Below are 56,607 nucleotides of genomic sequence, written 5' to 3' on the forward strand. Positions count from 1 at the left end.
TCGGTTGCGCGCTTGATCGTGGCGCGCGCATAGCCCTCGTTGAACACCTCATTAAACGACCGCCCCATGGCCACTTCACTGCGCCGCCCGGGGCGGGCGTTGTGATGCGCCAGTTCGTCCTCAAGAACGAGGCGAAACTCGTCGAGCGGGATGGCGCGGGTGCCGTAGTCCTCTGGTTTTGCGTCTGGCTTGTTGCCGGTATAGGCCCCGTCAAAGGCGGGGTGTTTGGCCACCCGGTCGCACAGATCGCGAAAGGCGCGCTCGATAGGTTTGGATTGCCCCGAATAGGGCGTGGCCCAGTGGACATGTACGCCCAAGAGCGGCAGCAGCCCGGGAATATCCTCGTCCGTGACCTTGAACCGAAACCGGGTTGGCGTGCCGCCTGTCATCGCCTTGGCGGCAAATTCCCGGCCATTGTCGATCAGAACCGATTGCGGGATGCCATAGGTCCGGATCAGGTCACCGGTCACAAGCTGCACGGTGTGGCTGTTGGCCGTGTCCGACAGGCGCCATGCCAAAAGCTTGCCGGAATAGACGTCCGACCAGACCATCATTTGCGGACGCACGGGCGTGTCGATACCGGGCCAGCGCACGAACACGTCGAACTTGTGATAATCGCCCTGGACGCATTCGAGTGGGACCATGAAGGCCTTACTGCGGACCTGCGCGGGATAGAGGCGGCGGAGAGCCTGCTCGCCCTTGCGCAGGTAGGTTTCAGTCGGGGCCGAGACGTTGGCCTTGATCCAGCGTCGCACCTGATGAAGGGGCGGCACGGTGCTGTTGCGCCGCTCGGAGGTCCAGACGCGCACGGCGCGGTCATAGCAACTGGTGAGGGACGGTTGCGACAGTCGCAGCCAATCGCTGCGCACCAGTGCCAGAAAGGCCGGGTCGATATCGCCCCGCTGGGCGGGGGCACGCCGCACCGCGCGCCCGTCGATCAAGTAGGCCAGCCGGTCGGCGGGCGCCACGCCCTCGACCTGCCCGAGGTAATTCCAGAGGGATTTCTCGGACCGTCCTAACTTGCGTGCCACCTCGCGCACAGCGGCTGAGCGTGTCAGCCCGGCTCCTTCCAACAACTCGACCTCGCCAATGGCCTCCAGCCGCGCCTCTGCCTCAGTGCGGGCCTTGTCGCCCGCCACTGCAAAGCGCTCCCAAGCCTCATCCTTGCCGGGCCGAGCCGCAGGGGCGTTGACCAAATCCGCGCTCAAATGCATGCGGGCGCGGATGGGCAAGAGGCTCCAGTGATATTCAAGGCCGCCGCCGGCCCCTTTGCGCCGCCGCACCTTGCCCGCGTACCGTGCCCAGCCTTCCTTTTGTGCCAACTGGTTGATCTTGCGCTTGGTGCCGGGCAGGTCGGGCAATCCGGCCTCCGCCAGATCGGCGGCACTCCACCATTCCTGCGAAGGGGCCGGGCCAGTCATTCCGCATCCCCTTGGTCAAGCGCGCCAAGGAGCGCCGCAACCTCTGCGCCGCGCTCTTCGAGGAATGCCCGGCGCTCACGCTTGCCCGCGCGGTCCCATGCGTCCAAGAGGCGCGACAGTTTCTGGTCTCTATCGCTGATCGGGGCAGGGGCATCGCCGCGCGCGGCGCGATAGGCTTTGCGTGCGGCCTTGGCGCTCTTTGCAGAGCCTGCGGCCAGAGCCTCAACCACGTCGTAGCGCTCGACCGTCTCCTCGATCTTGCCGATCTCGATCAGATCGGCAAGCGCGATAGGCTTGGGAGCGCCGCGCAGCAATTGGTAATCCCGCGCGGTCAGCTTCGAGCCAGCAGCCATTATCCTGTAAACTTGGCGCTCAGTGACGCCGCGTTTCTCGGCGATGCTCTGTGCAAGTGAACTAAAGTTCAGTTGGAACCAACGCGCGGCCGCCCCGCCGATCCCCTGTTTCAATTCTGGATGCAGTTTCTGGACTGCCTCACGCCGTCGGGCGAGGAAATAGGCTTCGTCGAGCGTGCTCATATCGGCCCCGGCAAGGTTGCCGTCGATCTCGAACATCGCCGCCTCGGCATCCGAACAGCGCACCACGTCGCATGGGATTGTCTCGGCTCCCAATTCACGCATCGCCGTCAGCCGGTGTGCGCCGTCGAGCACGTAATCGCCGTCTTTCTTGCGGCGCACCGTGATCCGGCCCACGAACCCATTCTCGCGGATCGCCTCGACCAAAGTGGCCACGCCACTCGGTGAAACTTCGCGGAGGCGGTCTTCGATCCGAACTGTATTCACCGGTAATTCGATGATCGTACTGAGGCGTTCAATCATGTTGAGGCCTCACGCGCCAAAACTTGCGAGGACAAGAAGCAGGACGAACATCGCCAAAGCCCCCAACACATCGCCTATGACAGAAAAGACGCCCCGGCCGGAGCAAGCAGACTGGGCACAGCCGGGGCGCAAGGACCGCGCAGCGCACAGGCCAGCACGCGCGCGGAGACGAAACTCATGGGCAAAGCGGCGGATCATCGAGCACGCTCCCGAACGAATGCTCCCTTGCGGATCGACAGATGATGGTCCTCGGCCAAGCGGCTCAGGCGCATCAGCGGCAGCGCGCAACACGGCTCGTCGATATCGCGCACCAATTGCAGGGCCAACGCAACGCGTTGTGCCTGCGGGATGGCCGCGATCTCAGCCTGCAACTGGCCCGCATTGGGGATCAGACCGGAAAGCCGCATCACATTAAATCCTGCGTTGAAGGGGGTGTTTCAGGGACGGCACCTTGGCGCAGCACTGCGACGGACAGGCCTGTCGCGACCACGGCCCAGAAGATCAGGGCGAACAGGAAGGCTATTGCAAAGCCGCTTCCGTGAGGCAGGGAGCGCTCGGGCTCGGGGCGCGGGCTCATGCGGCGTCCTCCTGTTTGGCGGATGGGCGGGGGATGTCTCGGGGCCATTCGAGGTCCCGGTCCCAATTCTCATCGAACCAGGCGAGCAAGCGCTCGGCGGTCGCAGTGCGGCAGTCAAATCCGCGTTCAATCATTCTCTTGAAGAAGTCGCCTTTACCAAGCGCGCGCATGGAGATTGCGTAATGCGTGACCCCGCGATGCGCCGCGAGCGTGGTTGCGAGGATTATGAGTGTGTTTCGCTGGTTCATGAGGCGACTATAGCCCCTTTGGTCTCGAATATACAAGCCCATTTGGTCTTTCTATTGCGAGATTAGCCCCTTTGGTCTAACTTGACCGGATGGATCCGATTCTAATGACCATAGACAAGGCCCTGAAAGATAAGGGTTTGAGTGACGCAGCCGCGTCACAATTAGCCGTTGGACATACGGCCTTAATCAAGAAGATGCGGATGCCTGCGAAAGGCGAGAAGCGGTACAACGTTGTGGCGCTTCAGAAGCTGGCCGAAGTGCTTGAATTAGAATTCTATTTCGGACCGCCGCGTGAGACTGGTACGGTCTATACAACCCAACTCGGCCACGATGATTTCGACGTGATCCTACGCCTGGATGCCCGCCTTGCTGCCGGGGCAGGGGTGGAGAATGGCGAGGTCTCCTATGAGGGCGCACTTGCTTTCTGCCGCAAGTGGTTGAACGAACATAATATTTCGCCGTCCCAAGCCTGTCTGATGCGCGTCTCTGGCGACAGCATGTGCCCAATGCTTCGTGACGACGATGTGGTCATGATTGACCAACGCAAAACCACGATCCGTAATCGCCACGTCTATGCGTTGGTCGACATCGACGGTTCATCGCGGGTAAAGCGCGTGGAGCTGGTTGATAATGAGATGATCATTCTCAGCTCTGACAACCCTGATTACCCCACCGAAATGCGCCGAGGTCCAGATATGAACCGCATCCGCATTCTTGGCGAGATCGTGTGGTCATCGCATGCGTGGTAATACCCGTATAGTGTTTCACGAATTGCCGTTATTCATCTAAAAGATGAAATCTGAAGGAACTTTCATGAAAAATCTTATTCTGGGGTAACCTCGCCGTTTTCAACGGGGTGCATCGGTAGAATTCACGCGGCCATTTTCAGTTTCATGGTTGGTATTATGCCGCCAATGGCCATGTTGGGGCGAGCGTTGTTGTAAGTCCAGGGCCATTGCGTGGCTTGATCCTGCGCCTCCTCGATGTTTTCGATGATGTATTATTGATCCCGCCATTCGCGCCTGACGGTGCGGTTATAGCGCTCGACGTAAGCGTTTTGCTGGAAGCGATCCGAGAATTAGATGTCATACAGGTTTCGACCGTTCAATTTTATGCAGTAAGCCTTCGTGTCTGGTTGATTATGTTTGGATGCAACACCGATGCTGTAGTCAAGTGCATACCTTCGCGGTTGAGTGTAGTACACATGCACAGGTTCCTTACCGGCGTTCTCAGCAGACAACGCGAATAAGCACATCGCCAATGAATGTGTCTTGGGACCGAACGGTGCCAATGCGCATGTGCGTTCTCCATAATTGGTTGCTCGACACAAAGCTTCAAATGCATCAGGTAGATCGAATGTGTGAACCTGCCATCTATCTTCCACCTTAAGGCTGCGGTTCTTGACTTCACTCTCCAGCTTTCTCAGAAAATCCCAGTTTCGAAAGTAATTTGGCGGGCCCGGGGGAAAAGGAAACAGGTATCGGATTTTCTCAATTTCTGCCTCAAACAGGTCCTTTAAACCCAAGGGGGCAAATCCAACGCTGACGATCAGATCCTCATAGCTGGAAAGGTTGCGAGGTCGATCAAACGTTGGAAGTGGCCCCAGTGGTAAGGGATCAGAAGACAACTGACTTCCATACCTCTCTGCAACCGAGTAGCAAACAACCAAGGTTTCCACACGTTGATCGTTCAACAAAAACCGCAAGATCGGAAAGAACCAACGTTTTGGCATGGATGAAATATCCAGTACAACCCTATTTGAGGCGCTTTCGATAAACGATGTGGATACTTCTTCAATTGAATCAATATCTTGAAGTAGATCAGCTTCAACAATTTCTTCCGGGCGCAAACCTGCGTTTGATAAGCGTTTTTCAATCTCCTGAAAGCGAGCTTCGAATGCCGCTGCTGGGGACATATGTGGATCGTAAATTTTTATGAAAGTTTGCTGGACGATTTCCGGAGCTAGTTGAGACAATGCGGTTGTGCATCTGTCTTCCGTACCCAAAGTCCCCAAAAAACTCCAGTTTCCGCCAGGAAGTTTTCCCATCAACCACTGCAACTGGCCCCACGGGCGAAAAATATCAGCCATCTTGCTTGTTCATCAAATCCAATAGTGGGAGTTCTGTATTTTTTTCGCGCCGACGTCTTGGCACGGCTGGCTGCAGGCGCTCAAGTATTCCAGCGTCAGCTAACCAATCGCGAAGTGTTTCCGCCTTAATGTACTGGGGTTCCTTAGTATGCTGATAAGGAATCCGGAAAATCGGGCAGTATAGCGAGTTTAGATAAAATTTGTATCTTCGTTTTCTGTCTTTATTGCGTGTCGCATGCTCAGCCATTGTGAGATTGCCGTAGTCGACGGCTTCAATGAGAAACTGCATAATGTCAGCATTTTGGTTCAGGTCCTCAATGCTTAGTGAAATTCCATTCTGGCCCGGATTGCTCATTTTATCGTCACCATGAAGAGCGGTGGCGAATTTCTCTCCCAGAAGCTGTATGAGCTTGTAGCGATCATCACTGCGCCCATAGTCCGAAGGTATTCGATCTAGCCACGTACGGGCTGTTTGAAATACACTTACGGTCTGAACGACGTGAGAAATTGGAAGTTCAGGGCTTTTTCCACGATTTGAAGACGCTTGTGTGGCGTAGTCCCAAATGTACTGACATAGGCTGAGGAATACCAAGATATTGCCACCGCTTATTGCCAATATGTCGCCTTCACCCGAGTAAATGGCACGTTGCTTTCGTTTGCCAGCAATTTTTAGCAGCGCGAGTTCAACTCGCTCTTTACGCCAGTACTGCCTATTCTGATCTTCCCAAGGCGTCGCAAGGTTACCGTCAGGAATTCCCTTCTGCCTGAACCAAACCTCACCCAATTTGGCAGAAAGTGGATCGGTTTCCGCGATTGCTTCGAGATGAGAGCCAACGGCTTCCGGCCAATCAGCGTCGATCTTGAGGGCTAAGGATGGGTTTCTTCCAGCCAATAGCTTAGCCTCCTCGCGGGGCTTTAGAGAGTGGCCTAGAGCATCAGAAATTCGCTTTGCGTTTGATCTTGGACTCCCAGGCGTTGCAAGAAACTTCAGGCGCCGGAGAAAGACGTCGTTTGCAAAATTTGGATATATGCTAGTTCCACCGAATTCTTGTGCTCTTAGTTTTGCATCAAGCTCAACGAGCTTATAGTCACGGTCCTGCTCCAAATGCCCTTTGGAGCCGAACACGTTGAGATGATTGCGCCAAGCATAACCACGTGTGCCAATTCTATATGACACCGTTGAGTCTCGACCAATGCACTTATTCACTACACTCCTGTAGTCCGCACCATCGCCTTGATCATTGATTGTGGCTAGCTCTTCGTACTGGTCGACAAGAATAAAAAATTCTGTCTCTGGAGAGACGATCTTAGTATCACGAAGAGCCCGAATAACCGCTTTTGCAGGTTCACCTACGGAGGTCTTAGTGCTGGAGATTTCCGGGTCCAGTTCTCTGTCATTGTAATTTAGAAAACGGCGGTACGCTGTTTCTCTAGCCCACATTCTGCTTTGCAAGCCATCAAACGATTCGACACCGTCGAGATAGCCTTCCCAAACTGGGGCCATTTTCACAAGGTCAACCAATGCTTGGGTTTTTTTATCCGAAAGATCAATGGATAGGTCGTTAGAAACTTGCCGGTGTTCTCCGAGAAGGCGCACCGACCTAATGATGTCACTGCAAACCAGATAGTTGAAAAAATCTCCAAACAGAACCTCTTTTTCACTACTTCCCGGGGCAATCCTTCTGTTGCCAAACACGTTGCATCGCGACGTGTTTACGTTGATACCGGCGCCAATAAAGTTTGCGTTCTCTTTAGGTATCGGGAACGGTTCGTTTGAATCCGCGTAAGCTATTCGAACTGCTGGATCGAGCAGCTTGTAAAGCATGCTTTTCCCGCTTCCCTGAACCCCTGTTAAAACAACATGTCCAGACTGGAAGACTGGACTAGCATGCTCTACTAGTTTGTGGCTGAAGATCTCAACAAACTCAGACGGATCGACCTTCTCACCTGCGTACAAATGATGAAATGGATTGCTTGCCATAATCAGCTCCGACGAATTCGCGAGAAGAGGGGATTCCAAGTGTCTGTTTGGCTATGAACCAATGGCAAGGTGTTATCCGGACAATTTGAATATAGAGCGACGAGTGCTCCCGTGCCACCGTAGCCATATGGCGCACCCTGCCATACGCCCAGTCGACCTTGGACACGTTGAATCACGTCGCGTATTTCAGAGAATGCGTTGGGTTCATTTTGCTGAGGATTCTCCTGAATGAAAAGCTCATGTCTAAGAGATAGAGTGGCAGAAAAAGTCACATTGTTGAGCTGCTGAGCCAGTCGTTCACCCGTCGCTACGCCTTCGGGGCAGCAAATCAGTGGTATAACCAAGATTTCGACATTTGGCAGCGTTTGCGAGGCCCACCGTACCGTGCTACTCATTTGGGAACCGGTCCCGACGAAGTCTTCGAGCAGCACAAGCCTTTCAATACTCTCTTGGACCACATAGTTTCGCACGCGGGCGGCATCTCCAAATTGTTCTAGTGACCGCCAATCGGGGCGATGACTGTGTCCGTGCAGGCCATTAACCTTCAGGAAGCCATTGATCCTAAGGCTATCGGTAATCGGGCAAAACCAGGTTTGTCGCACTGCTTGGTCGATAGTTTGCTTGAGCTTGGGGTCGGTAATATCCAAGTTGAGTGTATCTACCAACCAACGGGTAGTTTGGTCACTGAAAGCTGATCGAGACAGTGCGTCAGATTGCTTCTTTCCGACAAAAAACATGTGACCGAGCAGCTTGAACATTCGCATGCGAGCGTCTTCATCGTCTACGTTTGAAAGCCATTTGGCTAAGCAATCATCGAAGGACTCGTACTTGTTGGGTTCATACTCGTCAAAAAGTTCTTTCTGTAACCAAATTAGATGATCGCGCAAAAAAATTAGATCATCGCTGTCGTCAGACATCAGCCAAGGCTCAACAATTCGATGCAGTATACTCATATTCAAGCCTTCAGTATCGCTTCGCGAATAAAATCTGCCAATTTTGCTGCCATTGGTGGTGGTACGGCATTCCCAATTTGAACGAACTGGTCTTTTCGATTGCCGCAGAAGCTGAAAGAATCAGGGAAGCCTTGTATTCTAGCCGCTTCCCGTTGGGTCATACCTCTATCCTCGTCGGGATGGACAAAAAGGTCTACGCGTCCAAATCTCGTATCTACTGTTGGGGAAAGCTCGTTCCAGCTCAACCGACGGTATCTTCCGTTGTAAGTTTGCGCCAGTTCGTATTTGCCATCTATTTTTCGAAGATAGCGAGCCTTAACCAAAGTCTCAGCAGTAACCCCGGTTGACGCATCCAAATACGTGTCCAGCCTTTCCAAACTAACCGGATCACCGTCTCCAAATGATCGGATGCGTTCGCGCCTCCGCAAACGAGCTACGGCGTAGAGTACTTCTTTTTCTTGCTGTGAGACCTGTCCGAATACTTCCGGAATCTCCCAGGTTGGAACTGCTCTTTCACTGAGTCTGACATTGCTGAGTTTTTGACCTTGCTTGAGATGTGCCGCAATCTTTGAATCCCTACTGCCCAGCTCGGGCCACACAATGTCTTTCTTGTTCTCGTCCGGCAATTTCCTCAATGCATCTCTTAAAGTGATCGGCCCAGAGGATGGGATGAAAACGTTGATGCAATCGCTCCCCTTCCAACACAAAAGAAAAAGACGTTTTCGGCGCTGTGCCATGCTGGATTTTTCGCCCTCAATTAAGATACGTCGGACATTGTACCCAGCGCTACGCAATCTGCCTTCCAGAGATTCCCAGAGGTGGCGGTGAGATCCTGATAGGGCTGCTGGGACATTTTCCACCACAACAACCTTCGATTGATTCTTCAGCGCAACATCTGCAACCCTCATCAGCAGGTCATTCCTAGGATCGTCAACTTTGCGCTTTCCAGCGGTTGAGAACCCTTGGCATGGAGCGCCGGCTAGAAGGATTTCGCATCCTTCGTGCACTGGAACGATCGTCGATAAGTCCGCTTTGACCGCTACATCAGATAAATTATGGCGATATGTTGCCAAAGCCATCTCATCAATATCGATAGCCCGTTCGGAAAAAATTCCTTCTTGAAGGAAACCCAAATCCAGGCCGCCACAACCCGAAAAAATACTCAACGAACGCCAACCTGATTTCCTAGGGCTCGCTGTCGTCCTTCCAGCATAATTGGGAGGCCTGTCTCCGATGACCGTAATACTTGGGGGTTTTTTGTGGGCGCGTTGCTGAGCAATGTGACCTTTGCAGGAGCTGTCTTCTGCACACTCCCGGACTTTTTGCACTTCACTGCTGTTTGCTACTCGGTGCAACGTTTTGATTCTTTCCGATTTTTCCGATCACTTTAGCCCAGGGCTTTCAATGTGAAAACATGCTAGATTCGCCCGCATCTGTAACCAACGAGCAATCGGGGAGATTGGTGCTCCACGGTCAGCGGTTCCATCACGGATTTCGACAGCACGACTGGGGATAAAGGCAGCTAGTTTCTCAGTTGGCCGTCTGCGTCGTTGGCGCGCAGTGATTACGGAATCGCAGTTGAGGGCGGCTTCCCGCTCGCGAGGCCCATCTGTTAGCTAAAGCGACGAGTGACTAGAGTCCGCGCGACCTGCATGTGCGGGCCCGTCTGGCTAGTCTGCATGGAGCAGACTAAGGACCATCGCGGCGGCTGAGCAAATCGCATTGACGACGCGAGAACAACAGTAGGTGGTCAGCGATTGCTGCGTTCTGGGTAGACTAGGCGGCAAACGGGCGCATTGTTTCACCGGCGGTAAAGAAACTTCACTTAACATATGACCCCTTATGAGACACATGGCCCGACAGCCCGACAGCCCCAACGGCGGATGTGCGGGCGAAGATGGCTTTCGCTGCGTCCGCGTCAAGGTCTGCTTTAGCCATGTAAGGCTCCACTGACGCCACGCAAATCCGTCCGAACGAGCATCACCATGGATAAAAGACCGAGGAGTGCAAATGGGAGACAGGCAGCAAATATCCATTCGGCTGTTTTCGCCGCCTGTGCCGCCGTATCCATCGTTGCGAAACCAGCCGCATTCGCGACAATCCCAATGTAGGCAGCACCCAGGGCATAGCCGAGGCGCTGAATGGTAGGGATCGCCCCGGAGATCCGCTGTACTTCTTCCGGATCAGCAAGGGCGGTGGTTCGTCTGAGGATGAATGTCCACGCCATCCCGAATCCCCCGCCTTCCAGCGCTGAGAACACGGAGATGAGCCAGACCGGCCCGTTAGGAACGGCGTAGAGAAACCCGACGATGCTCGCGGCCACGAGCGCCATCCCGATTGCGATCATCAGACGGTCCAGCCTTTCAGGCGATCCACTGAAGAGCACCGCCGTCACAGTCCACCCAATCGAGGAACACGCGACAATGTAACCTGCGGTCAAAGCTGATGCATTGTGAATTACGACGACAAGAAGAGGGCCAAAGGCGGTGATGGCAATCGTGGCAAGCGAGAGCGACAGGATCATCAGCAGGGCCGATCCGGTCGGCTTCGTTAAGTCAAACGGTCGTAAGGGAAGGAGACGGTCGTCCTGAGCGCGATGGTCCAGCCGAAGGAACAAGATCAGGCAGGCGCCCCCGGAAAGAACGCATAGGGTGGTCTGCATCGGTTCGATCTCCACACCCCCATAGGAGACCAGAAGCACAGCCAGACAGAGCAATGCCAGACGCCTCCATGGGAAGACAGTTCTGACACTGGCATCGGATGGAGCGTGATCCGGGCGCAGCGCAATCCAGAGGGCGAGGGCGATGGCCTGCCCGCCGAAAAATGCAAAGCCCCACCGCCAGGTTGCAAACTCTACAAAAAATCCGCCGATCAGCGGCCCGAGGAACGCCGATACGCCCCAAAAAGTCGAGACAGCGGCCATAGCCCGCGCGGTGTAGCGTCGGGGAAAGATGACTCCTACCGCCACAAAACCCATCGCTACCAGACCGCCGCCACCCAAGCCCTGAAAGACCCTGCCGGCCAGAAGGAGGGGCATGGAAGGTGCAACCACACTCAGAAAGCACCCGAAGCCGAAGACAAGCGCCGCTAGGCACATGGGCGTGCGAAGCCCGTAGCGTATCGTCAGAAGGGCGCTTGCCGCTCCGGCAACGACAGATGCAATTTCGTAAAGCGAGACCGACCAGCCGACCAGCCCGGCCCCGCCGATCTCAGCCACAACGGAAGGCAGCATCGTTGCCACGATCAGCGAATCCGCCGCGTGCAGCCAGACAGACAGGCAAACCAGGGCCAGAGCCGGAGTGTAGGCGCTGCTCAAAAACTCACGCCATGAGACGAATGCGTCTTCCTTGAAAGTCGGGTTTTGTTTCGTATCAGCCATCTTGATCTCCTTGACAGCCGTATGTCTGGAACCTCAACAATGGTTTAGGTCAAGGAGTTTCTCATGGCGGAAAGCTATTTATCTGTTGGTCAGGTCGCGAAACGAAGCGGCTTGCCGATATCGACGCTGCATTTCTACGAGCGTCAGGGGCTGATAGCCTCTACACGGAACAGCGCAAATCATCGTGTCTATCGCCGTGAGGTCCTACGACGGGTAACGGTGATCAAGGTCGCTCAAAGTGCCGGAGTGCCACTTTCCGAAATCGCGGAAGCCCTCTCAAGCCTGCCCACATACTCTGTTCCGGACACGAAAGACTGGGCGCGGATCTCTGAAGTGTGGCACGACGATCTTACACGTCGGATCGAAGCGTTGACGGCCCTTCGCGACAAGATGGCGATGTGCATCGGCTGTGGTTGTCTGAGCGTGAATCGTTGCCCGTTGGTCAACGAAGACGACCATCTGGCAAAAGAAGGACCAGGAGCGCGATTGCTCTGAGGTTCGCAGATCGGTTGTTCTCTGCATTGATGCATGCTCCGTAGGCACGGGCTCGATCTAGTCATTCGAAGGCTGGTCAGACACGTTTTGCACCAGCAGCGACAGCTGTGGTTCGATCTCAACAAGGGTCCCACTTCTTTTTTGACACCATTCCGCCTGCAACTGCCAAGCCTTTGATTTCAAAGGCAGCAGCCGGGATCTGGGAAGGTAAAGCACAACTGGGCGGTTCGGGTCCCGGTTCCGGATGCGGAAAAGGCCTTTAAATGGCTTGTTTAACGCCCATCCAAGAGACGCTTAAACCGTGTTTTAATGGGGTTTGGTACGGTTCGCCACTTCTGCGCCCATGCTCCGCTCAGTGCGCTCGATTTCGCCCTGTTGGCGCTGTTTTGCCGATTTACTGCAAACTTTGTACTCGCGCGTCCCGGTGGTCCGTTTGGCACTCGAAATCCCTTATTTCACTGGGTTATCCGCCTCCTTCCGGCCTCGTCCTAAGTCATCCGGCATCACTGTAAACTAAGGTGTAACCCTACATGTAGCGTGACAACTTAGTTTGCAGTAAATTACACTCTAGTTTACAGCAACGGGATTTTGAAAGAGGCGTGTCAGGTCGGTCTAAACTGACCGTTTCATTGCATCGCTGATCCAGATCGCATGAGTATGAAAAGTTGCCGTCTGTATCTAACAAGGAGAACGGCTGAATCGAGCCTATCTGAGGGATGCTGTATCTAACTTCGACGACGGCTACGCACATAAAGCGGGCTTTGCGAAGTTTCGGTCGTTTCTCGAAAGCGGCCTTTCCTGTGGCGCGCGGCAAATGCCAAGTGTCTACCAAACCGACGGCGCGCCAGTTGAGCATAAGCTACGAGATCATTAATGCGATTCTTCATTGGCCCAAACTTCGCTTCCGAGATGATCAAGCGCCCAGTCGTGACCTTCAACATGGTCGAGCAGATACAAGATGTCCTTGGCAAATTGGATGAATTCTTCAACTTTGTCAGCGTCAACTGAGTTCTTCGTGCCGTGCGTCACTTGGTTTCGCTGTGTAACCCATTTTTGGAGAAAGTTCTTGGCATGCTTCTTCAATGGAAAGTGACCCGATGACAGGCCCTTTGCCTTAATAGTGCTTGGTAAGATCTCCTGAATTATCTTGAGCAGCGGAGGTGAAGGCATTTCGTCTATCAAACCTGAAGCATCTGGAATCATGCGCTTAAGTTGCTCTTTGATACCTGTCTCCAAGGCTGCAAAAGCGACTAACAGGGCGCTCCTCGGAGTCCTACCAACCAATTCGGCTGCCTCTCGCATCAAATCATGTGAGATGGGCTCATGAGCGCGATCATTCACAATCACCGCCATTTTGACGCGCGCAGCTACAGAAGCTTCGATTGGACGAGGTTGCCGGATTTTCATCTGTATTTCGAAAGGAAAAGGGCTCCATTCTTCACCGTCCATCGACCAGAAAGCGCCTACGAATGAGAACGGCCGGTGGCCTCCGGCTGTGTTTTGGACCCACCTCAGCTGCTTGACGAAATCAGACAACTGGCCGGATATCTCATCGTAAATCTCTCTGAACCAAGGCTTTGCCCCCTTTGGGTAGAGATAAAACTCTAATCCCTGCCCCGGCTTAATGTTGCCTTGCAAATCCACAATCGTTTCTTCGGGCCCACGCATGTAGGGCAAGCCTTCTTGGATGGGGTCATCAAGCAAGAGCTGGTTCTCTCTAAGAGCTAGCAGTGTGTCCTTTGCGCGCTGAGGGGGTTTAACATTGCGTACGATGTCACAGCAAAGTCCACGCACCGGTTGCCCTTGATGCTCAACTTCACGCATCCAAAGAATAAATTCTGCGCCATCTACACCGTCAAAGTGAGCGGGAAGATCGGTTGCGCAACTAACATGCATGTCTCGCAGTAAATAGGTAAGTTTGATCTTCATATCAGTTCCCATGCATTAAATTCTCCATGAATAGTGAACGATCATCTTCTCAGACGGAAGCGGCGCTTCATGAAAGTCAGCTTTCACAGTTTCGAGTAAAGGCTCCGGGCTGAAACCTATCATTAACGGAGGGAACGTGAGGGCAGTTTTGTTAGGCTAGTTTCAACGCCCCTTTAACACCCCCCTAAACACCCCCCTCACTCCACATACCGAAACCCCTGCACAGCGCGGAAATGCCCGCCGTAGCCGGTCCCGGCGGGCTTGAGGCCCTTGCGCGCCCGTGCGGCGGCGAGGGTCTTCATGCTGCGCTCCTTCGATTCGGCGTAGAGGATGGCCGAGACCTGCGCCCAGAGGGGATCGCGGCGCAGGGCGGCGGCGAGGCCGGGATGCGAGGTGTGAAAGAGCATCGGCATGGGCCTCTCGTAGCGGTTAACGCCGCGCCGCCAGAGGGCGCAGACCTCGTTGAGAAAGCGCAGGCCGAGCCCCGCGCCCTGCCACTCGGGCATGACGACGAGGCGACAGGCGCGCCCCTCGACCAGCCCCGGTCGGGTCGAGACGGCGAGATGCGCCACGGGCGCGCCGTCGACGAAGCCCACGTAGTAATTGGCCGCGATCATGCGGGGCAGTTTCAGGTAGTGATGCGGCTCAAAGGCGGGCCAGAAGGAGCCGTCCGTCTGGTGAATGTCCATGGCAATACGCGGTGTCCGTCGAAGACGCCTCCAGCGAAACTCGGCCCGGCGGGTGTCGATCACCCAATCGGGCTGCAACCAGGACACCACGTCCTCGTGACAGGTTATCCGCCTCCTTCCGGCTTCGTCCTAAGTCATCCGGCATCACTGTAAACTAAGGTGTAACCCTACAAGCAGGGCTCCGGGGCGATCTTCTGGTGTTCGTGGGGAAGGGTTCAGAGCAACAGGACCTGCGTGCCAACCGACACCTTGGCGAACAGCTCTTCGATATGTTGATTATAAAGACCGATGCAGCCTGAGGAGGATTGGCGCCCGATCTTGCGGGTGTCGTGGGTGCCGTGCACGAGATAGGCGGGCCAGCTAAGATAGAGCGCATGGGTGCCGAGCGGATTGCCGGGGCCAGGTGGCATGTAGGCAGGCAGTGAGGGATCACGCTCGCGCATGGATTGGGTCGGGGTCCAGTCAGGGCCGACGCGTTTACGCACCACCTCTGTATAGCCGCGCCGTGTCAGTTCCTCGGTCAGCGGTACGGACGAGGGGTATAACGCGTAGGTCTCACCATCGGGTCCCCAGTAGTGCAACGCGCGGCTGTCGATATCGGCCAGCATTGCACCCTTGCCCAAACTGTCGAAGTGGTCGCGCCAGTCGCGGGTGACAAAGGCCGAGGCATTGCGGCGGTTGGTCGCCTCGGTCAGGGTCTCTGCGTGCAGAAGGCTGGGCGTGGCCAAGGCGGCGATACCGGTGGCGATGGCGTGGCGACGGGTCAGAAGGCCGGGTTTCACGGGATTTCATCCTCTCTACAGTGACTGCTGCGACCTATTTAGGCAAACGGGGCGGTAAAGCGAAGGGATGCGTGAGCAAAAATCGAGGAAACCTCACGTGATTGTCATCCCGAACAGGGGACAGTGCATCTTGGCAGGGCAACTCGCCTCAGGATTGCTCGGTGTGTGGATCTGTGCTCTGCTGAAGCGATAAGCCAGTTGATTTCAGCAACCACATTTCAAAGGGGGCAATGCCATGCCAGAGGAACACCGGATTGCCGTGGCGGTTATTCATGGCATGGGCAGCCAAGGCGACAAGCCGCAGGCGGTCAATGCGGTCAGCTTTTCGCGCGATCTCTATGCCGGGCTGCGCCGCCGGCTGGGAGGGGCGCGGTTTGATGCGCTGGTCGGCTGGCGTGAGATTTTCTGGTCGGACATCCTGCAGGAGCGGCAACAGGACTATATGGATCGCGCGCTGGAGGGCCAAGCCAACTGGATGGCGTGGCGGGAATTTGTGATGCACCGTTTGGCGGATGCAGCCTCTTACCGATGGGAAAAGGGCGATCACGCCTATGTCTATCCCGAGGTGCACGCCCGCGTCAGCCGCGCGATTGCGCACCTGGAGGGGGTGACGGGGGGCCGCGCGCCGCTGATTGTGTTGGCGCATTCTCTGGGCGGGCAGATCATGTCAAACCATATCTGGGATTTACAAAAGAAGCACACAACCGCGCCCACGCCGTTTCAGCGGTTCGAGACCATGGCGGGGATGATCACCTTTGGCTGCAATATCCCGGTTTTTACCTTTAGTTGCAGGCCCGGCGAGGTCAAAGCCATCGACCGGCCCGGCACCGCCATTCCGGCAAGCAAGTGGTTCAAGCCGTGGTGGGTTAACCTAAACAGTCGCAATGACGTTCTGGGCATGCCGCTGGCGGGGGCGGGGGATGGCTATGCAATGCTGGAAAGGGATGGACAGTTGCGGGATCGCTGGATTAGCGCGGGCAATCTGCTGAGCGCGTGGAATCCGCTGTCGCACAATGCTTATTGGGCGGATTCCGATGTGCATGCTTCTGTCGCGGCGATGATCGAACAGGCGATGCAGATCGGGCCGGTTGGATAGCCGGTTAACATAAAACGCCCCGGCGGTTCCGCCGGGGCGTTGAGGGCGGGGCTGTGATCAGTCCATCGCCTTGAAGTTGAACTCGCCGCCTTCCTTGATGCCGGACGGCCAGCGGGAGGTCACGGTTTTGGTGCGGGTGTAGAACTTGAACGAATCCGGGCCGTGCTGGTTGAGGTCGCCAAAGCCGGATTTCTTCCAGCCACCAAAGGTGTGATAGGCCAGCGGCACGGGGATCGGCACGTTGATGCCGACCATCCCAACGTTGACGCGGGCGGCAAAATCACGCGCGGCGTCGCCGTCGCGGGTAAAGATTGCGGTGCCGTTGCCGTATTCGTGGTCCATCGCTAGTTTCAGCGCCTCTTCGTAAGAGCCTGCGCGCACGGTCGAGAGTACGGGGCCGAAGATTTCCTGCGTGTAGATGTCCATATCCGGCGTCACGCGGTCAAAGAGGTGCGGGCCTACAAAGAAGCCATCCTCATAGCCCTGAAGTTTGAAGTCCCGGCCATCGACGACCAGTTCCGCACCCTGAGCGATCCCGGTTTCGATCAGGCCGAGGATGCGCTTTTTCGCCTCGCCGGTGACAACGGGGCCATAATCCACGTCATTGCCTGCGGTGTAGGGCCCGACTTTGAGTTTCTCGATGCGCGGCACCAGTTTCTCGATCAGGCGGTCGGCGGTCTCGTCACCAACCGGCACTGCCACTGAAATCGCCATGCAGCGTTCGCCGGCAGCACCATAGCCTGCGCCGATCAGCGCATCTGCGGCCTGATCCATATCGGCATCGGGCATGATGATCATGTGGTTCTTGGCACCGCCAAAGCACTGAACGCGCTTGCCGTTAGAGCAGCCACGACCGTAGATATATTGTGCGATAGGGGTCGAGCCGACAAAACCGATCGACTGGATCACCTCATGGTCGAGGATCGCGTCCACGGCCACCTTGTCACCGTTCACGACCTGAAGCACACCCTTGGGCAGGCCTGCCTCTTCCATAAGTTCGGCTAGCATGAGCGGCACTGAGGGGTCACGCTCGGACGGCTTGAGGATAAAGGCGTTGCCGCAGGCCAGTGCAGGCGCGAACATCCACATTGGGATCATCGCCGGAAAGTTGAACGGGGTGATCCCGGCGGTCACGCCAAGCGGTTGACGCATGGAGTAAATGTCAATGCCGGGACCGGCGCTGTCGGTGAACTCGCCCTTGAGGAGATGCGGCGCGCCGACGCAATATTCGACCACTTCAAGGCCGCGCTGGATATCGCCCTTTGCATCAGGAAAGGTCTTGCCATGTTCGCGGCTCAGCGCTTCGGCCAGCTTGTCCATGTCGCGGTTGAGCAGGCGGACGAATTCCATCATCACACGGGCGCGGCGCTGCGGGTTGGTCGCCGCCCATGCGGGCTGTGCGGCCATTGCGGCGGCGACGGCCTGATCCATCTCTTCGACACTGGCGAGCGGGCATTTGGCCTGCACTTCGCCGGTGGCGGGGTTGAACACATCCGAAAAGCGCCCGGAGGTGCCTTTGACATGTTGACCGTTGATGTAGTGGGTAAGTTCTTGCATCGGGAATCCTCCTAATCCGTTGGCCGCAGGGTAGTCTTGCAAAACTCCTGCGAAAAGAGGCAATATTCCAAAAGTGATTTGCATTTTTGCAAAGGGGGCCTGCGATGCAGCCGCATTGGGACGATATTCGGATCTTTCTGGCGGTCGCGCGATCCGAGAGCCTGTCTGGGGCGGGGCGTGTTCTGCGGATTGACCCGGCCACTGTGGGCCGCCGCATCGCGCGTCTGGAGGAAGAGATGGGCGCGCCGCTCTTTGCCAAATCGCCCACAGGCTATGCGCTGAGCGATGGCGGGCAGCGTCTGATGGGGCATGCGATGCGCGCTGAACAGGCGATGCAGGACGCCGCTGCGGACATGGCTGGGCAGGCGGGAGGCATGACCGGGCAAATCCGGATCGGTGCGCCGGATGGGTGCGCGAATTTTCTGTTGCCACAGGTCTGTGCGGCGATTGGCGAGCAGAACCCCGATCTGGATATTCAGATTGTGGCGTTGCCGCGGGTCTTTAACCTGACCCGGCGTGAGGCGGACATGGTGATTGCGGTCAGCCCGCCCACGGCGGGGCGGTTGACGGTGCAGAAGATCACGGATTACCGTCTTCATCTGGCGGCGTCGGTCCGGTATTTGCGCGCGCATCCGCCCATCCGGCAATTGGCCGACCTGCAGGAACATCGCATGGTGGGCTATGTCCCTGACATGATCTTTGACAAGGAACTGGACTATCTGAGCGAAGCAGGGATCGAGCGTGTCAGCCTCGCGTCAAATTCGGTCTCGGTGCAACTCAATTGGGTGCGGCAAGCGTGCGGAATAGGGGTTTTGCACGATTTCTCGCTGCCATGGGCGCGGGGCTTGCAAAAGGTGCTGCCCGAGATGTTTTCGCTCACGCGCAGCTTTTATCTCGTGCGGCATGCCGACGACCGACGGCTTGAGCGCCAGAACCGATTTGCAGCCGCGCTGGTGGAGGGATTGAGGCAAGAGGTGCAGAGCCTGGAGGCGCGGTCTTGACAGAAATTTTATTATGGATCACGCTCATTTGACAGACATTTTATTGCGGAGGTCGTGTCATGCTGGTGCAGCAAATCCTGAAATCCAAAGGCGACAGCGCGGTGATCACTATCACGCCGACCACCAAGGTTTCGGAGGCGGCGCAAATCCTTGCAGAGCGGCGCATCGGCGGGCTGGTGGTGTCGCGCGATGGCGAGTTGGTTGAGGGCATCCTGTCGGAGCGCGATATCGTACGCAGCCTTGCAGTGCGGGGCGTGGTCTGCATGACCGAAACGGTGAGCGAGATGATGACCCGCAATCCGGTGTGCTGTTCGCGGCAGGATACTTCTGACGCGGTGCTGGCGCGGATGACGGATGGTCGGTTTCGTCACATGCCGGTGGTCGAGGCGGGCAAACTGGTTGGGATCGTCACCATTGGCGACGTGGTCAAGGCGCGCCTTGAGGAACTTGCGATGGAGAAGACCGCGTTGGAAGGGATGATCATGGGCTACTAAGCGCTTGCATTCCCTCGCATCTTATTGTTGCGTGAGCCGCGATTGCAGCAATGGAGGGCCGCATGCGCATTGGTCTTTACCCCGGCACGTTCGACCCGATCACTCTGGGTCATATTGACATCATTCGCCGGGCTGCTGTTCTGGTGGACAGGCTGGTTTTGGGCGTGGCGATCAATCGCGATAAGGGCCCGCTTTTTACGTTGGAAGAGCGGGTTGAGATGATTGAGGCGGAATGCGTCAAGCTGAGCGCACAGACCGGGACCGAGATCGTGGCGCATCCGTTCGAGAACCTGCTGATCAACTGCGCCCATGATGTTGGCGCGCAGGTGATCGTGCGAGGCCTGCGCGCGGTGGCGGATTTTGAGTATGAATTTCAGATGGTTGGGATGAACCGGGCGCTGGATAACTCTGTCGAGACGGTGTTTTTGATGGCGGATGCCAACCATCAGGCGATTGCCTCGAAACTGGTCAAGGAAATCGCCCGATTGGATGGGGACGTGTCTAAATTCGTCACGCCCGCAGTGCGTGAGGCGCTGCTCGCCAAATTCGCGTGACGCAGATCAGGTGTGTTCCATCACCTTTGCCTGACGCGTGTCAGGGCCGCCTCTGTGCTGAAGATGCCGCCCCATCTCGGCTGCGACATCGAGCATCCGGTTGGAAAAACCCCATTCGTTGTCATACCAGCTGAGCACCCGGCAGAGCCGCCCCTCCATCACGCGGGTCTGATCGCTGGCGAAGATCGAACTGTGCGGGTTGTGGTTGAAATCCGACGAAACCAGTTCGCGATGTGTCACATCCAGCACCCCTGCCAGCGGCCCCGTGGTGGCAAGGGCCACGGCGGTGTTGATCTCATCGACGCTGGTGTCACGCGCGGCCTCAAAGGTCAGGTCCACGACGCTGACATTTGGCGTAGGCACGCGGATTGCGGTGCCATCCAGCCGACCGGCCAGTTCTGGCAGGACCAATCCGACGGCACGCGCGGCCCCTGTCGTGGTCGGGATGATGTTTAGTCCCGCGGCGCGCGCGCGGTAGAGGTCCTTGTGCATCGTGTCCAGCGTTGGTTGATCGCCGGTGTAGCTGTGGATCGTGGTCATAAAACCGCGCGTGATGCCGACGGTCTCGTGCAGCACCTTGGCCAGCGGGGCGAGGCAGTTGGTGGTGCAGGAGGCATTTGAGACAATTACATCCCCCGCTGTCAGATCGCTATGATTGACACCGTAGACGACGGTGCGATCCGCGCCCTTTGACGGTGCAGAAACCAGCACGCGCCGCGCGCCGTTCTTGAGGTGGCGGGCGGCGGCGTTGCGGTCGGTAAAAATGCCGGTGCATTCGAGCACGACATCGACATCCCCCCAAGGCAGCGCCTCGGGGTCGCGCAGAGCGGTCACGCGCATCGGGCCACGGCCCGCGTCAATGGTGTTTTCGGTGGTCGTGATCCGGCCTGCAAAGCGACCGTGCACGCTATCGAATTCCAGAAGATGGGCGTTGGTTTCGACCGGGCCGAGGTCGTTGATTGCCACAACCTCGATGTCGCGGCGGCCGGATTCACTGAGCGCACGCAGCACGTTGCGGCCGATCCGGCCAAATCCATTGATTGCTACCCTGAGTGTCATTCCGGTCTCCTATGAGCATGTTAGCGCTAACAATTGAAATCGAACATAAACGAAATTCGAAACGAGTCAATGCCGGGGAGATGACAGGGGCGTTACCGCCAGAACGCGAGATATTCGATGAGGTCGATCAGTTTGCGCCCGAGGAACAGGGTCGACTGGCCGTCATTCAGCGCAATATCCAGCCCGAAGGCCAGAAGGATGATCCCCCCGAGGCCGATCGCAAGTGTGTTGGTCATACCGCGCGCCTTTGCCGAATGCGTCCCTCCGGGTATGCAACAGAGCCCCCCGCCGCGCAAGCCGGATCAGGACATGAGACCCCCCGGCGTATCGACGCCGGGGGCAGGGACGCCGTCCGGGTTAGTCCGTGACGGGCAGGTAAATCTTGCCTTGGTCGCGGAACTTGACGGCCATTGACTCCATCCCCTCTTTCTGGGCTTCGGCGCGGATGTCATGGCTGATCCGCATGGAGCAGAACTTTGGCCCGCACATTGAGCAGAAATGCGCCACCTTATGCGCTTCTTTCGGCAGGGTCTGGTCGTGGAAATCGCGCGCCGTGTCGGGATCAAGCGACAAGTTGAACTGATCCTCCCAGCGGAATTCGAACCGCGCGCGGGACAGCGCATCATCGCGCCGCTGCGCACCGGGCAATCCCTTGGCCAGATCGGCGGCGTGAGCCGCGATTTTATAGGTGATGACGCCGGTTTTCACATCATCGCGGTCGGGCAGGCCCAGATGCTCCTTGGGTGTCACGTAGCACAGCATCGCACAGCCGAACCAGCCGATCATCGCCGCCCCGATACCGCTGGTGATGTGGTCATAGCCCGGCGCGATATCCGTGGTGAGCGGTCCAAGGGTATAGAACGGGGCCTCGTGACAGCACTCCAACTGCTTGTCCATGTTCTCCTTGATCTTGTGCATGGCGACATGGCCCGGCCCTTCGATCATTACTTGGCAATCCTTGCGCCACGCGATTTTCGTGAGTTCGCCCAGTGTCTCTAACTCCGCGAATTGCGCCGCGTCATTGGCATCGGCGATAGAGCCGGGGCGCAGTCCATCGCCAAGCGAGAAGCTCACATCATATTGGCGGCAGATGTCGCAGATTTCCTCGAAATGCTCGTAGAGGAAGCTTTCCTTGTGATGATGCAGGCACCACTTGGCCATGATCGAGCCGCCGCGCGATACGATTCCCGTGACGCGGTTCACCGTCATCGGCACCATATGCAGGCGCACGCCCGCATGGATGGTGAAATAATCCACGCCCTGTTCGGCCTGTTCGATCAGCGTGTCGCGGAACACCTCCCACGTCAGATCTTCCGCCACACCATGCACCTTTTCCAGCGCCTGATAGATCGGCACCGTGCCGATGGGAACGGGGCTGTTGCGGATGATCCAGTCTCGGGTGTTGTGAATGTTGCGCCCGGTCGAGAGGTCCATCACCGTATCTGCGCCCCAGCGGATTGCCCAAACCAGCTTGTCCACCTCTTCCTCCATCGAGGAAGTGACGGCGGAGGTGCCCATGTTGGCATTGATCTTCACGAGGAAATTGCGGCCGATGATCATCGGCTCCAGTTCCGGGTGGTTGATATTGGCGGGAATGATGGCCCGGCCCGCCGCAATTTCGGACCGCACGAATTCGGGGGTCACGTAATCGGGGATACTGGCACCCCAGTCATTGCCATCGCGGTGGCAGGGCGAGAGTTCGCGCAGCTGGTTTTCGCGGATGGCCACGAATTCCATCTCAGGCGTGATGATACCTGCGCGGGCATAGGCCAGTTGGGTCGGGGCCGCCCCCGATTTGGCGCGCAACGGGCATGGTTTGACCGGGAATTCTGCCACCAGCCGGTCGCCCTCGACAAAGCCGTTGTCTTCGGGTTTGACCGCGCGTCCGCTATAATCCGCCACATCGTTCCGTGCCAGAATCCACGCCCGTCGCAGAGGCGGTAGCCCCCGCCGGATGTCGGTGACCTGATCGGGATCAGTGTAGGGGCCGGAACTGTCATAGACCGCAAGCGGCGGCTCTCCGGCGGTCGGATGAGTCGAGATTTCGCGCATCGGCACCGCGATATCGGGATGCAATTGGCCGCTGACATAGATCTTTCGTGAGGCGGGCAAGGGGCCCGTGGTCACGTTTGGGGTAATGTTTTGGGTCGGTACGTTCATTTTGGCGCTCCTCGAGTCACGTTCTGCAAAGAGACCAGATGAGCGTGGCTGGGAGGCAGGAGGGCATAGCGATGGCCCCGGTTCGGGCCCATGAGACACCCAACTTTGGTGCAGCAGCGAGCCCTAGCTTCCTACGCCAGTGTCAACTGGGTCAGGTTCAAAGGGTCGCGACACCGAGCAATTGCTCTAAGCCGCCTCTCAGTCCCTTGGGTGGGACTCCCCTGCGTGCAAGAAGGCTACCGGGTTGCGGATGGCCGCGCAAGCCGGAGTTTCGTGATTTTCAGATATAGGTATCGGGGCTGCCGGACGCATCCGTCCGGCAGCCAAGCCACGTTACCGGGGCTTGGCGCATTTTAGAGGATTCGGGTAGTGGTTACTGCAACCGGCCCATGGCTACGGCGACATCGGCCATGCGGCAGGAAAAGCCCCATTCGTTATCATACCACGCCAGCACCCGTACCAGACGGTTGCCCAGAACTTTGGTCTGGTCAGGAGCAAAGATCGAGCTTTCCTCGGTGTGGTTGAAGTCGATGCTGACCTTGGGCTCGGGATCATAGCCCAGAACGCCCTTCATCGCGCCAGCGGCGGCCTCGGCCACGACGGCGTTGACATCGGCCTTGGTCACGTCACGCTTGGCCACAAAGGTCAGGTCCACTGCCGAAACGTTGGGTGTGGGCACGCGGATGGCGGAACCGTCGAGTTTGCCCGCCAGTTCCGGCAGCACCTCACCCAGAGCCTTGGCCGCGCCGGTCGAGGTGGGGATCATCGACATGGCGGCGGCGCGGGCGCGGTAAAGGTCATTGTGGCGGCGGTCGAGCGTTGGCTGATCGCCGGTATAGGCGTGGATCGTAGTCATGATGCCGCTCTCGATACCGATGGCGTCATTCAGAACCTTGGCCAGCGGCGCGAGGCAATTGGTGGTGCACGAGCCGTTTGAGATCATCCGTTCGGAGGCGAGCAGTGCGTCATGGTTCACGCCGTAAACCACGGTGCGGTCAACGTTCTTGGCCGGGGCCGAGATCAGCACCTTGCGTGCGCCGCGCTCCAGGTGGGTGCGCGATTTTGCGCCATCGTTGAAGTTGCCGGTACATTCCAGCACCACATCGACGCCGTCCCAGTCCAGTTCATTCATGTCATAGGTCGAGAACATCTGGATTGGCCCGCGGCCCAGATCCATGGTTTTGCCTTCGACCGTGATCGGATGCGGAAAGCGGCCATGCACACTGTCATAACGCATCAGATGTGCAGCGGTCTCGATTGGTCCGGTTGCATTCACCTTTACCACCTGTATGTCATTGCGCAGACTCTCGGAAATATGGGCGAGGGTGGCGCGACCGATACGGCCGAAACCGTTGATGCCGACGGTGATGGTCATGGGTGACTCCTGATAGCTGAATTGGCGCTCGTATAGACGGGCAGGGGGGCGCCGGAAAGCGCTAAAAGCAGTTTTCCGTTTCAAATTCAGGATGTTAGCGTTAACGGTTACCGCAAACCTGTAGTTTTGTCGGTGGTTGCGCTAACGCTTCTGGCGCAGTTGCACCGCATTTCCACACAATTCATAATTGCTATGAAAGGGGCGTCCTGATGCTCTGCTTGCGTGCCCCAGCCTGTTTCAGAGGAACTGGAAATCATCCACCGTCAGCTGCGCGGCGGCGATGCCTTCGACGAGGATCGTGTTGCCGTTCACCGTCATCTGCGCGCCCGCTATGGTATCCACGATGTTGAGCGCCGCGACGAACCCGGCCAGCCCGTTGCCACCGTTGGTGATGTTGGTCTCACCGGTATCCGGATCGATCCGGCGAATGAAGAAGCTGTCGATGCCATCCTCGAAATCGGTGATGATATCGGCCTCGCCATCGAAGAACGCGGAGAACACGAACTGATCCGCACCCGCGCCACCGGTCATCACGTCGTTGCCAGCGCCGCCATTGATCGTGTCAATGCCAGCGCCGCCGTCGATGATGTCATCGCGCCCGCCACCGGCAAGGAAATCATTGCCATCGCCGCCGAAAATGCTGTCATTGCCCTCGCCGCCGCCCACGCGGTCATTACCGGCGCCGGCGTCAATTGTGTCCTGGCCGGTGCCGCCGCCGATGTCATCATCGCCGTCACCACCAAAGATGAGGTCATTTCCGAAACTCCCGGACATGCTGTCATTGCCGTCGCCGCCGTCGAGCGTGTCATTGCCCGCGCCACCCGCAACAATGTCATTGCCAGCGCCGCCCAACACGGAATCATCGCCAGCACCAGCCCCCATGGTGTCGTCGCCATCACCGCCATCAATCGTGTCATTGCCAATACCGCCACCGATCTGGTCATTGCCGAGGCCGCCATTAATCACATCGTCGCCATCCGACCCCGAGATCGAGTCATTGCCATTCCCGCCTTCGAGGGAATCATTGTCGATGCCGCCTGCCAGCACGTCATCTCCGTCGTTGCCGAATAAGGTGTCGTCCCCTGCACCACCGGCCAAGGTATCGTTGAACGGTGTGCCCAGAATTAGATCATTTCCACCTGTGGTGGGTTCGAGAACCACGAGTTCTGAATTTGAAACAACGGATTCATCTGTTCCAAGAAGATCTGTGTAGGACACGCGCGCAGTCAGTGACGTCCCGATATCCTCTGACACCACAACATAGCTGAAATCCGTCGCTCCGGCGATTGGCACCCCGTCCCGCAGCCATTGATAGAAGAACTCTCCGATCCCATCCGCGTCTGACAACCCTGATGGATCCACAGTCAGGGTGTTCCCTGCGAAGGGCTCTCCTTCAATGGTAACCGTGCCTTGCGGCGGGACGTTCTCGGCGGCATCCAAGATGAAAATCTCGAACGATTTTGAGGTTGAATTATCCTCGAAGGCGATACCGTTGAACGATACGTTCAGAAAGAGGTTTTCTTGACCCTCTTCGAGACCATCGAGAACAGCAGACATTGAAAACGACGCAACAGTCACGTTCTCTGCTGGATTGATGCTGAAGAATATTGTTTCGCTATCGCCAGTTCCGCCGAAATCGCTTGAATCAGCGGTGCCCCCGGCTGTTGAAAACGAGTATGTATAGCTCGCGGATACAAAAGTGGCATCATTGAAGACGATTTGAAAGTCCAGTATGCGACCTTCAAAAACTGTAAAGCCGTCTAGAGATTCAAGCGAAGCAAATGCCATTGTTCTAACCCGTGTTAAGACCTGAATGTTTAGACCAGTAGTATGTGTGGGTTCATAGAACTTCAATACTCTCGTTCTTGGTGCCCATGATTCCGCTTGTTTGGGAGCGTTTTTCCGTTGGAAAGTTATGCCGCAGCGCCCCTCTGACGCTCCCAGCCCTCTTGCCCCCTCCGGATCGCTGTCCTAGAACGCCTCTGATACGTCAGCCGGAGGCATGGATATGCTCGATCTCACCTATGAAGCGCCGAAACCCCGCGTGATCGCAGGCGCCAAGCACGATTGGGAGCTTGTGATCGGGATGGAGGTGCACGCGCAGGTGGCCTCGAAGTCCAAGCTGTTTTCCGGGGCCTCGACGCAATTCGGGGCAGAACCCAATTCGAACGTGTCTTTTGTGGATGCCGCGATGCCGGGTATGTTGCCTGTCATTAACGAATTCTGCGTCGAACAGGCCGTGCGCACGGGGCTGGGCCTCAAGGCGAAAATCAACCTCTGGTCAGCCTTTGACCGCAAGAATTATTTTTATCCCGACCTGCCGCAGGGCTATCAGATCAGCCAGCTTTACCATCCGCTGGTGGGCGAGGGTGAAATTCTGGTCGATATGGGACCCGGCGTGGCGCGTATGGTGCGGATCGAGCGCATCCATATGGAGCAGGACGCGGGCAAGTCGATTCATGATATGGACCCGGCGATGTCCTTTGTTGACCTGAACCGCACCGGTGTCTGCCTGATGGAAATCGTGAGCCGTCCGGATATTCGCGGTCCCGAAGAGGCCGCCGCCTATGTGACCAAGCTGCGCCAGATCCTGCGCTATCTTGGTACCTGCGACGGCAACATGCAGAACGGCAACCTGCGGGCGGATGTGAACGTGTCGATCTGCCGTCCGGGCCAGTATGAGAAATACATGGAAACGCAGGATTTCAGCCATCTCGGCACGCGTTGCGAGATCAAGAACATGAACTCGATGCGTTTTATCCAGATGGCGATTGATTACGAGGCGCGGCGCCAGATCGGAATCGTCGAGGCAGGCGGCACGGTGGTTCAAGAAACCCGGCTCTATGATCCTGACAAGAACGAGACCCGCTCCATGCGCTCCAAGGAAGAGGCGCATGATTACCGCTATTTCCCCGATCCTGACCTGCTGCCGCTGGAAATAGAGCAGTCATGGGTCGATGAGATTGCCGCCAATCTGCCGGAACTGCCCGACGCCAAGAAGGCGCGGTTTGTGCTGGAATTTGGCCTGAGCGAATATGATGCCAGCGTGCTGACCGCCGATCTGGCCAATGCCGCCTATTTCGAGGCGGTGGCGGCGGGTGCGGGCGATGGCAAGCTGGCGGCGAACTGGGTGATCAATGAGCTTTTTGGACGCCTCAAGAAAGAGGATCATTCTATCGAGGAAAGCCCGGTTAGCCCCGTGCAACTGGCGGCCATTGTGCGTTTGATCAAATCTGATGCGATTTCCGGCAAGATCGCCAAGGACCTCTTTGAAATCGTCTATACCGAAGGCGGCAATCCCGAAGAGATCGTCGAGGCGCGCGGCATGAAGCAGGTGACGGACACCGGCGCGATTGAGGCCGCTGTGGACGAGATCATCACCGCCAACCCCGCGCAGGTGGAAAAGGCGCAGGCCAATCCCAAGCTGGCGGGCTGGTTTGTGGGGCAGGTGATGAAGGCCACCGGCGGCAAGGCCAACCCCAAAGCGGTCAATGACATCGTGCTGGCCAAGCTGGGGCTGTGACGATTTGATATCCCGTTAGATCAGCCTGAATCTGTTTCAGGCTCTCTACTGCAGTCTCGCTTTGAAAACCCTGTGAATTTCCTTAATCTCGCCCAACCGAGGGGTGAGAATCAGGGAGGGCCCGATGGGGTGGATGAAGGATGAGACGGGGCTTGGCAAATGCGCCGCGAATTTCGTGGCGCTGACGCCGTTGTCGCATCTGAGGCGCGCGGCGCAGCTCTTTCCCACACGCGAGGCGCTGGTTTATGGCGATACGCGACGGAGTTATGCGGAGTATCGCGCGCGGGTGTCTCGGCTGGCCTCTGCGCTGGTCAAGCTGGGGATCGAACCGGGCGATGTGGTGTCCACGCTCCTGCCCAATATCCCCGCCCATTGCGAGGCGCATTTCGGGGTGCCCGCCTGTGGCGCGGTACTCAACGCGATCAATACCCGGCTTGAGGCCGATACTATCGCTTATATCCTTGACCATGGCGGCGCGCGGCTGGTGCTCTGCGATCCGCAATTCCTGCCGGTGCTGGCACAGGCGATCGAGCTGATGGACGGGCCGCCGCCGGGCGTGGTCGAGGTGGCCGACGATGCGGCAGGCGTGCATGCCCATGGCCATTACATGGAATACGAAGAGCTGCTGGCCTCGGGCGATCCCGATTTCCCGTGGATCATGCCCGAGGATGAATGGGAGAGCCTTGCGCTCAATTACACCTCTGGCACTACCGGGCGGCCCAAGGGTGTGGTCTATCACCATCGCGGCGCGTATCTGATGACCATGGGCACCGTCGTTAGCTGGCAATTGCCGCGCCACCCCACCTATCTGACCATTGTGCCGCTATTTCATTGCAACAACTGGAACCATGTTTGGTTGATGCCGATGCTGGGGGGCACGGTGGTATGCTGCCGCGATGTCACCGCCAAGGCTATCTATGACGCGATCGCCGATGAGGGGGTGACGCATTTCGGTGGTGCGCCCATCGTGCTCAACATGATCGTCAACGCCAAAGATGGCGAGCGGCGCAAGTTTGACCATATTGTTGATGCATTCACTGCAGGTGCGCCGCCACCTGCAGCGACACTGGCCGCGATCGAGCCTCTGGGATTCAAGGTAACGCAGGTGTACGGCCTGACAGAGACCTATGGCCATGTCACCGAATGCCTTTGGCAGGAGGATTGGGACGATCTGCCCGATGAAGAACGTTATACGATCAAGGCGCGCACCGGGGTTCTCATGCCAATGATGGAGGACATCACCGCAATGGACCCGGATACCATGGTGCAAATCCCGATGGACGGCGAGACGCTGGGCGAAATCATGATCCGCGGCAATGCGGTGATGAAAGGCTATCTCAAGAATACGGCAGCGACGGAAGAGGCGTTTTGCGGCGGTTATTTCCATTCCGGCGACATCGCGTTTCAGCACCCCGACGGTTATCTCAAGATCGCGGACCGGGCCAAGGATATCATCATCTCGGGTGGCGAGAATATTTCCTCGGTCGAGGTGGAGGGCGTGTTGATGCGGCATCCGGCGGTGATGCTCTGTGCCGTCGTGGCCAAGCAGGACGAGAAATGGGGCGAGGTGCCCTGCGCCTTTGTCGAGTTGAAGGATGGGGCCGAGGTCAGTGAGGCAGAATTGATTGCCTTTGCACGAGAGCGGCTGGCGGGTTTTAAGACCCCGAAAGCCGTTGTTTTTCAGGAGCTTCCGAAAACGTCCACCGGCAAGATCCAGAAATTCGAATTGCGTCAAACCGCCCGCGCGCTGTGATCCGACGGGTCATTCGTCGCGTGCGCGCCATTCCTTGAAGCGCAGGACAGCATTGGCCCCGATCTCGCGCAGGGGCTGGGGGGGCAGGCGTTTTGGCTCTGCCTCGGCGGTGAAATGGCGGGTGATTTCGGTTGAAATGCCCGCCGCCAACTCGGCCGCGCCGATACCCGTCAGGGTGCCGCGTGCGGTGCCAAGGCCGTTTTGGACGCAGCCGGTATAGAGTCCCTGTTCAATCTCGCGCATGACTGCCACGCCATTGAGGCTGAGGCAGAGATGCCCGGCCCATGTGTGTTCCATCCGCATGCCCGCAAGTTGCGGAAATCGTTGATCGAATTTGCGTTGCATGACACGCGCGGCGCGGCCAAGATCGGCCTTGGTCGGGCGCATGCCGGGGCGTAGCGCGGCGCAGGTGCGGGTGATGATACGGTTGCCGCCCTGAGGCGTGTCGATCCGGCGCAGGGTGGTACCCATGGGGTCCGAGGGCGTGACGCCCCATCGGGATTGCCCGCCCAAGCGTGCCAGCGTGTCTGGGTCGAGATCTGGGGTCATTGTGGCAAAAAGAAAGAGCTGCATCAGCCGCCCGCGGGCGATGCCAAAGCTTTCAAGATGACCATTGACGGTCAGGATCACCTTGCCCGCGCTGAGCCGTCCGTGGGGCGTTTGCACCTGCCAGCCAGTGCCTTGACGTGAGAATTCTGTGACGGGACTTTTCTCGAAAATCCTTACTCCGTCGCGACTTAGCCCCGAAGCCAGCCCCCGGACATAACCTGCGGGCTGGAGCATCACCGTGCCGGGTGTATAGAGGCCAGAGCGGTAATGCGCGCTGCCGGTCAGCTCTGACATGGCTTGGGCATCAAGCATTTCGGAGGTCTCGCCCAAGCTGGCAAGATGGCGCGCATAGCTCTGGTTATGTGCGTGGGCGGTCTCGCTTGCGGCGCCGTTCACCTTGCCTGCCGGATCAAAGAAGGCGGGGTCGATGCCATAGTCCTCCACCGCAGCGCGGGCGAAGTTACAAGCCTTACGATTCAGGGCGATTATTGTAAGGTCATCGCCCGTGCCTGCGTAGTCTTCGGATGTCAGCTCGTGCGGCAGATCGATCATGAAGCCCGAGTTGCGCCCCGCCGCGCCTTCGGCGATGCGGCCTGCGTCAAGCAGGGCGATCTGAGCGCCGGGCATGAGTTGAGTCAGCCGCCGTGCTGCTGCCAGTCCGGCAAAGCCCGCGCCGATTATCACCACATCGGCGGTTTGGTCGCCCTCCAGCCGGAGATGCGCGTCCTGAGGGGGCAGGACCGCATTCCAGGCAGCGGGGCCCAGATGGGCGGGCAGGGAGTGGGCAGTGTAGCGTGTCAATCCACCGCCTCATCCGCGTCATCGGCCAGATCGAGCCAGATGGTTTTCAGCTGGGTGTATTGATCATGCGCGTGGATACTGTTGTCCCGCCCGCCAAAGCCCGATTGCTTGTAGCCGCCAAAGGGGGTGCTGATGTCGCCCTCGCCAAAGCTGTTGACCGTCACAGTGCCGGCGCGCAGCATCCGTGCGCCGCGCAGGGCCCGTTTGGCATTGGCGGTAAAGAGGGCGGCGCAGAGGCCATAATCGGTGTCATTGGCCACGGATATTGCCTCGTCAAAGCTGCTGACCTCGATCACGGTTAACACCGGGCCAAAGATCTCCTGACGCGCCAGCGGGTGATCGTTGCCGGGCACGGACACGATGGTCGGCTCGACAAAGCCGTTTTCGGCCTTGCCGCCCAAGAGGATGGTGTCGGCCTGATCGAGAAAGCCGCAGACTTTGGCATAATGGCCTTGGCTGACCAGAGCGCCAACGCGGGTTTCGGGATCGAGCGGGTCGCCCACCACCCATTCGCGGGCATGAGCGGTGATGCGGGTCAAGAGATCGTCCTTGATGGCGCGGTGCACGATCAGCCGCGAGGTGGCGGAACAATTCTCGCCCATGTTCCAGAAGGCGCCGTTGACGATATGCGCGGCGACCCGGTCGAGGTTTTCAGCGTCATCCATGACAATGGCCGGGTTCTTGCCGCCCATTTCCAGAACCACCTCTTTGGCGTTGCTGTCGGCGGAGTAGTGCAAGAAGCGTTTGCCGGTTTCGGTCGAGCCGGTGAAGCTGACCATGTCCACATCCAGATGACGGCCCAAGGGTTCACCCACATCCGGGCCGCTGCCGGGCAGGACATTGAGCACACCGCGCGGCACCCCCGCCTCATGCGCCAGTTCAGCGATGCGCAGCGCAGTGAGTGAGGTTTCTTCGGCGGGTTTGAGCACGACGGAACAGCCAGCGGCCAAGGCCGGGCCGATTTTCCATGCCAGCATCAACAGGGGGAAATTCCATGGCAGTACGAGACCCACGATTCCAATCGGCTCGCGCAGCACCATGGCGATATGGTTGTCAGAGGCCGGGCTGACTTGGTCATAGATCTTGTCGATCAGTTCGGCGTGCCATTTCAGACAGTTGATGGTTTCAGGCACATCCACGGTTTCGCAGTCATAGATGGTCTTGCCTGAATCGAGGCTCTCCATCACCGCGAGTTCGCGTGCGTTGCGGGTGATCAGCTTGGCCAGCCGGATCAAAACCGCCTTACGCTCGGACGGGTGCAGGCGCGACCAGCGGCCGTCGTCAAAGGCGGCGCGCGCCTTGGTGACGGCAAACTCCACATCCTCGGCCCCGCACGCGGCGATTTGGGCCAAGGTCTCGCCGGTGGCCGGGTTCAGTGTGGCAAAGGTCTTGCCCGAAATCGCCGGGCGATAGGCCCCGTCGATAAAAGCCCCGGTGGCAAAGTCGAGCGTGGCGGCGATGGCCGCATATTCCGCATGTGTCAGCAAAGCCATGATCAGCCCTCCGCCGTAATGGTTGCAATGGTGGTTTTCAGCACGCGCACCACCTGTTCCAACGCGCGTTTGTCGTCCTTGTTCAGCCCTTTGAGGGGCGCGCGCATGATGCCAGCGTCGATGCCGGTCATGGTCACGCCATGCTTGATGGTCTGGATGAATTTGCCGCCCTGTTCGAGCACATGCATGAGCGGCAGCATGGCCGACATGATGCGCCGTCCCTTGGCGAAATCCCCTTCGATCACGCAGGCATTGTAGAGTGCGATATGTTCATGCGGCAAAAAATTGGAACCGCCGCACACCCAGAATGGCGCGCCCCATGCGAAAAATTCGAGCGCTTGGTCATCCATACCGCAGCCAAGCTGAATGTGCGGATAGTCGCGCGCCAACAGGTGAACGCGGTTGATGTCGCCCGAGCTCTCCTTGATCCCGCAGAAATTGCGGCTGCGTCCGACCCGGTCGAGAAATTCCCCGCCCATCATCGTGCCGGTGCGACCGGGGTAATTATAGAGCATCACCGGCAGGTTGGCGGCGCGGTCGATGGCGAGAGCGTTGAGGGCATTTTCACGATCGGTCGGCACCGCGTAGGGGGGGCTCGCCAAGAGGATCACATCGGCCCCGATATCGCGCGCGGCCTGAGCCAGAGCGATCGAATCGTTGGTCAGCATCGCGCCGGTGCCAACAACAAGCGGCACGCGCCCCTTGATGCGGTCATGGGTGAAGCGTGCGAGATCCACCCGTTCCTGAACGGTCTGGGCGTAGTTTTCGCCGGTGGACCCGCCCGAGATGATGCCATGCACCCCTGCCGCGATCAGATGCTCGATCACATCTGAAAGAGCGTCGTGGTTTACTGATCCATCGGCGTTATAGGGCGTGATGACAGGGGTATAGATCCCGTCGAACCTGAATATCGGGGTCATGGCGATCCTCATGCGGGGTTGGAGCGGGCGAGGTTGCCCATTGGCAGGTCAAGGGCCGCTGGCATTACGAAACGTTCGATCTGGTCCCGCGAGAGGTTCCAGTGCTCTTCGGCCAAATGCGCGGCTGCGGCCTCGTCACGGGCGGCTATGGCGTCGATGATGGCGTCATGCTGCTGGCTGGCCTCGGAGAGGTTTTCGGCCATTTCAGTGGTTTGGGGGTGATAGAAGGTCATGCCAATGCGGGCGTGATCTATCAGCAGGCGGTGGAACGAGGGCAGCAGAAAGACATTGCCGGCCATCTCGCCCGTGATTTCGTGAAAGCGGGTGTTGGCGAGGGTCCGCTCGGCCGGGGTGCCGCTGCGCAGGGCGGCGCGAAACCCGTCCTGTGCGGCACGCAGGGCTGCGATCTGAAGCTCGGATGCGTTGCGCGCGGCGAGCCGCAGGATGGCACCGTAGATCATCGGAGCTGCCAGAAAGAAATCGCGCAGGGTGGTGTGCGAGAGGTCCGACACGCGCGGACCGCGATTGTCGCGCAGGTCGATATAGCCAAGCCCGGCCAATTCGCGGAACACCTCGCGCACGGGCGTGCGCGACAGGCCGAAGTCCGTGCAGAGCGTCACCTCGTCAAGATCGTCTCCGGGGCGCAGGGCAGTGGTGAGAACTGCCTCCTTGAGATGCGCGGCGAGCGCGGTTTTGCGGTCCTTCGCGGCCATTGGGGCCTCCTTTGGGTGGCTGTTGGGCAATCTTTACAAAATACAAACTGTATACACAAGAAATTTTTATTGTGTATAGTTTAAATTTATCACATAAGGGACCATTCCCTTATTGATGGGCCTGATATGTCTGAACCGCAGCACTTCGCCTTTGCTCTGGTCGAGGAATTCTCGCATCTGGCGTTTTCCTGCGCGGTCGAGCCGCTGCGCATTGCCAACCTGATCAGTGGTCAACCGCTCTATCGTTGGTCTTTTCTGTCCGAGCATGGTGCGCAGGCCACCTGTTCCAATGGATCCGTAACGCTGGTGCATCAGGGCTTTGTCACCGTCCCGCAATGTGATTGGCTGTTTGTGCTGTCGGGCCTCAATATGCGGCGGCATGGGACGCGCGCATTGTTCAATCTGCTGCGCCGCGCCAATCGGCATGGCACGCCAATTGGCGCGCTGTGTTCGGGGGCATGGGTATTGGCCGAGGCCGGATTTCTGAATGGTGTAAAGACCGCGATTCACTGGGATTATCACGATGCCTTTGTCGAGCGGTTTCCAGAGGTGCCGCTGGTGCGCAATGTCTTTGTCGCGGATGAGCGGTATGTGACCGCCTCGGGTGGAACGGCAACGGCGGATTTGATGCTGCATCTCATTGAGCGGGATCATGGCTATGATCTGTCGGTCGCGGTGGCGGATCAGATGGTCTATGCCTCTGTGCGTGAGGCGAGCGTGACGCAGCGCATTTCGCTGCAATCGCGCAACGGCATACGCAATGCTCATCTGAGCAAGGCCACGACGCTGATGCGCGAGACGATCGAAGAGCCGTTGAGCCCGGCGGAAATTGCTGCGGATATCGGCATATCGACGCGGCAATTAGAGCGGCTTTTCGGCAAGTTCCTGAACACGTCACCCAAGAAATTCTTTATGGATTTGCGGCTGGACCGGGCGCGGCATCTGTTGATTCAATCCGAAGCTTCGGTGGCGGAAATCGCGATTGCCTGCGGATTCGAGAGCCCCGGGCATTTTTCGCGGGTTTACAAATCTGCCTATGGTGTCACTCCTATGCAGCAACGCGGGCGCTTGAATTGACGGGATACGCCCGGCCCGGAGGACAGGACGCCGCGCGCCATGAAGATTGAGAACCACACTTTTGAGGAATTGCAGCCCGGTGACAGCCAGAGCTTGCGGCGGCTTTGTACGCAGGATGATCTTCTGGTTTTCGCCAATGTTTCGGGCAATCACAATCCGATGCATCTCTATGATCTGGACGGCGACGGTGATGGTCAGCCGGAAGCCGTTGCGCCGGGAATGTTTCTTGGATCGCTGGTTTCGGCCGTGTTGGGCAATCTCTTGCCGGGGGCAGGGACGCTCTATCGTGCGCAAAGTCTGGTGTTTCACAACCATGCCCACGCTGGTGACGAGTTGGAAAGCCGGGTTACGGTTACCGACAAGAACGAGAAGGATCTGACGGTCACGTTGGCGACCGAGGTGCGGCGGTTGCGCGATGATGCGCTGATCTTGTCGGGGGTGGCCGTGGTCGAGGCCCCGCGCCGCAAGCTGAATTATTCGAGCCATGATCTGCCGGGGATGATCGTGCAGCGGCACCGCCATTTTGAGAAGTTGCTGAAGCGGGCAGAGCCGTTGGCGGCGCTGGTCACGGCGGTGGTTTGTCCGGAAGAGCCCAATTCTCTGGGCGGTGCCCTCTTGGCGCGGTCGCATACATTGATCGAGCCCGTGCTGATCGGTGATCCGGGTCGGATTGCGGTGGCGGCCGAGACCTTGGGGGCGGATCTTGCCGGGATCGAGATCATCGCCGAGGCGGACCCCGCCGCTGCAGCGCGGCGGGCTGTGGCGCTGGTGCATGAGGGGCGCGCAGGGGCGCTGATGAAGGGCCATCTGCACACTGATCAACTCTTGCGCGCGGTGCTGGACAAGGCGGTGGGGCTGCGCGCGGGGCGGCGGTTGACGCACGTGTTCGTGATGGATGTGCCGGGGCTGGCGCATCTGCTGATGGTGACGGATGCGGCGATTAACATCGCGCCGGACCTGCGCACGAAGATGGATATCGTTCAGAATGCGATTGATCTCGCGCTGAGCCTTGGGATCGAGATGCCAAAGGTTGGTGTGCTTTCGGCTGTAGAGACTGTCAATCCCGATATGCCCTCGTCTATGGATGCCGCGCTGCTGTCCAAGATGGCGGAGCGCGGACAGATCACGGGCGGTTTGGTGGATGGTCCACTGGCCATGGACAATGCGGTGGATATTGCATCGGCGCGGATCAAGGGGATTTCCTCTCCTGTGGCGGGGCGGGCGGATATCCTTGTCGTGCCCAATCTCGATGCGGGCAATATGCTGGCCAAGCAATTGACCTATCTCAGCCATGCCGAGGCGGCGGGGCTGGTGCTGGGTGCGCGGGTGCCGATCATCCTGAACTCACGGGCAGATGACGATATGGCGCGGCTGGCGTCCTGCGCCGTGGCAGCGCTGCATCATGCACGGGGGACGGGGCAGAGGTGAGCGTTTTAGTCGACCTGTGCCGGTAGCCAGACCGTGAATTCCGCGCCACCTTCGGGGCGGTTGCGCAGGGTGATGAGGCCGCCCGCCTGCTGGATCAGGGTCTGGCTGACCGAGAGACCCAGCCCGGTTCCCTCGCCCTGTTTGGTGGTAAAGAACGGGTCAAAGACCAACGCCAGCTTATCGTCAGCAATGCCCGGTCCGGTATCAGCCACGATCAGAGCAGCACCCAGATGCCCGTTGCGGATCATGGCGCGGGTGGTGATCTCTAGCCGTCCTGTCCGCTTCATCGCCTGCGCGGCATTGGTCACAAGGTTGATGATGACCTGCTGCAACTCGCCCGGATTGATCCGCACCAAGGGCGTATCGGGCGCGGCGTCAATCGTCACCTTGATATCAGCCTTGGAGATCACATGATCGACCAGCACAAGGCAGTCGCGAAGCACGGCTGGAATATCCACGTTTTCCTCGAAGGTGCCAAACTCGCTTGGGCGGGCGAATTGCAGGAGCTTGCCGACGATGGCGCTTATCCGTCCCACTTGCCGGTCAATGAGGTCGAGTTCGGTCAGCACGGGTTCGGTCTGTGTCCCCAGCGTCTGGCGGATCACGTCAAGATTGCCCTGAATGACTGCCGCAGGATTGTTGATCTCATGCGCCACACCGGCCGTGATTTCGCCGATGGAGGCGAGTTTCTCTGACATCACCAGTTGTTGATAGGTGGTCTCTAACTTGGCGTTGGCCTCGCGCAGTTCGGCGGTGCGCGCCTCGACACGGGCATTGAGTTCTTCGTTCCATGTGCGAAGGGCGCGGTCGCGTTCCTGCACCTGATTAAGCAGCGTATCGAGATGCGCGGCGACGGCGCCGATCTCGTCGCGTGCGGGTAGCGGGCCGATGCGGGCATCAAGGTGGCCTGCCTCGACTTCTTTCATGGTGCGGGTCATACGTTCGAGCGGGGCAAAGATGTTGCGCGCCAGCCGCAAGAAGAGGGGGGCGCTGACCGCCAGAACGCCTATGAAAGCGGCCAAGACCAGAAGGTATGCATTACGCTTGGCCGCATCGAACGGGGCCTGAAGAAAACCGACATAGAGCATGCCGACCCGGTCGCCAAAGCTGTCGATCAGGGGCTGATAGGCCGAGATATACCAGTCATTGACCACAAAGGCGCTGTCGAGCCAGGTTTGCCCCTCGTCCAGCACCCGCTGTCGCACTGCGGCTGAAACGCGGGTGCCTAGCGCACGCTCACCGGCAAAGAGCCGTACATTGGTAGAGATGCGCACATCTTCGAGAAAAAGGGTGGCGGTGCCTTGGCGGTCGCCTGTTTGCCCGGTGTCGCGATAGACCAGCGCGTTGATCGTATCAATGAAATCAAGGTTGCGGTTGAGCAGGATGCCTCCTACCAGCACCCCTTTGTGGTTCGCAGTTATCACGGGCGTTGCCGTGTGCACGACCATGCCGCGATCTTCGATTTTGCGGTTTGAGGGCACTGCCGCCTGTGTCGAGACCAGCGGCACCCGCGCGCGAGCTGAAAGGATATTGCCCGTCTCAGGGAGGCGGCTCAGATCGAAGGGGGAAAAGATGTCAATCTCAGTGGCAGGCTGGCCCTTGGCGGCGGTGTCGATTACCGGCCAGTCGGCCGCGCGGCTGCGCGCCTCGGCAAGCGGCAGAAAGTAGAGAAAATCGAGCCCAAGGTTGCGCCGGTTTTCATCCAGAAAGGCGGGCAGGTCAGCGGGGGATGCACGCACCACCTCGTCAAAGCTGAGTGAGCGGGCGAGGCTGGTGACATCGGTTCCGGTGTTTGTGAGGATTTGTTGCAGATATTGATCCGCGATTCGCAGATCGCTTGTGACGTTGGTGATCAGCAGGCTGTCGTAATTGGATGACCAACGATTGATTGCCACCAGCAGCAACAGTGGCATCAGCACCACCAGCGGCAGGAGCGCAAGGATCAGCAATCGCAGCCGGACAGATGTCATGAAAAGGTCGGGCCCCTGTTGAGGAGCCCGACCTTAGGTCATTCGCACTGTGTGCGCAATCGCGCTTGGCCGCGGTCGATCAGTTCCAGCCAACCTGATTGAAGATCGCCTGTGCCGTCGCCGCATGTTGTTTGAACGACGAGGTGGGCGTTGTGCTGTCGGCCTTGAATTCGCCCAGCTTGGCCACATGCTCACCGATGTCAACGCCGACCAGAACCGGGTATTCGTTGTTGCCATTGGCGAATTGCGCCTGCGCGGTTTCGCTGGCGAGGAATTCCAGCAGTTTGAGCGCCTCATCCTTATGCGGGGCATGTGCGGCAATGCCCGCCGCCACGAGATTGACATGCGCGCCGCGACCGGTCTGGTTGGGCCAGACCCAACCAATATTGTCGATGCCGCTGGTCAGCCCATCGACATCCGATGCAAGGCCACGGGCAAAGTAATAGGTGTTGGCCACGGCGATATCGCATTCACCCGACACGATGCCGCGCAACTGGTCGGTATCGCCGCCCTGAGGCGCGCGTGCCATGTTGTCAACAAGCCCCTGCGCCCAAGCCTTGGCCTCTGTTTCGTCATGCACTTCGACCATCGAGGCCATCAGCGACTGATTGTAGATATTGGTGGAGGAGCGGATGCAGATCTGACCCTTGTATGCCGGATCGGCCAGATCTTCATAGGTTTGCGGCGGTGTATCGACGCGGTCCTTGGCGTAAAAGATGATGCGCGACCGTTGCGACAGGCCGGTCCAGAGATTGTCAGGGTGGCGCAGATGTGCGGGGACATTGCTCTCGACCAGTTCCGAGGTGAACGGTTGCAACAGACCCTCATCCTCGGCGCGGGCGATATTGCCCACATCCACCGTCATGAATACGTCTGCCGGGCTATTGGCGCCCTCGGCCTTCATGCGGGCGACCAGTTCATTCGCCTCTGCTTCGATCCGGTTGACGGTGATGCCGGTTTCCTTGGTGAAAGCCTCGTAGAGCGCATCGTCAGAGTCGTAATGGCGGCTGGAGTAGAGATTGACCTCTTGCGCCAGCACCGGTGCGGTCAGGGCGAGGAGGGCTGTCACACTCAATGCGGCTTTGATCGGGTGCATCGGTAGTCCTTTCAGGTATCCGAGTGATTTGATGGGGTATTCCTCATATTTCTGACAAAAAGAGTCAATACTAATTTCCGAGTATTTTAGTCGGATGTCTGTCTGCGATGTCGCAGGCCATTGCCGATCAGGGCTGTGCCGCCAAAGATCAATGCCGCAACGCAGACGATTGTTGGCCCGGTGGGCGTGTCAAAGTGAAACGACAGTCGCAAGCCGCCAAGCGCCGAGGCGGCGGCGATGAGGGTGGCCATGGCCGCCATGCGCTCAGGGGTTGCCGCCAGAGGCCGGGCGGCGGCGGCGGGCACAATCAGCATGGCCGCAATCAGGAGAACACCCACCACCTTGATCGCCACTGCCACCACCACCGCAAGGGCCAGTGTCAGCACCAGTTGCTCACGGCGGGGGTCGATGCCGGCGGACCATGCCAGATCGGCGCTGAGTGTCGCGGTGAGGAGCGCCTGCCATCGCCATGCCAGAAGGCCGAGCACCAGTGCTGTTCCACTCCAGATCACCAACAGGTCGGTTTGGCTGACTGCCAGAATATCCCCGAAGAGATAGGCCATGAGGTCGATCCGCACGCCGGACAGGAATGACACTGCGACGAGGCCAAAGGCGAGCGCGGAATGCGCCAGCACGCCAAGCATTGTATCCATTGCAAATCCACGCCCCGAGAGGGTCGAGACAGTGGTGGCCATGATCAGCGACATCGCCAGCGCGCCGACAAAAACCGACATTGAAAAGGCCAGAGCCATGGCCACGCCGAGAATCGCAGCATGCGCCGTGGCATCGCCGAAATAAGCCATGCGGCGCCAGACCACAAAGCTGCCCAAAGGCGCGGCGGCGAGGGCGACGCCCAGCCCTGCCAGGGCGGCGCGGACCATGAAATCATCGAGCATCATTCGGCGGCCTCATGGCTGTGGGGGTGATCATGATCATGATCGTGAGCGTGGTTGTGTTCATGGCGGTAGAGGGCCAAGGCCCCCTGCGTGCCAGTGCCAAAAATGGCCCTATATTCATCAGCTTGCGCGACAACCTCGGGGTGGCCTTCGCAGCAGATGTGGCCGTTGAGGCAGATCACCCGGTCTGAGGCGCTCATCACCACATGCAATTCATGGCTGACCATCAGCACGCCACAGCCAAGTTCGCGCCGGACCTCTTCGATGCGGCGGTAAAAGGCGGCGGACCCCGGTTGATCAAGCCCCTGTGTGGCCTCGTCTAGAATCAGCAGATCGGGTTTTTCCAATAGCGCACGGGCGAGCAGGACACGCTGAAACTGACCGCCCGAAAGGTCTGCCATTTGCCGATTTCGCAGATCAGGAAGCCCCGCTTGTTCCAATGCGGCGCGTGTTTCGTCCAGAGGATGCCGCTTTGGCAGGCTGAGAAAGCGGGTGACGGTTAGCGGCAATGTCGGGTCGATATGCAGTTTTTGCGGCACATAGCCGATGCGTAGACCGGGGCGGCGGAGGATCTGACCGCTTGCCGGTTGCTGCGCGCCAATGAGGGTGCGCAGGAGGGTGGATTTGCCCGAGCCGTTGGGGCCGACGATGGTCACGATCTCGCCCCGGTCAAGCGCGAGGCTTACGTTGGACAGTACGGTTGTGCGGCCAAACCGTACGGTGAGGCCCTTGGTTTCGATCAGGCGCATGGTGCGGCCCCTTCGCGACACTGAGGGCAGAGACCCATCGCCTCGACCACCGCCTGTTCGATGACAAATCCCGATTCGGCGGCGGCCCGGCCCAACATGCCCTTGGAGGGTTCGGCATGGGCCTCGGCCACCGCGTCGCATTGGCGACAAATGAGGAAGGCCGGGGTGTGATTCTGTCCCGGATGGGTGCAGGCGATAAAAGCGTTGAGGCGTTCGATTTTATGCGCAAACCCATGGCTCACGAGAAAATCCAGCGCGCGGTAGACCACGGGGGGCTGAGATCCCAACCCCTCGGCGCGCAGGATGTCGAGGATTTCATAGGCACCCATGGCACGGTGTTCGCTGAGCAGGATTTCCAGCACGCGGCGGCGGACGGGGGTGAATTGCAACTTGTGCTGCGTGCAATGCGCCTCGACGGCGCAGAGGGCATCGCGCACGCAGCCCTTGTGATCGTGCGCTTCGAATCCGATCGTATCCATCTGGCCTCCACTGGGATCAACTTGGGATCATTTGGGGTTGATATGTTATATGGTTACATTTATCAAGCGATCCGAGATGTTATGATATCACATATGGAGACACCTATGCCGATCCGTTTTCTCACGAGCATGTGCCTTGGGTTGTCACTGGCGGGGGGGGCCTTGGCCGACGCGCCAAAGGTGGCCACCGATATTGCGCCGGTGCAATCGCTGGTGGCGCGGGTCATGCAGGGCGTGGGGGCGCCAGAAGTGATCGTGCGGCCCGGTGCCTCGCCGCATGGTTACGCAATGCGCCCCTCCGAGGCGGTGGCGCTGGAAGAGGCCGATCTTGTGTTCTGGATGGGAGAGGCGCTGACGCCGTGGCTGGAGGGGGCAATCGGAACACTGGCGGGTGAAGCGCATGTGGTCGAATTGCTTGGGGTGGCGGGCAGCCGCGTTCTACCGTTCCGCGAGGGGGTGACGTTTGATGTGCATGGTCATGACGCGGGCGGGCATGAGGAAACGGGGCATGAGGAAACGGGGCATGAGGGACATGGGGATCAGGCCGACAGCGATGCGGACGCGCCGGGCGACGGGCACGCCCATGATGGGGCTGATCCGCATGCCTGGCTCGATCCGGCGAACGCGCGGGTCTGGCTGGGGCTGATTGCCGGGGAACTGGCGGAACACGACCCCGCCAATGCCGCGCTCTATGCTGCCAATGCAGAGGCCGCCGAAGCGGAACTGGTGGCACTGACCGAAGAGATTGCCGCGCAGCTTGCACCGGTGCAAGGCAAGCCGTTTTTGGTGTCCCACGATGCCTATCAGTATTTCGAGACCGCGTTTGATATCCCTGCCGCTGGGGCGATTGCGTTGAGCGATGCCGCAGCGCCGGGGCCCGCGCGGATTGCGGCGCTGCGCGAGATGGCAGAGATGCGGAGCGCGGTCTGTGTGTTCTCAGAGCCGCAATTTGATCCGAAGCTGATCGAGACCGTGTTTGGCGACGTGGCGGTGCATGGGGTGATTGATCCGATGGGGGCTCAATTGCCGACAGGGCCGGGGCATTATCCGCAGATGCTGCGCGATATGGCCGGGGCGTTCGTAGGCTGCCTTGGGGGCGAAGGGTGAGGAGTGTTGAATCCACCGGGTAATCCGGGGGGCACGCTACCCGTTGGGACGTTGAGGTGTTTCTCTGACAATTCCGTCAAAACGCAGCGTTAAACTTGCGCGATCCCGATTTCCCGCACATTCTGCCCGCAAAGGGAGAAACCTGCGCCGGGAACGCGGGACATCAGGGAGGATGGAAGCTATGGCGTTCATGACGCGACAGGATGCGCTCGATATTCAGAACGAAATGCCTTGGGCAGAGCGCGAGCGGCCGGAAACGCTCTATCAGATGTTGAGCGAGGTTGCGCGCAAGTTTCCTAACCGGCCCGCGATCAGCTATCAGCTTTTCTCGGGGGCGACGGACAAGGCACAAACCCTGACATGGCAGCAGTTTCACGAACAGTGCTGTCAGGCGGCCAACCTCTTTCGCAGCCTCAAGCTGGGCGAGAGTGATGTTGTGGCGCTGGTTCTGCCCAACTGTCTGGAGACAGCGGTGGCCACCATCGGCGGCATGATCGCGGGCATCGTCAACCCGATCAACCCGCTGCTTGAGCCCGAGCAGATCAGCGCCATTCTGCGCGAGACCGGGGCCAAGGTTGTGGTGACGCTCAAGGCATTTCCCAAGACCGATATCGCGCAAAAGACCGCCGAGGCGGTGCGCCATGCGCCGACTGTTCATACGGTGCTGGAGATCGACCTGAACCGGTATCTCAGCCCGCCGAAAAGCTGGATCGTGCCGCTGGTCCGACCCAAGAATGTGGTGCAGCATCACGCCGATTGCATGAATTTCAACACGGCTGTCGCCCGGCAATCCACGAGCCTGACCTTTGCCGATAGCAAGGGCGACCGGGTGGCGGCCTATTTCCACACTGGCGGCACCACCGGCATGCCCAAGGTGGCGCAGCACAAATATTCCGGCATGATTTACAATGGCTGGATCGGGCATACGCTTCTCTTCACCGAGCAAGACAACGTCATGTGTCCGTTGCCGTTATTCCACGTCTTTGCCTGCCATGTGATCCTGATGGCGATGATCAAATCGGGGGCGCATGTGGTGTTTCCGACACCTGCAGGCTATCGCGGCGAGGGGGTTTTCGACAATTTCTGGAAGCTCTGCGAGCGCTGGAAGATCACTTTTGTGATCACTGTGCCAACGGCGGTTTCCGCGCTCATGCAGCGCAAGGTGGATGCGGATGTATCGAGCGTGAAGAAAGCGTTTTCGGGGTCAGCCCCGATGCCGCTTGAACTGTTCAACCGGTTCGAATCGGCCACGGGCATTGCCGTGATTGAGGGGTATGGTCTGACCGAGGCGACCTGTCTGGTCTCAGCCAATCCGCCGGATGGGGCCAAGAAGGTGGGATCGGTCGGCGTGCCGTTCCCCTATACGGATGTGCGGATCATCAAAGGCACGGCGAACGGTCCGATGGATTGCGCGGTCGATGAGGTGGGAGAGATTTGTATCTCGAACCCCGGTGTGTTTGCGGGCAGCACCTATACCGAGGTGGCAAAGAACAAGGATCTCTATTACTACGGCGGTTATCTGCGCACGGGTGATCTGGGCCGGATTGATGCGGATGGCTATCTGTGGATCACCGGACGCGCCAAGGATTTGATCATCCGGGGCGGCCATAATATCGACCCTGCCGAGATCGAAGAGGCGTTGATGACGCATAAGGCGGTGGCGATGGCGGGGGCTATCGGGCAGCCGGATGCGCATGCCGGTGAGGTCCCTTGCGCCTATGTGGAGCTGGTGGCCGGGGCCACGGTGACGGGCGAGGAACTCCTGGAGCATTGCAAGCTGCATGTGCATGAGCGCGCGGCGGTTCCGAAGCATGTCGAGGTTTTGCCAGAACTGCCCAAGACGGCTGTGGGCAAGGTGTTCAAGCCGGATCTGCGTAAATTGGCAATCACCCGGATTTATAATGCCGCGCTGGTGCAGGCAGGCGTTGACGCCAAAGTGACATCGGTGGTCGATGACAAGAAACGCGGACTGGTGGCGAAAGTGTCCCGTACGGGCGATGCCGATAACGAGGCCGTGGGCAATGTGCTGGGACAGTTCGTGCGCCCTTGGGACTGGGCGGAGTAAAGGCCGCCTAGCCTAACCCTAAAGGATCACGCCCGCCCGCAAAGCGCGAGGCGGGCGAGGCGCAGGATTTCAGAGACATAGCGGTCCTGCGGCCAGTCGCAGAGGCGCGTTAGCTGCTCCCATGTGGGGATCGACAACAGGGTCCACAGCAGGTCGGTCGCGTCTTTCTGTTCCGTGATCAACACGCCATCGCGGGCGAGGGCGGCTATGGCGGCCGCGCAGCCTTCGCGCATGTCGGCCATTCTTTCATGCCATGCTCCGGCTGCGTCGGCATCGGTTTCGCTCATGATCATGAGGGTTTTGGCGACGCCGAATATCTTGGGGATGTAATTGCCCCAAGCCGTGACAAAGGCCGCCAGCCGGTCCTCACCCGAAGTTGCGGCGCGGCTGGCTGACAACATGCCCTGAACACCAAAGACCTCGTCCTGATGCCTGGTTGTGGCGATGAAAAGCTCTGTCCTGTTGGGGAAATGCAGGTAGAGCGCCTGTCGGCTGACCCCGGCGGACTTGGCTATGTCGGACATGCGCGCGGCCGTGCCGGGGTTTGAGTCCAGGAGTTTCCACGCGGCGTTGAGAATTCGTTCGCGGGTGCTCGGATTTTCGCTTGACACAGTGTAAAGTCTCCGTTTATTGACATCGTGTAAATTGACACAGTGTAAAGTCAATGGAGAAACAGATATGACACGCAAAATATTCATCTGGGTGGCTCATCCCCGCGCCACGTCCTTTTGTTCCGGGCTGGCCGATGCCTATCAGGCAGGGGCCGAAGCGGGCGGTGCAACCGTGCGGCGGATGGACCTGAACGATATGCGGTTCGATCCCTATTTCGAAGGCTACGGGGCGGATGTTCCCGCGCTCGAAGCTGATCTGGTCACATGGCAGGAAAACATCGCGTGGGCCGATCACCTGATGATCGTGCATCCCTATTGGTGGGGGGCGATGCCTGCGCGGGCCAAGGCGGTGCTCGACCGCGCGCTGACCTCTGGTTTTGCCTTCAAGTATCATTCGCGGGGGATGGGCTGGGACAGGCTGTTGACCGGGCGCACGGCGGATGCGCTGATCACGTCAGACACGCCGACGCTGATCGACACGCTTTTCTATCTCAAACCGCCGCGGCGGGTGATCCGCAATCAGGTGCTGAAGTTTTGCGGGATCAAGCCGCGCAAAGTGGTGCAATTTGGGTCGGTCAAGATGGCAGCGGAGGCCAAACGCGCCCGCTGGATCGAGCGCGCCCGCACCATGGGCCGCACGGCAGCCTGAGCACGCCGCAACCAGAAAACAGGAGAAGATGACGATGACAAATCTGTTGGAACTGACGATCTTTGGCGGAACTGCCGTGGGAATGGCGCTTGTTTCGGGTGTTTTTCTTGCCTTCTCGGACTTCGTGATGCGGTCGCTGCGACGGGCGAGCCCGACCGTAGGTATTGAGGCCATGCAGTTGATCAACCGAGAAGTTTATGGCTCGGCCTTTCTTGTGGCCCTCTTGGGGCTGGTGCCGGTGTCTGGTGTCCTCGCGGTTTATGCGATGCTGCGCATTGAGGGGCTTGCATCCGACTGGTTTGTCGCTGGGGCCGCGATCTATGGGATTGGGGTCGTGCTGGTGACGATGTTGGGCAATGTGCCAATGAACCGGCGGCTTGATCTGATGGCGACCGAGGCAGTGGAGACGCGGGAATATTGGCAGCACTATGCGCGACGTTGGACCCGTCTCAACCATCTGCGCACTCTGGCCTCCGCACTGGCTGCGGCGGCGTTTGTCGCGGGCACGGCGGTGTTGGTCTGAAATGGCATCCCCTCGCCTTGGCACCAAGGCGAGGGGGCAGGCGTCACTGTCAGGAGACGTCTTTGTAGCTGACTTCGCGGGTGTCGCGGCCAGTTTTTTCGCGGCGCACCAGCAGGCGGTTGAGGGCGTGGACATAGGCCTTGGCCGAGGCCACGACCGTATCGGTATCCGCCGATTGGCCCATCACGATGCGCCCCGCCTCTTCCATGCGCACAGACACGGTGGCCTGTGCATCTGTGCCTTCGGTCACGGCATGGACCTGATAGAGTTGCAGCCGCGCGTCATGTGGAAAGAGCGCCTTGACCGCGTTGAAGGTGGCATCCACGGGGCCGTCGCCGGTGGCCTCGGTCGAAACCTCGCGCCCGTCGATTTCCATGGTCAGCGTCGCCTGTTGCGGGCCCTCGGTGCCGCAGATCACCCTCAAGTGTTTGATCTGAAGGCGGTTGTTCTCGGAATCCACGCCTGCGTTGACCAAAGCCACGAGATCGTCGTCGTAGATTTCCTTTTTGCGGTCAGCGAGTTCCTTAAAGCGGACAAACACATCGTTGAGCTGATTGTCGGCCATTTCATAGCCCAAATCCTTGAGCTTGGAGCGCAGCGCAGCACGGCCCGAATGCTTGCCCATGACGATATTGGTCTCGGTGAGACCTACATCCTCGGGGCGCATGATCTCGAAGGTTTCGGCGTTCTTGAGCATGCCGTCCTGATGGATACCCGATTCGTGGGCAAAGGCGTTCTTGCCGACGATGGCCTTGTTGAACTGCACCGGAAAGCCCGAGACAGCCGCGACCCGGCGCGAGATGTTCATGATCTTGCGGGTGTCGACGCCGGTCTCATAGGGCATGATGTCGCCGCGCACCTTGAGGGCCATCACCACCTCTTCGAGGGCGGTGTTCCCGGCGCGTTCGCCAAGGCCATTGATGGTGCATTCGATTTGCCGCGCGCCGCCTGCGACGGCGGCAAGGGCGTTGGCGGTCGCCATGCCAAGGTCATTGTGGCAATGGGTGGCAAAGATCACGTTATCGGCGCCGGGTACGGTTTCGATCAGGCGGCGGATGAGCGAGGCGGATTCCTCGGGCGCGGTATAGCCCACGGTATCGGGGATATTGATTGTGGTGGCCCCTGCCTTGATCGCAATCTCGACCGTGCGGCAAAGGTAATCCCATTCGGTGCGGGTGGCATCCATCGGGGACCATTGCACATTGTCGCAGAGATTGCGGGCATGTGTTACCGTCTCGTGGATACGCTCGGCCATCTGATCGCGGTCGAGATTGGGAATCGCGCGGTGCAGCGGTGAGGTGCCGATAAAGGTATGGATGCGCGGGCGGGCGGCGTGTTTCACCGCCTCCCAGCAGCGGTCGATATCCTTGAAATTGGCGCGGGCAAGGCCGCAGATCACGGCGCTCTTCGCGTTTTTCGCAATCTCGCTGACCGCGTTGAAATCACCCTCCGAGGCGATGGGAAAGCCCGCCTCGATAATGTCGACGCCCATATCATCGAGCAGCCCGGCAATTTCGAGCTTTTCTGCGTGGGTCATGGTTGCGCCCGGGCTTTGTTCGCCGTCGCGCAAGGTTGTGTCGAAGATCACGACACGGTCTTTGGTGCTGTTCGTCATGTTGGTCTCTTTCAATAAATCCTAAGCCTGCGGCGCGAAAACGGCACATCCTCTGAGCGGTCGCGCCATGACGGCACGCTCAGAGGCGGCTTAGGCCTAGCAGGACAGCACAAGCGGCACGCCGGGGGGCGTGGGGCAAGGGCGTATTATGATCCTGCATCAACATGGGGGAAAGTATAAGTGCGGCGCGCGGCGATGAAAACCCCGAAATTGCGCGGATGGTCGGGATTGAAACGGCGCAGGCGTCGGCTAGGTCTGAAGCATGGATAGAGCATTGATCATAGGCGCCTCTGGCGGGATTGGGCGGGCGGTCAGCGCCGCCTTGCTGGCGCGCGGCGTGATGGTCACAGGGCTGTCGCGGAGTGCCGATGGGCTTGATCTGACCGACGAGGGGGCAATCGCGGCGGTGCTTGGGCGGCTTGAGGGGTCCTTTGATCTGATACTGGTCGCAACGGGCGCGTTGGAAATTGCCGGTGCCGCGCCGGAAAAGGCGCTTCGGCAGGTGGACGCGCAGGCGATGATGGATCAATTCGCGCTCAATTGCGTGGGGCCGTCGCTGGTGCTGAAACATGCGGTGCGGCTGTTGCCGCGCGAGGGGCGGGCGGTCTTTGCGGCGCTGTCGGCACGGGTGGGGTCGATTGGCGACAATAATTTCGGTGGCTGGTACAGTTACCGCACGGCCAAGGCTGCGCTCAATCAGATGATCCACACCGGCGCGATTGAACTGGGCCGTAGTCACCGTGCGTCGATTTGCGTGGCGCTGCATCCGGGCACGGTCGAGACCGAATTCACCCGCAAATATCTGGGGCGGCATCCAGCGGTGGCTGCAGAGGAAGCAGCGGAAAATCTGCTGCGGGTGATTGAAGGGTTGCAGCCTGAGGATAGCGGCGGGTTCTTTGATTGGCAGGGGCATCGCGTGCCATGGTAGCGCGGCTGGTGCTGGTCTTGGGGGATCAGCTCTGCCCTGATCTCTCGGCGTTGCGGGCGGCGGACAGGACCCGCGACATTGTGGTCATGGCCGAAGTGATGGAGGAAGGCAGCTATGTGCCGCACCATCCCAAGAAGATCGCGCTCATCTTGGCTGCGATGCGGCATTTTGCAGAAGAATTGCGCGCGGGTGGCTGGAAAGTGGCCTACACCCGGCTGGAGGATCCCGAGGCCGCGCCTTCGATTGTCGGTGAATTGATGCGGCGGGCAGAGGAGTATGGCGCAGGCGAGGTGATCGCCACGCAGCCCGGCGAGTGGCGGCTGATCGCGGCCTTGGCGGACGCCCCTTTGACGGTGCGGCAGCTGCCGGATGACCGGTTCATCTGCACGCTTGAGGAATTCAACCGCTGGGCCGAGGGGCGCAAAGAGCTGCGATTGGAGTATTTCTATCGCGAGATGCGGCGCAAGACCGGGTTTCTGATGGAGGGGGACAAGCCTGCGGGGGGCAAGTGGAATTTCGACCATGGCAACCGCAAGCGGGCGCAGGCGGACATGCTGCGTGAGGGGCCGGTGCGGTTTGCGCCGGACGCGATCACGCAAGAGGTTCTGGATCTGGTCGAGGCGCGGTTTGGTGGAAATTTCGGAGTGGTGCGCCCGTTTTGGTATGGCGTGACGCGGGACGCGGCGCAGCGGGCGCTGGATCATTTCGCGCAGCATCTTTTGGCGGGGTTTGGCGATTATCAGGATGCGATGCTGGAGCAAGATGCCTTTCTGCATCATTCGGTGATTTCCATGTATCTCAATATCGGATTGCTCAGCCCGCGCGAGATTTGCGAGCGTGTGATCGCGCAATGGCAGGCGGGCCTTGTGCCGATCAATGCCGCCGAGGGCTATATCCGACAGGTGATCGGCTGGCGCGAATATATGCGCGGCATCTATTTTCGCGAGGGGCCGGGCTATGTGCGGCGCAATGTGCTGCGGCATGGGCGCCCGCTGCCCGCGATGTTCTGGGGCGGTGAAACGCGGATGAATTGCATCGCACATGTGGTGGGGCAGACCCGGAAAGAGGCCTATGCCCATCATATCCAACGCCTGATGGTGACGGGTAATTTCGCGCTTTTGGCCGGGATTGATCCGGGGCAGGTGCATGAGTGGTATCTGGCGGTTTATGCCGATGCGTTTGAATGGGTCGAGGCCCCGAATGTGATCGGGATGAGCCAGTTTGCCGATGGCGGCATCATTGCCAGCAAACCCTATGTGAGTTCTGGCAATTACATCGACAAGATGTCGGATTATTGCCGGTCCTGCGCCTATGCGGTCAAGGAAAAGACCGGAGAGAACGCCTGTCCCTTCAACCTGCTCTATTGGGATTTTCTGGTCCGGCACCGGGAAAGAATCGGGTGCAATCCGCGCATGGGGCCGGTCTATCGCACCTGGGACAAGATGGACGAGGTGCGGCGCCGTGCAGTGCTGGACGGGGCTGCGCGGGTGTTGGGCGATCTGGACGCGGGGCGTATCGTCTGATCACTCGGTCTTGGTCGTGACCTCTGACAGCGCGCCGTCTTCCCATGTGCCGCTGGCCTCTTGGCCGGTGGCATAGCGCATGGTGCCTTCGCCTTGCCGCTTGCCGGCGCGGAACATGCCCTCATAGACATCGCCATTGGTGTAGGTGGCCACGCCGTGCCCCGAGATTTCACCGTTCTGCCATTCGCCCTCATAGACAAAGCCATCGGGCATGGTGATCTTGCCCTCACCGTGGCGCTGACCGTCTACGAATCCTCCGACATAGATGGTGCCATCGGGATAGACGGCCGTTCCCTGACCGTGGCGTTGGCCATTCTGCCACGCGCCCTCGTAGCGATAGCCGTCCGCGTAGGTCATGATGCCCGTACCATGATTGCGGGCGTTCTGGAATTCGCCCTCATAGACAAGGCCATTGGGATAGGTGGCGCGTCCGGTGCCCTCGATCACCCCACCGACCCACGCACCCTCATAGGTGGAGCCGTCGGGGTAGATGATTTTGCCGTCGCCATTGGCAAGATCGTCGCGGAATTGCCCCTCATAGACCGAGCCATCGGGATAGGTCACGCGCCCCTGACCCGAGATTTTGCCCGCGACCCATTCACCCTCGTAGAGATAGCCATCGGTGCCAGTGAATCTGCCTTGGCCGTGGCGTCGGTCATCCTTGAACGCGCCGTCGTAGACATCGCCATTCTGATAGGTCACGCGGCCCATGCCCTCGCGCCGTCCGGCCACGAGATCCCCCTCGTAGACATCGCCGTTGGGCTGGGTCAGCTTGCCCTTGCCATCAATCTCTCCGGCGCGCCATGTACCCTGATAGATCAGCCCGTCGGGCATGGTGAGAGTTCCCTCACCCTCGCGTGCGCCGCGGGCGACAGCCCCCTCATAGACTGCGCCATCGGGATAGGTGATCTTGGCCATGCCCTCTTTGACGCCATTGACCCAATCCCCGTCATAGACATAGCCGACCGGGCTCTGCATCTGGCCGCGCCCGTGGTGCATGGCGTTGAGAAAGCCCCCGTCAAACCGGACGCCATTGGCATAGATTGCCACGCCTTGGCCGGTGATCTTGCCATCCTCCCATGCGCCCTCATAGGTGCCGCCATCGGTGAACACGATCTTGCCCACGCCATTGGGTTTGCCGCGGGCAAACTCGCCCTCATAGACCGAGCCGTTTGGAAAGCGGGCAACACCTTTGCCCCTGATCTCGCCTTCGACCCACTCGCCGGTATATTCATAGCCGTTGGGCAGGGTGTAGGTGCCGGTGCCGTGTTGCAGACCGTCCTTGAATGTGCCCTCGTAGATGCCGCCATCGTCATATTGCTTGGTCTGGACCTCGCCATCCTGAGCGGCGGCCATGCTGGCGGCGCCAAGTGCGATGCACAGAAGGATGGGTCTTGTCAGCGAAAAGTTCATATCTGCCCCGATGCCCGATCCCGCCCGATGATGCGGCGGCTGAGACAAATCTAGAGGACGGGGCAGGGGCTGACAACGGGTTTTGGCCAAATCGTCTTTCCCTCCGGCGGTGATCTGCTACATCAGGCGCAAGGATAAGCAGAGGGCAAGGATATGGGTGACAGGTTTCGCCTGACGCTGGCGCAGTTGAACCCGACGGTGGGGGATCTGGCGGGCAATGCGCGTCTGGTGCGTGCGGCATGGGAAGAGGGGCGCGCGGCGGGGGCCGATCTTGTGGCGCTGCCGGAAATGTTCATCACCGGCTATAACACGCAGGATCTGGTGCGAAAGCCCGCGTTTCATCAGGCGGCGATTGCCACGATCGAAACGCTGGCGCGCACGTGTGCCGAGGGTCCGGCTCTGGCGATTGGCGGCCCTGCGCTGGATGGTGTCGGTCTCTATAATGCCTATTACGTCTTGCAGGGTGGTGCTGTGCGCGCCTGCGTGCTCAAGCATCATCTGCCCAATGAGACCGTGTTTGACGAGGAGCGGCTCTTTGAGAGTGGGCCGGTGGCGGGACCCTATACGGTGGCGGGGGTGCGGATCGGCAGTCCGATATGTGAGGACGCCTGGCACGAGGATGTCACCGAGACATTGGCCGAAACCGGTGCTGAAATGCTGCTGGTGCCCAATGGATCACCGCATTACCGCAACAAAATGGATCTGCGCCAGAACATGATGGTGGCGCGGGTGATCGAGACCGGATTGCCGCTGATTTACCTCAACCTCGTGGGCGCGCAGGACGATCAGGTGTTCGACGGCGGATCGTTTGTTCTGAACCCCGGTGGGGCGCTGGCGCTGCAACTGCCGATGTTCCAAGAGGCGATCGCGCATCTGGATCTGGAGCGGGGAACCGAGGGCTGGCGCGCGGTGCCGGGCGATCTGGCGCATCTGCCGGATGCCATGGAGCAGGATTATCACGCCATGGTTCTGTCGTTGCGCGATTACCTGCGTAAGGCGGGGTTCTCAAAGGTCTTGCTGGGCCTTTCGGGCGGGGTGGACAGCGCCATCGTGGCAACGATTGCGGTGGATGCGGTGGGTGCCGAGAATGTCCGCTGTGTGATGTTGCCTTCGGAATACACTTCGCCCGAGTCGCTGGAGGACGCTAAAGCGGTCGCTGAGAACTTGGGGTGTCGCTATGATTTTGTGCCGATTGCCGAAGGCCGGGCGGCGATCACGGCAACACTTGCGCCGTTGTTTGAGGGGATGGCACCGGATCTGACCGAGGAGAACATCCAGTCCCGTCTGCGGGGGCTGCTGCTCATGGCGCTCAGCAACAAGTTTGGCGAGATGCTGCTGACCACGGGCAACAAATCCGAGGTGGCGGTGGGTTATGCCACGATTTATGGCGATATGGCCGGGGGCTATAACCCGATCAAGGATCTCTACAAGACGCGGGTGTTCGAGATTTGCCGCTGGCGCAATGCCCATCATCGCGGCTGGATGCAGGGGGCATCCGGTGCGGTGATCCCGGCGCGGGTGATCGACAAACCCCCCAGTGCGGAATTGCGCGCCGATCAGAAGGACAGCGATTCGTTGCCCGACTATCCGGTGCTGGACGGCATTCTGGATATTCTGGTGGATCAGGATGGCTCGATTTCGGATTGCGTGGCGGCGGGCTATGATCTCGGGGATGCCAAGCGGGTCGAGAATCTGCTTTATATCAGTGAATACAAGCGGTTTCAGGCTGCCCCTGGCACGCGGCTGAGCCAGCGGGCGTTCTGGCTGGATCGTCGTTATCCGATCGTCAACCGGTGGCGGGATAGATCAGGAGAGGGCTGAGCGCCGCGCCTATTCGGCAGCCGGACGGTGCTGGCGGTTCCGTAGGGCCAGATCGCCGCTCTCGCACAGACGGGCGACATAGGCGATCAGATCCGCCTTGCGCAGCGGCTTGCCCAAGAACCCGTCCATGCCAGCCAGATGCGCCTCTTGCCGGTGCTGTTCGAGAACATTGGCCGTGACCGCCACCACATGCGCGGGCGGCAGGTCCTGTGCCGCCTCTTGAGTGCGGATCAGGCCGGTGGCCTGATAGCCGTCCATGCCGGGCATCGAGACATCCATCAACACCAGATCGGCAGGCTGTGCGCCATAGAGCGCCACTGCCTCGGCCCCGCTGGCGGCAAGGCGCAGCGCCGCGCCGGAGCGGGCAAAGTAGCGCTCGAGCAGCAGGCGATTGGTGGCGTTGTCATCGACGGCAAGGATGTGCAGCCCCTCGGCCCAGCCCTCGGCGCGGCGCGCCGACGTCTGTTCGGTCGGGACCGCCGCCAGACTGCCGGTCAGTGCGGCGCGCACGGCCTCGATCATCAGGGCGTGGCGCAGGGGTTTGCGCAGCACAGAGCAGGTCTGTGCGTCAGGCACCAGAGCGCGGTCTGACATGAGAATTTGCGGTGTCGCCTCGGGCACGTCGGTTTCCGGAACCCGGTCATCGCGCAAGATGAGATCGGGCGGCGTCGCACGGACCGGAGCAGGCAGGTCGCCGGGGCGGCAGCCATCCCGCACGACGGCCCCGAGATGGGTGAGCGGCGCCGCCAGCCCGGCGCGCCGGTCGGCGCAGGGATCGAACAACCAGATTACCGGCGGTTTCTGGTTGGGCAGGGCCAGAGGGGCCGCGCGCAGGCCGCGACCGCTGGCCTCTTGCGGGATGAGCGGGAGGGTGATGTCGAACCTCGTACCCTGACCCTCGCGGGAGGAGAGGCTGAGTGTGCCGCCCATCAGGGCCACCAACTGACGGCTCACGGCGAGCCCCAGACCGGTGCCGCCAAAGCTGCGGGTGGCGGTGTTGTCAACCTGCTCGAAGGCGGTGAAGACCTTGTCTTGCTGATCCTCGGGGATGCCCACGCCGCTGTCGTGGACGGAGATCACGATCTGGCCGGGGCTGGCCGCACTGGCGCGCAGGGCGACATGGCCCTCAAGCGTGAACTTCACCGCATTGCCCGCGATATTCACCAGAATCTGACGCAGCCGCCCGGCGTCGCCGAGCATGATCTCGGGCAGGTCGGGGGCGACATCGGCATAGAGCATCAGCCCCTTGCGCGCGGCCAGAGGGGCGAGAAGCTGGGTCACGTCCTCGACAATTTCGCGCAGGCGGTAGGGTTCGCGCGCAAGCGTCAGCTTGCCCGCCTCGATCTTGGAGAAATCGAGTATGTCGTTGATGATGGTCAGAAGCGCGTCGCCGGAGCGGACCATGGTGCTGACATAACTGTCCTGTTCCGGTGTCAATTCGGTTTCCGAGAGCATGTCGGCCATGCCGATGATCCCATTCATCGGCGTGCGAATCTCATGGCTCATCTTGGCAAGAAAATCGGATTTCGCGTCATTGGCGATCACTGCGATTTCGCGCGCCTCTTCCAGCCGGGCGATCAGGCGGCGCAACGGGCGGCCGACGATGACTCGAAACGAGACCCAGTTGGCGATGGTGGCAATCAGGATGCCACCCGCCAGCAAGAGCAACAGAAAGTCGCGCTGATAGCGTTTTACGGTGGCGATTTCGCGCTCGTCAAAGCGGGTGACCAGTTCTGTGATGGGCCAAGAGAATACCTCGTAGGGGAGCGCCAGCGCGATTTCCGCTCCGCGGCAGCCAAGCCCCTCTGGCACCACCGCCAAGACGTTGCGGGTGTCGGGTTCGATCAGTTCGACGCAGCGGATCGCGGGGTCACCCAGCAGGGTCTGCATGAGGTCGGTGACATAGGGGCTGGCCCAATCCACTGGCCCGTCGCTCTGATCGCTGAAGCGTTCCAACGCGCCGCCAAGCCGCGCGGTGGCATTGCCGATACGCATTGCCATCGCCTCTTCGCTGCGAAGGAGGTTCTTTTCGCTGAGCCATATAAGACCCGAGGCGGCAAAGAGCATGAACGTTGGCACCATCACCGCCGTCAGCTTGAGATAAAGCCCCAGTGTCGGCGTGCGCAGCGCTGCTCCTTCGGTCATGGTCATGCTCTCACTCCAGCCGGGTGGCGCGGCCTGCGTCCATCAGCGCCTTGAGCGGGGTGCGGTTGTTGATTTCGGTTCGGAT

Annotated in this window: 49 protein-coding genes, 2 pseudogenes and 1 riboswitch (2 of these 52 running past the window's edge); of the genes and pseudogenes, 17 read left to right on the plus strand and 34 right to left on the minus strand. The window is 59.3% G+C overall.

Going from position 1 to position 56,607, the window contains the following annotated elements:
* From ACN0SW_RS01975 to ACN0SW_RS01995, 5 genes are all read right to left on the minus strand, one after another.
* Positions 1 to 1,421 carry the 5' portion of a transposase domain-containing protein gene (locus tag ACN0SW_RS01975; RefSeq protein WP_417726202.1) on the minus strand. Its footprint begins 703 nt before the window's first position, so only the first 1,421 of its 2,124 coding nucleotides appear in the window; its start codon is at positions 1,419 to 1,421; its stop codon lies beyond the left edge, outside the window.
* Positions 1,418 to 2,257 carry a ParB N-terminal domain-containing protein gene (locus ACN0SW_RS01980; protein WP_417726203.1) on the minus strand — a complete coding sequence of 280 codons (840 nt, stop codon included), beginning with the start codon at positions 2,255 to 2,257 and terminating at the stop codon, positions 1,418 to 1,420. Before ACN0SW_RS01980 ends, ACN0SW_RS01975 begins: the two co-directional genes overlap by 4 nt.
* Before the next feature lie 194 nt (positions 2,258 to 2,451).
* Positions 2,452 to 2,664, minus strand: a complete 213-nt coding sequence (locus ACN0SW_RS01985) for a hypothetical protein (protein WP_417726204.1) — start codon at positions 2,662 to 2,664, stop codon at positions 2,452 to 2,454.
* Positions 2,664 to 2,834 (minus strand): hypothetical protein, encoded by a 171-nt coding sequence (locus tag ACN0SW_RS01990; protein ID WP_417726205.1) that lies wholly within the window; start codon positions 2,832 to 2,834, stop codon positions 2,664 to 2,666. The genes ACN0SW_RS01985 and ACN0SW_RS01990 overlap by 1 nt, the downstream gene beginning before the upstream one ends.
* Entirely contained in the window at positions 2,831 to 3,082 is a 252-nt protein-coding gene (locus ACN0SW_RS01995; RefSeq protein WP_417726206.1) for a hypothetical protein, read from the minus strand. The genes ACN0SW_RS01990 and ACN0SW_RS01995 overlap by 4 nt, the downstream gene beginning before the upstream one ends.
* 104 nt (positions 3,083 to 3,186) lie before the next feature.
* Between ACN0SW_RS01995 and ACN0SW_RS02000 the strand changes: the two genes are divergently transcribed.
* Positions 3,187 to 3,831 (plus strand): S24 family peptidase, encoded by a 645-nt coding sequence (locus ACN0SW_RS02000; RefSeq protein WP_417726207.1) that lies wholly within the window; start codon positions 3,187 to 3,189, stop codon positions 3,829 to 3,831.
* Between the two features lie 122 nt (positions 3,832 to 3,953).
* Here the strand turns inward: ACN0SW_RS02000 and ACN0SW_RS02005 are convergent.
* The 6 genes and pseudogenes from ACN0SW_RS02005 to ACN0SW_RS02030 all read right to left on the minus strand — a co-directional run.
* Positions 3,954 to 4,145: pseudogene (locus ACN0SW_RS02005) on the minus strand (integrase core domain-containing protein); the annotation flags it as partial.
* 15 nt (positions 4,146 to 4,160) lie between these two features.
* Positions 4,161 to 5,171, minus strand: a complete 1,011-nt coding sequence (locus ACN0SW_RS02010; RefSeq protein WP_417726208.1) for a hypothetical protein — start codon at positions 5,169 to 5,171, stop codon at positions 4,161 to 4,163.
* The gene (locus ACN0SW_RS02015; RefSeq protein WP_417726209.1) at positions 5,164 to 7,152 is read right to left on the minus strand and encodes a hypothetical protein; all 1,989 of its coding nucleotides are present in this window, start codon (positions 7,150 to 7,152) and stop codon (positions 5,164 to 5,166) included. Before ACN0SW_RS02015 ends, ACN0SW_RS02010 begins: the two co-directional genes overlap by 8 nt.
* 2 nt (positions 7,153 to 7,154) lie before the next feature.
* Complete coding sequence (locus ACN0SW_RS02020) at positions 7,155 to 8,069, minus strand: hypothetical protein (protein WP_417726210.1); 915 nt, start codon at positions 8,067 to 8,069, stop codon at positions 7,155 to 7,157.
* Between the two features lie 38 nt (positions 8,070 to 8,107).
* Complete coding sequence (locus tag ACN0SW_RS02025) at positions 8,108 to 9,271, minus strand: DNA cytosine methyltransferase (RefSeq protein WP_417726211.1); 1,164 nt, start codon at positions 9,269 to 9,271, stop codon at positions 8,108 to 8,110.
* Positions 9,272 to 10,035: 764 nt separating this feature from the next.
* Entirely contained in the window at positions 10,036 to 11,484 is a 1,449-nt protein-coding gene (locus ACN0SW_RS02030; RefSeq protein ID WP_417726212.1) for an MFS transporter, read from the minus strand.
* A 63-nt stretch (positions 11,485 to 11,547) separates the two neighbouring features.
* On the opposite strand from ACN0SW_RS02030, the gene soxR reads away from it, so the two are divergent.
* Positions 11,548 to 11,979, plus strand: coding sequence for a redox-sensitive transcriptional activator SoxR (soxR, locus tag ACN0SW_RS02035; RefSeq protein WP_417726213.1), 432 nt, complete (start codon positions 11,548 to 11,550; stop codon positions 11,977 to 11,979).
* A gap of 870 nt (positions 11,980 to 12,849) precedes the next feature.
* On the opposite strand, the gene ACN0SW_RS02040 is transcribed toward soxR, so the two are convergent.
* The 3 genes from ACN0SW_RS02040 to ACN0SW_RS02050 form a co-directional block, all read right to left on the minus strand.
* The gene (locus ACN0SW_RS02040; RefSeq protein ID WP_417726214.1) at positions 12,850 to 13,908 is read right to left on the minus strand and encodes a hypothetical protein; all 1,059 of its coding nucleotides are present in this window, start codon (positions 13,906 to 13,908) and stop codon (positions 12,850 to 12,852) included.
* A 197-nt stretch (positions 13,909 to 14,105) separates the two neighbouring features.
* Positions 14,106 to 14,684, minus strand: coding sequence for a hypothetical protein (locus ACN0SW_RS02045; RefSeq protein ID WP_417726215.1), 579 nt, complete (start codon positions 14,682 to 14,684; stop codon positions 14,106 to 14,108).
* Positions 14,685 to 14,812: 128 nt separating this feature from the next.
* Complete coding sequence (locus ACN0SW_RS02050) at positions 14,813 to 15,379, minus strand: L,D-transpeptidase (protein WP_417726216.1); 567 nt, start codon at positions 15,377 to 15,379, stop codon at positions 14,813 to 14,815.
* A gap of 235 nt (positions 15,380 to 15,614) precedes the next feature.
* On the opposite strand from ACN0SW_RS02050, the gene ACN0SW_RS02055 reads away from it, so the two are divergent.
* Positions 15,615 to 16,475 carry a hypothetical protein gene (locus ACN0SW_RS02055; protein WP_417726217.1) on the plus strand — a complete coding sequence of 287 codons (861 nt, stop codon included), beginning with the start codon at positions 15,615 to 15,617 and terminating at the stop codon, positions 16,473 to 16,475.
* Between the two features lie 57 nt (positions 16,476 to 16,532).
* Here the strand turns inward: ACN0SW_RS02055 and ACN0SW_RS02060 are convergent, their stop codons facing one another.
* Positions 16,533 to 18,032 (minus strand): CoA-acylating methylmalonate-semialdehyde dehydrogenase, encoded by a 1,500-nt coding sequence (locus ACN0SW_RS02060; RefSeq protein WP_417726218.1) that lies wholly within the window; start codon positions 18,030 to 18,032, stop codon positions 16,533 to 16,535.
* A 104-nt stretch (positions 18,033 to 18,136) separates the two neighbouring features.
* On the opposite strand from ACN0SW_RS02060, the gene ACN0SW_RS02065 reads away from it, so the two are divergent.
* The 3 genes from ACN0SW_RS02065 to coaD all read left to right on the plus strand — a co-directional run bounded on the left by ACN0SW_RS02065 (position 18,137) and on the right by coaD (position 20,081).
* Positions 18,137 to 19,033 carry a LysR family transcriptional regulator gene (locus tag ACN0SW_RS02065; RefSeq protein ID WP_417726219.1) on the plus strand — a complete coding sequence of 299 codons (897 nt, stop codon included), beginning with the start codon at positions 18,137 to 18,139 and terminating at the stop codon, positions 19,031 to 19,033.
* 59 nt (positions 19,034 to 19,092) lie between these two features.
* Positions 19,093 to 19,527, plus strand: a complete 435-nt coding sequence (locus ACN0SW_RS02070; RefSeq protein WP_417726220.1) for a CBS domain-containing protein — start codon at positions 19,093 to 19,095, stop codon at positions 19,525 to 19,527.
* Positions 19,528 to 19,589: 62 nt separating this feature from the next.
* Positions 19,590 to 20,081, plus strand: coding sequence for a pantetheine-phosphate adenylyltransferase (gene coaD, locus ACN0SW_RS02075; RefSeq protein ID WP_417726221.1), 492 nt, complete (start codon positions 19,590 to 19,592; stop codon positions 20,079 to 20,081).
* A gap of 6 nt (positions 20,082 to 20,087) precedes the next feature.
* Here the strand turns inward: coaD and gap (ACN0SW_RS02080) are convergent, their stop codons facing one another.
* The 5 genes and pseudogenes from gap (ACN0SW_RS02080) to ACN0SW_RS02100 all read right to left on the minus strand — a co-directional run.
* The gene (gap, locus tag ACN0SW_RS02080; RefSeq protein WP_417726222.1) at positions 20,088 to 21,140 is read right to left on the minus strand and encodes a type I glyceraldehyde-3-phosphate dehydrogenase; all 1,053 of its coding nucleotides are present in this window, start codon (positions 21,138 to 21,140) and stop codon (positions 20,088 to 20,090) included.
* Positions 21,141 to 21,232: 92 nt separating this feature from the next.
* Positions 21,233 to 21,376 carry a hypothetical protein gene (locus ACN0SW_RS02085; RefSeq protein WP_417726223.1) on the minus strand — a complete coding sequence of 48 codons (144 nt, stop codon included), beginning with the start codon at positions 21,374 to 21,376 and terminating at the stop codon, positions 21,233 to 21,235.
* Positions 21,377 to 21,497: 121 nt separating this feature from the next.
* Positions 21,498 to 23,300: a phosphomethylpyrimidine synthase ThiC gene (thiC, locus tag ACN0SW_RS02090; protein WP_417726224.1), complete on the minus strand. Its 1,803-nt coding sequence runs from the start codon at positions 23,298 to 23,300 to the stop codon at positions 21,498 to 21,500.
* A gap of 111 nt (positions 23,301 to 23,411) precedes the next feature.
* A riboswitch (TPP riboswitch) is annotated at positions 23,412 to 23,533 on the minus strand.
* 140 nt (positions 23,534 to 23,673) lie between these two features.
* Positions 23,674 to 24,675: a type I glyceraldehyde-3-phosphate dehydrogenase gene (gene gap / locus ACN0SW_RS02095; protein ID WP_417726225.1), complete on the minus strand. Its 1,002-nt coding sequence runs from the start codon at positions 24,673 to 24,675 to the stop codon at positions 23,674 to 23,676.
* A 237-nt stretch (positions 24,676 to 24,912) separates the two neighbouring features.
* A pseudogene (locus ACN0SW_RS02100) lies at positions 24,913 to 25,806 on the minus strand (calcium-binding protein); the annotation flags it as partial.
* An 877-nt stretch (positions 25,807 to 26,683) separates the two neighbouring features.
* Between ACN0SW_RS02100 and gatB the strand changes: the two are divergent.
* Positions 26,684 to 28,198, plus strand: coding sequence for an Asp-tRNA(Asn)/Glu-tRNA(Gln) amidotransferase subunit GatB (gene gatB, locus ACN0SW_RS02105; RefSeq protein WP_417726226.1), 1,515 nt, complete (start codon positions 26,684 to 26,686; stop codon positions 28,196 to 28,198).
* A 124-nt stretch (positions 28,199 to 28,322) separates the two neighbouring features.
* Positions 28,323 to 29,951: an AMP-binding protein gene (locus ACN0SW_RS02110; RefSeq protein WP_417726227.1), complete on the plus strand. Its 1,629-nt coding sequence runs from the start codon at positions 28,323 to 28,325 to the stop codon at positions 29,949 to 29,951.
* Positions 29,952 to 29,960: 9 nt separating this feature from the next.
* Here the strand turns inward: ACN0SW_RS02110 and ACN0SW_RS02115 are convergent, their stop codons facing one another.
* The 4 genes from ACN0SW_RS02115 to ACN0SW_RS02130 are packed head-to-tail and all read right to left on the minus strand — an operon-like array spanning position 29,961 to position 34,427.
* Positions 29,961 to 31,301 (minus strand): NAD(P)/FAD-dependent oxidoreductase, encoded by a 1,341-nt coding sequence (locus tag ACN0SW_RS02115; protein ID WP_417726228.1) that lies wholly within the window; start codon positions 31,299 to 31,301, stop codon positions 29,961 to 29,963.
* Complete coding sequence (locus ACN0SW_RS02120; RefSeq protein WP_417726229.1) at positions 31,298 to 32,794, minus strand: aldehyde dehydrogenase; 1,497 nt, start codon at positions 32,792 to 32,794, stop codon at positions 31,298 to 31,300. The genes ACN0SW_RS02115 and ACN0SW_RS02120 overlap by 4 nt, the downstream gene beginning before the upstream one ends.
* 2 nt (positions 32,795 to 32,796) lie before the next feature.
* On the minus strand, positions 32,797 to 33,714 hold the full coding sequence (locus tag ACN0SW_RS02125; protein WP_417726230.1) for a dihydrodipicolinate synthase family protein: 918 nt from the start codon (positions 33,712 to 33,714) through the stop codon (positions 32,797 to 32,799).
* Between the two features lie 8 nt (positions 33,715 to 33,722).
* Positions 33,723 to 34,427, minus strand: a complete 705-nt coding sequence (locus ACN0SW_RS02130) for a GntR family transcriptional regulator (protein ID WP_417726231.1) — start codon at positions 34,425 to 34,427, stop codon at positions 33,723 to 33,725.
* Between the two features lie 126 nt (positions 34,428 to 34,553).
* On the opposite strand from ACN0SW_RS02130, the gene ACN0SW_RS02135 reads away from it, so the two are divergent.
* Both ACN0SW_RS02135 and ACN0SW_RS02140 read left to right on the plus strand, forming a co-directional pair.
* The gene (locus tag ACN0SW_RS02135; protein ID WP_417726232.1) at positions 34,554 to 35,504 is read left to right on the plus strand and encodes a GlxA family transcriptional regulator; all 951 of its coding nucleotides are present in this window, start codon (positions 34,554 to 34,556) and stop codon (positions 35,502 to 35,504) included.
* Between the two features lie 39 nt (positions 35,505 to 35,543).
* Complete coding sequence (locus ACN0SW_RS02140) at positions 35,544 to 36,932, plus strand: bifunctional enoyl-CoA hydratase/phosphate acetyltransferase (protein ID WP_417726233.1); 1,389 nt, start codon at positions 35,544 to 35,546, stop codon at positions 36,930 to 36,932.
* Positions 36,933 to 36,937: 5 nt separating this feature from the next.
* Here the strand turns inward: ACN0SW_RS02140 and ACN0SW_RS02145 are convergent, their stop codons facing one another.
* The 5 genes from ACN0SW_RS02145 to ACN0SW_RS02165 all read right to left on the minus strand — a co-directional run bounded on the left by ACN0SW_RS02145 (position 36,938) and on the right by ACN0SW_RS02165 (position 42,122).
* Positions 36,938 to 38,902, minus strand: a complete 1,965-nt coding sequence (locus ACN0SW_RS02145) for a cache domain-containing protein (RefSeq protein ID WP_417726234.1) — start codon at positions 38,900 to 38,902, stop codon at positions 36,938 to 36,940.
* Positions 38,903 to 38,981: 79 nt separating this feature from the next.
* Positions 38,982 to 39,998 carry an extracellular solute-binding protein gene (locus tag ACN0SW_RS02150; protein WP_417726235.1) on the minus strand — a complete coding sequence of 339 codons (1,017 nt, stop codon included), beginning with the start codon at positions 39,996 to 39,998 and terminating at the stop codon, positions 38,982 to 38,984.
* 86 nt (positions 39,999 to 40,084) lie between these two features.
* Positions 40,085 to 40,894: a metal ABC transporter permease gene (locus tag ACN0SW_RS02155; RefSeq protein WP_417726321.1), complete on the minus strand. Its 810-nt coding sequence runs from the start codon at positions 40,892 to 40,894 to the stop codon at positions 40,085 to 40,087.
* The gene (locus tag ACN0SW_RS02160; protein ID WP_417726236.1) at positions 40,894 to 41,643 is read right to left on the minus strand and encodes a metal ABC transporter ATP-binding protein; all 750 of its coding nucleotides are present in this window, start codon (positions 41,641 to 41,643) and stop codon (positions 40,894 to 40,896) included. Before ACN0SW_RS02160 ends, ACN0SW_RS02155 begins: the two co-directional genes overlap by 1 nt.
* Positions 41,634 to 42,122 (minus strand): Fur family transcriptional regulator, encoded by a 489-nt coding sequence (locus ACN0SW_RS02165; RefSeq protein WP_417726237.1) that lies wholly within the window; start codon positions 42,120 to 42,122, stop codon positions 41,634 to 41,636. Before ACN0SW_RS02165 ends, ACN0SW_RS02160 begins: the two co-directional genes overlap by 10 nt.
* 105 nt (positions 42,123 to 42,227) lie before the next feature.
* Between ACN0SW_RS02165 and ACN0SW_RS02170 the strand changes: the two genes are divergently transcribed.
* Together ACN0SW_RS02170 and ACN0SW_RS02175 are read left to right on the plus strand one after the other, a co-directional pair.
* Complete coding sequence (locus ACN0SW_RS02170; RefSeq protein WP_417726238.1) at positions 42,228 to 43,229, plus strand: zinc ABC transporter substrate-binding protein; 1,002 nt, start codon at positions 42,228 to 42,230, stop codon at positions 43,227 to 43,229.
* A 181-nt stretch (positions 43,230 to 43,410) separates the two neighbouring features.
* The gene (locus tag ACN0SW_RS02175; protein ID WP_417726239.1) at positions 43,411 to 45,294 is read left to right on the plus strand and encodes an acyl-CoA synthetase; all 1,884 of its coding nucleotides are present in this window, start codon (positions 43,411 to 43,413) and stop codon (positions 45,292 to 45,294) included.
* 26 nt (positions 45,295 to 45,320) lie between these two features.
* On the opposite strand, the gene ACN0SW_RS02180 is transcribed toward ACN0SW_RS02175, so the two are convergent.
* Positions 45,321 to 45,905, minus strand: a complete 585-nt coding sequence (locus ACN0SW_RS02180; protein ID WP_417726240.1) for a TetR/AcrR family transcriptional regulator — start codon at positions 45,903 to 45,905, stop codon at positions 45,321 to 45,323.
* Positions 45,906 to 45,972: 67 nt separating this feature from the next.
* On the opposite strand from ACN0SW_RS02180, the gene ACN0SW_RS02185 reads away from it, so the two are divergent.
* A complete protein-coding gene (locus ACN0SW_RS02185; protein ID WP_417726241.1) occupies positions 45,973 to 46,554 on the plus strand; it encodes an NAD(P)H-dependent oxidoreductase in 582 nt (193 codons plus the stop codon).
* A 34-nt stretch (positions 46,555 to 46,588) separates the two neighbouring features.
* Complete coding sequence (locus ACN0SW_RS02190) at positions 46,589 to 47,077, plus strand: DUF1772 domain-containing protein (protein WP_417726242.1); 489 nt, start codon at positions 46,589 to 46,591, stop codon at positions 47,075 to 47,077.
* Between the two features lie 49 nt (positions 47,078 to 47,126).
* On the opposite strand, the gene ACN0SW_RS02195 is transcribed toward ACN0SW_RS02190, so the two are convergent.
* On the minus strand, positions 47,127 to 48,692 hold the full coding sequence (locus ACN0SW_RS02195; RefSeq protein WP_417726243.1) for a 2-isopropylmalate synthase: 1,566 nt from the start codon (positions 48,690 to 48,692) through the stop codon (positions 47,127 to 47,129).
* A gap of 262 nt (positions 48,693 to 48,954) precedes the next feature.
* Here ACN0SW_RS02195 and ACN0SW_RS02200 point away from each other — a divergent pair, with 262 nt between their 5' ends.
* Positions 48,955 to 49,620 (plus strand): SDR family NAD(P)-dependent oxidoreductase, encoded by a 666-nt coding sequence (locus ACN0SW_RS02200; RefSeq protein WP_417726244.1) that lies wholly within the window; start codon positions 48,955 to 48,957, stop codon positions 49,618 to 49,620.
* Positions 49,614 to 51,143 (plus strand): cryptochrome/photolyase family protein, encoded by a 1,530-nt coding sequence (locus ACN0SW_RS02205; protein WP_417726245.1) that lies wholly within the window; start codon positions 49,614 to 49,616, stop codon positions 51,141 to 51,143. Before ACN0SW_RS02200 ends, ACN0SW_RS02205 begins: the two co-directional genes overlap by 7 nt.
* On the opposite strand, the gene ACN0SW_RS02210 is transcribed toward ACN0SW_RS02205, so the two are convergent.
* Positions 51,144 to 52,556 (minus strand): MORN repeat-containing protein, encoded by a 1,413-nt coding sequence (locus ACN0SW_RS02210; RefSeq protein ID WP_417726246.1) that lies wholly within the window; start codon positions 52,554 to 52,556, stop codon positions 51,144 to 51,146.
* Between the two features lie 153 nt (positions 52,557 to 52,709).
* Here ACN0SW_RS02210 and ACN0SW_RS02215 point away from each other — a divergent pair, with 153 nt between their 5' ends.
* Complete coding sequence (locus ACN0SW_RS02215; RefSeq protein ID WP_417726247.1) at positions 52,710 to 54,377, plus strand: NAD+ synthase; 1,668 nt, start codon at positions 52,710 to 52,712, stop codon at positions 54,375 to 54,377.
* Positions 54,378 to 54,386: 9 nt separating this feature from the next.
* Here the strand turns inward: ACN0SW_RS02215 and ACN0SW_RS02220 are convergent, their stop codons facing one another.
* Positions 54,387 to 56,528: an ATP-binding protein gene (locus ACN0SW_RS02220; protein WP_417726248.1), complete on the minus strand. Its 2,142-nt coding sequence runs from the start codon at positions 56,526 to 56,528 to the stop codon at positions 54,387 to 54,389.
* A 4-nt stretch (positions 56,529 to 56,532) separates the two neighbouring features.
* Positions 56,533 to 56,607: the final stretch of a hypothetical protein gene (locus ACN0SW_RS02225; RefSeq protein ID WP_417726249.1), read on the minus strand. Its footprint extends 321 nt past the window's final position; only the last 75 of its 396 coding nucleotides appear in the window; the start codon falls outside the window, past its right edge; its stop codon occupies positions 56,533 to 56,535.

Source organism: Roseovarius sp., from assembly GCF_048262375.1.
GTDB lineage: Bacteria > Pseudomonadota > Alphaproteobacteria > Rhodobacterales > Rhodobacteraceae > Roseovarius.

What these genes read in the sequence shown, in the direction of transcription:
- ACN0SW_RS02135 (WP_417726232.1), top strand. Translation starts at nt 34,554, where the DNA reads ATGTCTGAACCGCAGCACTTCGCCTTTGCTCTGGTCGAGGAATTCTCG.
- ACN0SW_RS02110 (WP_417726227.1), top strand. Translation starts at nt 28,323, where the DNA reads ATGGGGTGGATGAAGGATGAGACGGGGCTTGGCAAATGCGCCGCGAAT.
- ACN0SW_RS02220 (WP_417726248.1), bottom strand. Translation starts at nt 56,528, where the DNA reads ATGACCATGACCGAAGGAGCAGCGCTGCGCACGCCGACACTGGGGCTT.
- ACN0SW_RS02020 (WP_417726210.1), bottom strand. Translation starts at nt 8,069, where the DNA reads ATGTCTGACGACAGCGATGATCTAATTTTTTTGCGCGATCATCTAATT.
- ACN0SW_RS02190 (WP_417726242.1), top strand. Translation starts at nt 46,589, where the DNA reads ATGACAAATCTGTTGGAACTGACGATCTTTGGCGGAACTGCCGTGGGA.
- thiC (WP_417726224.1), bottom strand. Translation starts at nt 23,300, where the DNA reads ATGAACGTACCGACCCAAAACATTACCCCAAACGTGACCACGGGCCCC.
- ACN0SW_RS02165 (WP_417726237.1), bottom strand. Translation starts at nt 42,122, where the DNA reads ATGGATACGATCGGATTCGAAGCGCACGATCACAAGGGCTGCGTGCGC.
- ACN0SW_RS02155 (WP_417726321.1), bottom strand. Translation starts at nt 40,894, where the DNA reads ATGCTCGATGATTTCATGGTCCGCGCCGCCCTGGCAGGGCTGGGCGTC.
- ACN0SW_RS02140 (WP_417726233.1), top strand. Translation starts at nt 35,544, where the DNA reads ATGAAGATTGAGAACCACACTTTTGAGGAATTGCAGCCCGGTGACAGC.
- ACN0SW_RS02160 (WP_417726236.1), bottom strand. Translation starts at nt 41,643, where the DNA reads ATGCGCCTGATCGAAACCAAGGGCCTCACCGTACGGTTTGGCCGCACA.
- ACN0SW_RS02145 (WP_417726234.1), bottom strand. Translation starts at nt 38,902, where the DNA reads ATGACATCTGTCCGGCTGCGATTGCTGATCCTTGCGCTCCTGCCGCTG.
- ACN0SW_RS02125 (WP_417726230.1), bottom strand. Translation starts at nt 33,714, where the DNA reads ATGACCCCGATATTCAGGTTCGACGGGATCTATACCCCTGTCATCACG.
- soxR (WP_417726213.1), top strand. Translation starts at nt 11,548, where the DNA reads ATGGCGGAAAGCTATTTATCTGTTGGTCAGGTCGCGAAACGAAGCGGC.
- ACN0SW_RS02065 (WP_417726219.1), top strand. Translation starts at nt 18,137, where the DNA reads ATGCAGCCGCATTGGGACGATATTCGGATCTTTCTGGCGGTCGCGCGA.
- ACN0SW_RS02205 (WP_417726245.1), top strand. Translation starts at nt 49,614, where the DNA reads ATGGTAGCGCGGCTGGTGCTGGTCTTGGGGGATCAGCTCTGCCCTGAT.
- ACN0SW_RS02000 (WP_417726207.1), top strand. Translation starts at nt 3,187, where the DNA reads ATGACCATAGACAAGGCCCTGAAAGATAAGGGTTTGAGTGACGCAGCC.
- gap (WP_417726225.1), bottom strand. Translation starts at nt 24,675, where the DNA reads ATGACCATCACCGTCGGCATCAACGGTTTCGGCCGTATCGGTCGCGCC.
- ACN0SW_RS02030 (WP_417726212.1), bottom strand. Translation starts at nt 11,484, where the DNA reads ATGGCTGATACGAAACAAAACCCGACTTTCAAGGAAGACGCATTCGTC.
- ACN0SW_RS01980 (WP_417726203.1), bottom strand. Translation starts at nt 2,257, where the DNA reads ATGATTGAACGCCTCAGTACGATCATCGAATTACCGGTGAATACAGTT.
- ACN0SW_RS02060 (WP_417726218.1), bottom strand. Translation starts at nt 18,032, where the DNA reads ATGCAAGAACTTACCCACTACATCAACGGTCAACATGTCAAAGGCACC.
- ACN0SW_RS01985 (WP_417726204.1), bottom strand. Translation starts at nt 2,664, where the DNA reads ATGCGGCTTTCCGGTCTGATCCCCAATGCGGGCCAGTTGCAGGCTGAG.
- ACN0SW_RS02085 (WP_417726223.1), bottom strand. Translation starts at nt 21,376, where the DNA reads ATGACCAACACACTTGCGATCGGCCTCGGGGGGATCATCCTTCTGGCC.
- coaD (WP_417726221.1), top strand. Translation starts at nt 19,590, where the DNA reads ATGCGCATTGGTCTTTACCCCGGCACGTTCGACCCGATCACTCTGGGT.
- ACN0SW_RS02195 (WP_417726243.1), bottom strand. Translation starts at nt 48,692, where the DNA reads ATGACGAACAGCACCAAAGACCGTGTCGTGATCTTCGACACAACCTTG.
- ACN0SW_RS01990 (WP_417726205.1), bottom strand. Translation starts at nt 2,834, where the DNA reads ATGAGCCCGCGCCCCGAGCCCGAGCGCTCCCTGCCTCACGGAAGCGGC.
- ACN0SW_RS02185 (WP_417726241.1), top strand. Translation starts at nt 45,973, where the DNA reads ATGACACGCAAAATATTCATCTGGGTGGCTCATCCCCGCGCCACGTCC.
- gap (WP_417726222.1), bottom strand. Translation starts at nt 21,140, where the DNA reads ATGACACTCAGGGTAGCAATCAATGGATTTGGCCGGATCGGCCGCAAC.
- ACN0SW_RS02215 (WP_417726247.1), top strand. Translation starts at nt 52,710, where the DNA reads ATGGGTGACAGGTTTCGCCTGACGCTGGCGCAGTTGAACCCGACGGTG.
- ACN0SW_RS02130 (WP_417726231.1), bottom strand. Translation starts at nt 34,427, where the DNA reads ATGGCCGCGAAGGACCGCAAAACCGCGCTCGCCGCGCATCTCAAGGAG.
- ACN0SW_RS02070 (WP_417726220.1), top strand. Translation starts at nt 19,093, where the DNA reads ATGCTGGTGCAGCAAATCCTGAAATCCAAAGGCGACAGCGCGGTGATC.
- ACN0SW_RS01995 (WP_417726206.1), bottom strand. Translation starts at nt 3,082, where the DNA reads ATGAACCAGCGAAACACACTCATAATCCTCGCAACCACGCTCGCGGCG.
- ACN0SW_RS02120 (WP_417726229.1), bottom strand. Translation starts at nt 32,794, where the DNA reads ATGGCTTTGCTGACACATGCGGAATATGCGGCCATCGCCGCCACGCTC.
- ACN0SW_RS02010 (WP_417726208.1), bottom strand. Translation starts at nt 5,171, where the DNA reads ATGGCTGATATTTTTCGCCCGTGGGGCCAGTTGCAGTGGTTGATGGGA.
- ACN0SW_RS02175 (WP_417726239.1), top strand. Translation starts at nt 43,411, where the DNA reads ATGGCGTTCATGACGCGACAGGATGCGCTCGATATTCAGAACGAAATG.
- ACN0SW_RS02210 (WP_417726246.1), bottom strand. Translation starts at nt 52,556, where the DNA reads ATGAACTTTTCGCTGACAAGACCCATCCTTCTGTGCATCGCACTTGGC.
- ACN0SW_RS02200 (WP_417726244.1), top strand. Translation starts at nt 48,955, where the DNA reads ATGGATAGAGCATTGATCATAGGCGCCTCTGGCGGGATTGGGCGGGCG.
- ACN0SW_RS02150 (WP_417726235.1), bottom strand. Translation starts at nt 39,998, where the DNA reads ATGCACCCGATCAAAGCCGCATTGAGTGTGACAGCCCTCCTCGCCCTG.
- ACN0SW_RS02055 (WP_417726217.1), top strand. Translation starts at nt 15,615, where the DNA reads ATGCCAGAGGAACACCGGATTGCCGTGGCGGTTATTCATGGCATGGGC.
- ACN0SW_RS02015 (WP_417726209.1), bottom strand. Translation starts at nt 7,152, where the DNA reads ATGGCAAGCAATCCATTTCATCATTTGTACGCAGGTGAGAAGGTCGAT.
- ACN0SW_RS02040 (WP_417726214.1), bottom strand. Translation starts at nt 13,908, where the DNA reads ATGAAGATCAAACTTACCTATTTACTGCGAGACATGCATGTTAGTTGC.
- gatB (WP_417726226.1), top strand. Translation starts at nt 26,684, where the DNA reads ATGCTCGATCTCACCTATGAAGCGCCGAAACCCCGCGTGATCGCAGGC.
- ACN0SW_RS02170 (WP_417726238.1), top strand. Translation starts at nt 42,228, where the DNA reads ATGCCGATCCGTTTTCTCACGAGCATGTGCCTTGGGTTGTCACTGGCG.